This is a genomic window from Jiangella asiatica, from assembly GCF_004349065.1.
Classification (GTDB): domain Bacteria; phylum Actinomycetota; class Actinomycetes; order Jiangellales; family Jiangellaceae; genus Jiangella; species Jiangella asiatica.
Genome location: NZ_SMKZ01000025.1, coordinates 1 through 57,671 on the forward strand (window position 1 = coordinate 1; position 57,671 = coordinate 57,671).

General features: G+C 70.6%; 50 protein-coding genes and 1 pseudogene (1 of these 51 running past the window's edge). 20 read left to right on the top strand and 31 right to left on the bottom strand.

Annotation, left to right across the window (positions count from 1 at the left end):
- Positions 1-61: 61 nt before the first annotated feature.
- From E1269_RS17575 to E1269_RS17585, 4 genes are read left to right on the top strand one after another with little or no spacing between them, the layout of a single operon-like run.
- Entirely contained in the window at positions 62-778 is a 717-nt protein-coding gene (locus E1269_RS17575) for an ABC transporter ATP-binding protein (protein ID WP_203433819.1), read from the top strand.
- Positions 775-2,004: an ABC transporter permease gene (locus E1269_RS17580; protein ID WP_131896855.1), complete on the top strand. Its 1,230-nt coding sequence runs from the start codon at positions 775-777 to the stop codon at positions 2,002-2,004. The genes E1269_RS17575 and E1269_RS17580 overlap by 4 nt, the downstream gene beginning before the upstream one ends.
- A gap of 32 nt (positions 2,005-2,036) precedes the next feature.
- A complete protein-coding gene (locus E1269_RS32330) occupies positions 2,037-2,879 on the top strand; it encodes a DUF5666 domain-containing protein (protein WP_162606472.1) in 843 nt (280 codons plus the stop codon).
- On the top strand, positions 2,872-4,842 hold the full coding sequence (locus E1269_RS17585) for an efflux RND transporter periplasmic adaptor subunit (protein WP_162606473.1): 1,971 nt from the start codon (positions 2,872-2,874) through the stop codon (positions 4,840-4,842). The genes E1269_RS32330 and E1269_RS17585 overlap by 8 nt, the downstream gene beginning before the upstream one ends.
- Before the next feature lie 30 nt (positions 4,843-4,872).
- On the opposite strand, the gene E1269_RS17590 is transcribed toward E1269_RS17585, so the two are convergent.
- From E1269_RS17590 to E1269_RS17610, 5 genes are all read right to left on the bottom strand, one after another.
- Positions 4,873-5,364 carry a pyridoxamine 5'-phosphate oxidase family protein gene (locus E1269_RS17590; RefSeq protein ID WP_131896859.1) on the bottom strand — a complete coding sequence of 164 codons (492 nt, stop codon included), beginning with the start codon at positions 5,362-5,364 and terminating at the stop codon, positions 4,873-4,875.
- A 293-nt stretch (positions 5,365-5,657) separates the two neighbouring features.
- A complete protein-coding gene (locus E1269_RS17595) occupies positions 5,658-6,548 on the bottom strand; it encodes an aminoglycoside phosphotransferase family protein (RefSeq protein ID WP_131896861.1) in 891 nt (296 codons plus the stop codon).
- Positions 6,549-6,925: 377 nt separating this feature from the next.
- On the bottom strand, positions 6,926-7,588 hold the full coding sequence (locus E1269_RS17600) for a VOC family protein (protein ID WP_131896863.1): 663 nt from the start codon (positions 7,586-7,588) through the stop codon (positions 6,926-6,928).
- A gap of 2 nt (positions 7,589-7,590) precedes the next feature.
- The gene (locus E1269_RS17605; protein ID WP_131896865.1) at positions 7,591-8,130 is read right to left on the bottom strand and encodes a DinB family protein; all 540 of its coding nucleotides are present in this window, start codon (positions 8,128-8,130) and stop codon (positions 7,591-7,593) included.
- Positions 8,127-8,843, bottom strand: coding sequence for an alpha/beta fold hydrolase (locus E1269_RS17610; RefSeq protein ID WP_131896867.1), 717 nt, complete (start codon positions 8,841-8,843; stop codon positions 8,127-8,129). Before E1269_RS17610 ends, E1269_RS17605 begins: the two co-directional genes overlap by 4 nt.
- 74 nt (positions 8,844-8,917) lie before the next feature.
- On the opposite strand from E1269_RS17610, the gene E1269_RS17615 reads away from it, so the two are divergent.
- Entirely contained in the window at positions 8,918-9,481 is a 564-nt protein-coding gene (locus tag E1269_RS17615) for an ArsR/SmtB family transcription factor (RefSeq protein ID WP_131896869.1), read from the top strand.
- Between the two features lie 244 nt (positions 9,482-9,725).
- Here E1269_RS17615 and E1269_RS17620 read toward each other — a convergent pair whose 3' ends face one another.
- On the bottom strand, positions 9,726-10,193 hold the full coding sequence (locus tag E1269_RS17620; protein ID WP_203433821.1) for a MarR family winged helix-turn-helix transcriptional regulator: 468 nt from the start codon (positions 10,191-10,193) through the stop codon (positions 9,726-9,728).
- A gap of 475 nt (positions 10,194-10,668) precedes the next feature.
- Between E1269_RS17620 and E1269_RS17625 the strand changes: the two genes are divergently transcribed.
- Together E1269_RS17625 and E1269_RS17630 are read left to right on the top strand one after the other, a co-directional pair.
- Entirely contained in the window at positions 10,669-11,634 is a 966-nt protein-coding gene (locus tag E1269_RS17625; protein ID WP_131896871.1) for an aldo/keto reductase, read from the top strand.
- Positions 11,631-14,573: a glycoside hydrolase family 2 TIM barrel-domain containing protein gene (locus tag E1269_RS17630; RefSeq protein WP_131896873.1), complete on the top strand. Its 2,943-nt coding sequence runs from the start codon at positions 11,631-11,633 to the stop codon at positions 14,571-14,573. The genes E1269_RS17625 and E1269_RS17630 overlap by 4 nt, the downstream gene beginning before the upstream one ends.
- A 6-nt stretch (positions 14,574-14,579) precedes the next feature.
- Here the strand turns inward: E1269_RS17630 and E1269_RS17635 are convergent, their stop codons facing one another.
- The 3 genes from E1269_RS17635 to E1269_RS17645 are packed head-to-tail and all read right to left on the bottom strand — an operon-like array spanning position 14,580 to position 19,088.
- A complete protein-coding gene (locus E1269_RS17635) occupies positions 14,580-15,842 on the bottom strand; it encodes a four-carbon acid sugar kinase family protein (RefSeq protein WP_131896875.1) in 1,263 nt (420 codons plus the stop codon).
- Positions 15,835-17,091, bottom strand: coding sequence for a RuBisCO large subunit C-terminal-like domain-containing protein (locus tag E1269_RS17640; protein WP_203433823.1), 1,257 nt, complete (start codon positions 17,089-17,091; stop codon positions 15,835-15,837). Before E1269_RS17640 ends, E1269_RS17635 begins: the two co-directional genes overlap by 8 nt.
- A gap of 5 nt (positions 17,092-17,096) precedes the next feature.
- On the bottom strand, positions 17,097-19,088 hold the full coding sequence (locus E1269_RS17645; protein ID WP_131896879.1) for a glycoside hydrolase family 127 protein: 1,992 nt from the start codon (positions 19,086-19,088) through the stop codon (positions 17,097-17,099).
- Positions 19,089-19,323: 235 nt separating this feature from the next.
- Between E1269_RS17645 and E1269_RS17650 the strand changes: the two genes are divergently transcribed.
- From E1269_RS17650 to E1269_RS17665, 4 genes are read left to right on the top strand one after another with little or no spacing between them, the layout of a single operon-like run.
- A complete protein-coding gene (locus E1269_RS17650; protein WP_131896881.1) occupies positions 19,324-20,643 on the top strand; it encodes an ABC transporter substrate-binding protein in 1,320 nt (439 codons plus the stop codon).
- 40 nt (positions 20,644-20,683) lie between these two features.
- Positions 20,684-21,565: a carbohydrate ABC transporter permease gene (locus tag E1269_RS17655; RefSeq protein WP_131896883.1), complete on the top strand. Its 882-nt coding sequence runs from the start codon at positions 20,684-20,686 to the stop codon at positions 21,563-21,565.
- Positions 21,566-21,611: 46 nt separating this feature from the next.
- Complete coding sequence (locus tag E1269_RS17660) at positions 21,612-22,481, top strand: carbohydrate ABC transporter permease (RefSeq protein WP_203433825.1); 870 nt, start codon at positions 21,612-21,614, stop codon at positions 22,479-22,481.
- A gap of 4 nt (positions 22,482-22,485) precedes the next feature.
- Positions 22,486-23,148, top strand: coding sequence for an aspartate/glutamate racemase family protein (locus E1269_RS17665; RefSeq protein WP_131896887.1), 663 nt, complete (start codon positions 22,486-22,488; stop codon positions 23,146-23,148).
- Positions 23,149-23,405: 257 nt separating this feature from the next.
- On the opposite strand, the gene E1269_RS17670 is transcribed toward E1269_RS17665, so the two are convergent.
- The gene (locus E1269_RS17670; RefSeq protein WP_131896889.1) at positions 23,406-24,386 is read right to left on the bottom strand and encodes a sugar-binding transcriptional regulator; all 981 of its coding nucleotides are present in this window, start codon (positions 24,384-24,386) and stop codon (positions 23,406-23,408) included.
- A gap of 108 nt (positions 24,387-24,494) precedes the next feature.
- On the bottom strand, positions 24,495-27,092 hold the full coding sequence (locus E1269_RS17675) for an alpha-L-rhamnosidase (protein WP_131896891.1): 2,598 nt from the start codon (positions 27,090-27,092) through the stop codon (positions 24,495-24,497).
- Between the two features lie 114 nt (positions 27,093-27,206).
- Between E1269_RS17675 and E1269_RS17680 the strand changes: the two genes are divergently transcribed.
- Entirely contained in the window at positions 27,207-28,034 is an 828-nt protein-coding gene (locus E1269_RS17680; protein WP_131896893.1) for an NAD-dependent epimerase/dehydratase family protein, read from the top strand.
- A 13-nt stretch (positions 28,035-28,047) separates the two neighbouring features.
- Here the strand turns inward: E1269_RS17680 and E1269_RS17685 are convergent, their stop codons facing one another.
- Positions 28,048-29,025 (bottom strand): glycoside hydrolase family protein, encoded by a 978-nt coding sequence (locus E1269_RS17685; RefSeq protein WP_162606474.1) that lies wholly within the window; start codon positions 29,023-29,025, stop codon positions 28,048-28,050.
- Between the two features lie 113 nt (positions 29,026-29,138).
- Here E1269_RS17685 and E1269_RS17690 point away from each other — a divergent pair, with 113 nt between their 5' ends.
- Entirely contained in the window at positions 29,139-31,214 is a 2,076-nt protein-coding gene (locus tag E1269_RS17690; protein ID WP_131896897.1) for a perphorin family protein, read from the top strand.
- Positions 31,215-31,344: 130 nt separating this feature from the next.
- Here E1269_RS17690 and E1269_RS17695 read toward each other — a convergent pair whose 3' ends face one another.
- Genes E1269_RS17695 through E1269_RS17705 form a run of 3 tightly spaced genes read right to left on the bottom strand, consistent with a single transcriptional unit; the run spans position 31,345 to position 34,401 of the window.
- Positions 31,345-32,172 carry a carbohydrate ABC transporter permease gene (locus E1269_RS17695; RefSeq protein WP_131896899.1) on the bottom strand — a complete coding sequence of 276 codons (828 nt, stop codon included), beginning with the start codon at positions 32,170-32,172 and terminating at the stop codon, positions 31,345-31,347.
- The gene (locus tag E1269_RS17700; RefSeq protein WP_131896901.1) at positions 32,169-33,128 is read right to left on the bottom strand and encodes a carbohydrate ABC transporter permease; all 960 of its coding nucleotides are present in this window, start codon (positions 33,126-33,128) and stop codon (positions 32,169-32,171) included. Before E1269_RS17700 ends, E1269_RS17695 begins: the two co-directional genes overlap by 4 nt.
- Positions 33,129-33,180: 52 nt before the next feature.
- A complete protein-coding gene (locus E1269_RS17705) occupies positions 33,181-34,401 on the bottom strand; it encodes an ABC transporter substrate-binding protein (protein ID WP_162606475.1) in 1,221 nt (406 codons plus the stop codon).
- A gap of 178 nt (positions 34,402-34,579) precedes the next feature.
- On the opposite strand from E1269_RS17705, the gene E1269_RS17710 reads away from it, so the two are divergent.
- Positions 34,580-36,085, top strand: a complete 1,506-nt coding sequence (locus E1269_RS17710; RefSeq protein ID WP_131896905.1) for an apiosidase-like domain-containing protein — start codon at positions 34,580-34,582, stop codon at positions 36,083-36,085.
- Position 36,086: 1 nt separating this feature from the next.
- On the top strand, positions 36,087-38,177 hold the full coding sequence (locus E1269_RS17715) for a beta-galactosidase (protein WP_131896907.1): 2,091 nt from the start codon (positions 36,087-36,089) through the stop codon (positions 38,175-38,177).
- Here E1269_RS17715 and E1269_RS17720 read toward each other — a convergent pair.
- Genes E1269_RS17720 through E1269_RS17745 form a run of 6 tightly spaced genes read right to left on the bottom strand, consistent with a single transcriptional unit; the run spans position 38,137 to position 44,506 of the window.
- Positions 38,137-39,852 (bottom strand): D-apionate lactonase family protein, encoded by a 1,716-nt coding sequence (locus E1269_RS17720; RefSeq protein ID WP_131896909.1) that lies wholly within the window; start codon positions 39,850-39,852, stop codon positions 38,137-38,139. The two genes, E1269_RS17715 and E1269_RS17720, sit on opposite strands and share 41 nt — an antisense overlap.
- A gap of 3 nt (positions 39,853-39,855) precedes the next feature.
- Positions 39,856-40,719 carry a phosphogluconate dehydrogenase C-terminal domain-containing protein gene (locus E1269_RS17725; protein ID WP_131896911.1) on the bottom strand — a complete coding sequence of 288 codons (864 nt, stop codon included), beginning with the start codon at positions 40,717-40,719 and terminating at the stop codon, positions 39,856-39,858.
- Complete coding sequence (locus E1269_RS17730; protein WP_131896913.1) at positions 40,716-41,510, bottom strand: sugar phosphate isomerase/epimerase family protein; 795 nt, start codon at positions 41,508-41,510, stop codon at positions 40,716-40,718. Before E1269_RS17730 ends, E1269_RS17725 begins: the two co-directional genes overlap by 4 nt.
- The gene (locus tag E1269_RS17735; RefSeq protein WP_131896915.1) at positions 41,507-42,292 is read right to left on the bottom strand and encodes a triose-phosphate isomerase family protein; all 786 of its coding nucleotides are present in this window, start codon (positions 42,290-42,292) and stop codon (positions 41,507-41,509) included. Before E1269_RS17735 ends, E1269_RS17730 begins: the two co-directional genes overlap by 4 nt.
- The gene (locus E1269_RS17740) at positions 42,292-42,762 is read right to left on the bottom strand and encodes a ribose-5-phosphate isomerase (RefSeq protein WP_131896917.1); all 471 of its coding nucleotides are present in this window, start codon (positions 42,760-42,762) and stop codon (positions 42,292-42,294) included. Before E1269_RS17740 ends, E1269_RS17735 begins: the two co-directional genes overlap by 1 nt.
- A 1-nt stretch (position 42,763) precedes the next feature.
- A complete protein-coding gene (locus E1269_RS17745; protein WP_131896919.1) occupies positions 42,764-44,506 on the bottom strand; it encodes a dihydroxyacetone kinase family protein in 1,743 nt (580 codons plus the stop codon).
- Between the two features lie 84 nt (positions 44,507-44,590).
- Between E1269_RS17745 and E1269_RS17750 the strand changes: the two genes are divergently transcribed.
- Positions 44,591-45,343, top strand: a complete 753-nt coding sequence (locus tag E1269_RS17750) for a FadR/GntR family transcriptional regulator (protein WP_131896921.1) — start codon at positions 44,591-44,593, stop codon at positions 45,341-45,343.
- An 11-nt stretch (positions 45,344-45,354) separates the two neighbouring features.
- Here the strand turns inward: E1269_RS17750 and E1269_RS17755 are convergent, their stop codons facing one another.
- Positions 45,355-45,591, bottom strand: coding sequence for a hypothetical protein (locus E1269_RS17755; RefSeq protein WP_131896923.1), 237 nt, complete (start codon positions 45,589-45,591; stop codon positions 45,355-45,357).
- Here E1269_RS17755 and E1269_RS34315 point away from each other — a divergent pair.
- Positions 45,590-45,721 (top strand): annotated as a pseudogene (locus E1269_RS34315) (aldehyde dehydrogenase family protein); the annotation flags it as partial. The gene E1269_RS17755 and the pseudogene E1269_RS34315 overlap by 2 nt on opposite strands.
- Before the next feature lie 83 nt (positions 45,722-45,804).
- On the opposite strand, the gene E1269_RS33465 reads toward E1269_RS34315, so the two are convergent.
- From E1269_RS33465 to E1269_RS17790, 7 genes are all read right to left on the bottom strand, one after another.
- On the bottom strand, positions 45,805-46,242 hold the full coding sequence (locus E1269_RS33465) for a hypothetical protein (protein WP_239000941.1): 438 nt from the start codon (positions 46,240-46,242) through the stop codon (positions 45,805-45,807).
- Positions 46,243-46,779: 537 nt separating this feature from the next.
- Positions 46,780-48,480 (bottom strand): aa3-type cytochrome oxidase subunit I, encoded by a 1,701-nt coding sequence (gene ctaD, locus E1269_RS17765; RefSeq protein WP_476702869.1) that lies wholly within the window; start codon positions 48,478-48,480, stop codon positions 46,780-46,782.
- Positions 48,481-48,518: 38 nt separating this feature from the next.
- Entirely contained in the window at positions 48,519-49,346 is an 828-nt protein-coding gene (gene ctaC / locus E1269_RS17770; RefSeq protein WP_476702870.1) for an aa3-type cytochrome oxidase subunit II, read from the bottom strand.
- Positions 49,347-49,858: 512 nt separating this feature from the next.
- Positions 49,859-50,053 (bottom strand): hypothetical protein, encoded by a 195-nt coding sequence (locus E1269_RS17775; protein WP_131896929.1) that lies wholly within the window; start codon positions 50,051-50,053, stop codon positions 49,859-49,861.
- 135 nt (positions 50,054-50,188) lie between these two features.
- Positions 50,189-50,620 carry a DUF4383 domain-containing protein gene (locus tag E1269_RS17780; RefSeq protein ID WP_131896991.1) on the bottom strand — a complete coding sequence of 144 codons (432 nt, stop codon included), beginning with the start codon at positions 50,618-50,620 and terminating at the stop codon, positions 50,189-50,191.
- 163 nt (positions 50,621-50,783) lie between these two features.
- Positions 50,784-51,680, bottom strand: coding sequence for a cytochrome c oxidase assembly protein (locus E1269_RS17785; RefSeq protein ID WP_162606478.1), 897 nt, complete (start codon positions 51,678-51,680; stop codon positions 50,784-50,786).
- Positions 51,643-52,083, bottom strand: a complete 441-nt coding sequence (locus E1269_RS17790; RefSeq protein ID WP_131896993.1) for a DUF2243 domain-containing protein — start codon at positions 52,081-52,083, stop codon at positions 51,643-51,645. Before E1269_RS17790 ends, E1269_RS17785 begins: the two co-directional genes overlap by 38 nt.
- Before the next feature lie 361 nt (positions 52,084-52,444).
- On the opposite strand from E1269_RS17790, the gene E1269_RS17795 reads away from it, so the two are divergent.
- Positions 52,445-53,326: a manganese catalase gene (locus tag E1269_RS17795; RefSeq protein ID WP_131896933.1), complete on the top strand. Its 882-nt coding sequence runs from the start codon at positions 52,445-52,447 to the stop codon at positions 53,324-53,326.
- A gap of 397 nt (positions 53,327-53,723) precedes the next feature.
- On the opposite strand, the gene E1269_RS17800 is transcribed toward E1269_RS17795, so the two are convergent.
- Positions 53,724-55,838, bottom strand: a complete 2,115-nt coding sequence (locus E1269_RS17800; protein WP_131896935.1) for a hypothetical protein — start codon at positions 55,836-55,838, stop codon at positions 53,724-53,726.
- Positions 55,839-56,253: 415 nt separating this feature from the next.
- Here E1269_RS17800 and E1269_RS32335 point away from each other — a divergent pair, with 415 nt between their 5' ends.
- Complete coding sequence (locus E1269_RS32335; protein ID WP_162606479.1) at positions 56,254-56,430, top strand: hypothetical protein; 177 nt, start codon at positions 56,254-56,256, stop codon at positions 56,428-56,430.
- Between the two features lie 23 nt (positions 56,431-56,453).
- Here E1269_RS32335 and E1269_RS17805 read toward each other — a convergent pair whose 3' ends face one another.
- On the bottom strand, positions 56,454-56,894 hold the full coding sequence (locus E1269_RS17805) for a MaoC family dehydratase (RefSeq protein WP_131896937.1): 441 nt from the start codon (positions 56,892-56,894) through the stop codon (positions 56,454-56,456).
- A 307-nt stretch (positions 56,895-57,201) separates the two neighbouring features.
- On the opposite strand from E1269_RS17805, the gene E1269_RS17810 reads away from it, so the two are divergent.
- Positions 57,202-57,671: the 5' end (the start) of an Nramp family divalent metal transporter gene (locus tag E1269_RS17810; RefSeq protein WP_131896939.1), read on the top strand. Its footprint extends 853 nt past the window's final position; the window shows 470 of its 1,323 coding nt (coding positions 1-470); the start codon lies at positions 57,202-57,204; its stop codon lies beyond the right edge, outside the window.

Genomic DNA, 57,671 nt, shown 5'->3' on the forward strand with positions numbered 1-57,671 from the left:
GTGGCCAGGTGATCCCGGGCGGCGGAAGCGGCGTCCCCGGCGGACAGGGCGGGTGAGTGGGGTGACCACGACACGCGGTGACGGAGCCGCCGTCCTCGACGTGGACGGCGTCGGCAAGTCCTACCAAACCGGGACGCTGAACGTGGACGCACTGCGCGGCATCGACCTGACCATCGGGCAGGGCGAGTACGTCGCGATCATGGGCCCGTCCGGGTCCGGGAAGTCGACGCTCATGCACATCCTCGGCTGTCTCGACACCCCGACCGCTGGCACCTACCGGCTGGTCGGCGTCGATGTCGGCGACCTGTCCGAGGTGGAGCTGGCCGAGGTCCGCAACAGCCTCATCGGGTTCGTGTTCCAGCAGTTCAACCTGCTGGCGCATCTCACGGCCCTGCGCAATGTCGAGCTGCCGCTGGCCTACGCGGGGACCTCCCGCGACGAACGCCGTCGCCGGGCCCTCGACGCGCTGGCCGGGGTCGGCCTGGCCGACCGGGTCGATCACCGGCCGCGTGAACTATCCGGCGGCCAGCAGCAGCGGGTCGCCATCGCCCGGGCGCTGGTCACCGACCCGGCGCTGATCCTCGCCGACGAACCGACCGGCAACCTCGACTCACGCTCGACCGGCGACGTGCTGGCGCTCTTCGACGAGCTGCACCGCGGCGGCCGGACCATCGTGCTGATCACGCACGAGGAGGACGTGGCCGCGCGGGCGGAGCGGGTCATCCGCATCCACGACGGCGAGCTGCGCACCGGCGTTCCCCTGGCGGTGGGCCGATGAGCTGGGCGGACACCCTGCGCACCGGATGGGACGCGGTGCGCACACACCGGCTGCGGTCGCTGCTGACCATCGTGGGCATCCTCATCGGGATCGCCTCGGTGATCCTGACCGTCGGTTTCGGGCAGGGTGCGCAGGCCGACGTCCGGGCACAGATCAACGCGCTGGGCAGCAACCTGCTCATCGTCTCGCCCGGCAGCACGACCGACTCCGCCGGCATCCGCGGCGGCATCGGCTCGGCCACCACCCTGACCATGGACGACGCCGACGCGCTCGGGTCCGCGGTGGTGGCGCCCGACGTGGCCGCCGTCGCGCCGGTGACCAGCAGCAGCCAGTCGCTGACCGCCGGCGCCACGAACTGGACCACGAGTGTCAACGGCACCACACCGGACTGGCTTGGCGTGCGCAACCGCGACGTCGCATCGGGCCGGTTCATCACCGAGGCCGACCTGGAGACCGAGGCCGCGGTCATGGTCCTCGGGCCGGACACCGCGGCGGAGCTGTTCGGCCCGATCGACCCGGTCGGCGAGACCGTGACGATCGGCGGCACGGCGTTCACCGTCGTCGGCGTGCTGGACTCGGTGGGCTCGTCGTCGTCCTCCACCGACGAGGACGACCAGGCCATTGTGCCGGCGACGACGGCGTCGACCCGGCTGGCCGCGGGGTCCGCCGCGGTGTCGACGATCTACGTCGAGGCGAACACCGCTGACACGTTGTCGGCGGCGTACCAGGAGGTCGACGCGGCGCTGATGACCGCGCACGGGCTCACCGCCACCGACGAGCCCGACTTCACCATCTCCACGCAGGAGTCGCTGCTGGAGACGGCCACCGAGACCGACCGGACGCTGACCATCCTGCTCGCCGGTATCGCCGGGATCTCGCTGCTCGTCGGCGGCATCGGAGTCATGAACATCATGCTCGTCTCGGTCACCGAGCGCATCCGCGAGATCGGGCTGCGCAAGGCGCTCGGCGCCACACCCGCGGTGATCCGGCGGCAGTTCCTGTTGGAGGCGTCGGTGCTCGGGCTGACCGGTGGCGTGCTGGGCGCCGGCCTCGGCGTCGTGGGTGCCCAGCTGCTGCCGCGGATCGTCGACCAGCCGGTCGAGGTCTCCGCGGCCGCGATGACCGGGTCTATCGCGATGGCACTGGCCGTCGGGGTCGGCTTCGGCGTCTATCCGGCCAGCCGGGCCGCCCGGCTCGCACCCATCGACGCCCTGCGCAGCGAATGACCGTTGTCCGAACCGATCCAGGAGTTGTTGACATGTTGCGAAGGTTCTCTTTCCTGCTGGTCCCGCTCGTGATCGCCGCCGGCTGCGGTGCGGCCGAGGACGGAGACACGACGGCCGACGACGACGCGGCGACCGCGTCCGCGGACGGCGACGCCATCGTGGACGAGCCGGACGAGCCGGCCGCGCCGGGGGCCGCCGGGCTCGTTGCCGCCGTGGACGGCACGACGCTGCAGGTCCAGAGCGACTCCGGACAGGTGGCGGTCACCTACACCGACGCCACGGAGATCACCGCGACCACCGAGGGCACCGCGGCCGACCTGGCGGTGGGCTCCTGCGTCGTCGTGGAGACCGAGGAACCGGCGGGAGAGGAGACGGCGACGGAGGTCGCCGCGGTCGCTGTCTCGGTGACGCTGGCCGGCGACGACGGCGGCTGCTCGGACGGTGGCGCGGGCAACGGCGGGCCCGGCCCGGTCGGACGGCCGACGGACCGGCCGTCCGGGCCGCCGACCGACCGGCCGGAGGACGCGCCGCCGCGGTCCCCTGACGACATAGCCGGCCGGACCATCGGCGTCGTCACCGCCGTCGACGGCGACACGTTCACCGTCGAGGCCACCACGCCCGTGCGGCCGTTCGAGGACGAGGACGGTGCCGCCACCGCCGAGCCGACCACGACCGAGGTCGCGGTGACGACATCGGAGAGCACCGCCTGGAGCGTCGAGGTGGTCTCCGGGCCGGACGCCCTTGTGGTGGGCAGCTGTGCCAGCGCGCTCGGCTCCGCCGACGACACCGGCGCGATCACCGCGACCACCATCGCCATCCACCCGGCGGCCGACGGCGCTTGCCCGTGGCGGACCCGAGGTGGCGAAGGTGCCTGAGACCTTCACGGTCCGACGCCGGCAGCGGCGCGGCCGGCGGTGGAAGCTCGTCGTGGCCGGTGCCTCGACGGTGGTCGTCGCCGGTGGTGCCGCGAGCGTGTGGGCGGTGGCAGACGTCGGTGCACGGCCGGCGTACCGGACCGTCCCCGCCGAGCTGGGCTCGGTCGCGGAGACCCTGGATCACAGTGCGACGGTGTCAGTGACTGACTTCGCGACGGTCGGCTTCGCGCGCTCGGGGACGGTGGCGACGGTGGACGTCGCCGTCGGCGACACCGTGACGGTCGGGCAGCCCTTGGCCTCGCTGGACACCGCCGCCCTGGAAGCCGACCTCGCCGACGCCACCGCGCAGCTGGCCCAGGCCGAGGCGGCTCTGGAGGCGACCGAGACCGGCCAGGAGGAGGCGGTGGCAGCGGCCGCGGAGACGACCTCGCCGGAAAGGTCGTCCGAGACGTCCTCGGCGGACACGGCGCCGTTGGACACAGAGACGGCGCCGTCGGATGGCGGGTCCGCGCCGCCGGCCTCGTCGGTGTCGCAGGACGAGCTGCGGGCGCTGCAGCAGGCGGTCAAGGCCGCTCAGATCGCCGCTGAGCGCAGCCTCGCCCAGGCGAGCGCGGCGCTGGCGGCGCAGGACGAGGCGTGTTCGGCCTCGATGGCGGAGAGCGCCGCGGACGCGACGGCCGCCTCGACCGTCGCGGACATCGAGACCGCGAGCCCGTCGCCGTCTCCGTCTCCGTCGGAGCCGCCGGACCCGAGCCCGTCGCCGTCGCCGTCTCCGTCGGAACCGCCGGACCCGAGCCCGTCGCCGTCGCCGTCTCCGTCGGAACCGCCGGACCCGAGCCCGTCGCCGTCGCCGTCTCCGTCGGAACCGCCGAGCCCGTCGCCGTCGCCGTCTCCGTCGGAGCCGGAACCACCGACGCCTGACCTAGGGCCGTGCGTGGCGGCGCTGCAGAAGGCGCAGACGGCGCAGCAGCAGGCGGCAGCCGACCAGGACGCGCTGCAGTCGGCCATCACGGCGCTGGCGGACCTGCTCGCCACGGCCTCGGCACCGTCCGGCGATACCGACGCCAGCACGGACAATGGCACGGACAATGGCACGGACAATGGCACGGACAATGGCACGGACAATGGCACGGACAATGGCACGGACACCGGCACGGACACCGGCACGGACACCGACACCGGCAGCACGCCGGAGCCGGAGTCGTCGGAGTCCGCCTCGTCCGGGCCGGGCGGAACCGCGTTGTCCGAGGCAGCCCAGCTCGCCCGCGACCAGGCAGCCGTGACCGAGGCGGAGCTGGCCGTGCTCGAGGCACAGCAGGCATTGGACGCGGCCACCCTCGTCGCGCCGATCGCGGGCACGGTCGCTGAGGTCGGGCTGAGCGCGGGAGCCGCCGCGGACGGCGCGGCGACCATCACCGTGACCGGCGCGGGGTCGGTCACCGTGACGGCCTCGCTGTCGGAGAGTGACCTGCGGCGGCTCGAGGTCGGCACCGCCGTCGAGGTGCGGACCGCCGGCTCCACCGCGGCGGTCGACGGGCAGGTCGTCTCGATCGGGCTGATCCCCGACACGTCCTCGGGCAGCGCGCTCTACACCGTCGTCGTCGGCGTCGAGGAACCGCCGGAGAACGCGGCGACCGGGGCGGAGGCGGACGTGTCGTTCCTGCTCGGCGAGGTGGAGGAGGTCCTCACGGTGCCCAACTCGGCGGTGACGCTGACCGACGACGAGGGCGGCGCCTCGGTGCAGGTGCTGGTCGACGGGGACGTGCGCACCGTGGAGGTCGGCGTCGGCGTGGTCGGTTCGGAGCGCACCGAGATCGTCGACGGTCTGGAGACCGGTGACCAGGTGGTGCTCGCTGAGCTCGACGCCGACCTGCCCACGTCGGACAACTCCGACCCGGCAGGCTCGTTCGGCGACCCGGGTGGCGGGATGCGACCGCCCGGCGGCGTGATGCGGCCGCGCTGACCGACCGAACCCGCGGGTGGGGCGGGCGGCTCAGCTCTTGCTGACTGCTCGCTCGCCCTCGCCCGGCTTCCAGATGGTGACGGTGAGTTGCCCGTCGGCGAACTCCACCGAGGAGGCGCCGACGAGGTCGCCGACGTAGAACGGGTCGAAGGGCTGGCCGCGCAGGTCCATGCCGGTCTCGGCGAACAGGTGCTCGGCGAACCGGTCGTGCAGCCCTGTGTCTTGCTCGTTCACCGCCTCGCCCCACACCTTCGCGTCGCCGTCGCCCACGTAGGGGTCGACGGTGGCGGTGTGCAGCGAGAACCGCGGGTCGCGGCCGAGGTCCTTGAACTTGAGCGTGCCCGGCATGCCGACGATCACCAGCCGGCCCTCGAAGATGCGCGGCTCGACGGGGCTGATCCGGGGGAAACCGTCGGAGCGCAGGGTGGCCAGCATGCACAGGCTGCCCGTGGCTCGATGGCGGCGCACGAACGTCTCCGCGACGTGTGGTGCCTCTGCGACGAACTGCGACCAGGCGACCATGGGCCCGGATGGTACCGCGATCCGGGGGCGGTGGCTCAGCTCCCGGTGGCCGTCTTGATGACGTCGTCGAGGACCTCCCGCGAGAGTTGGAGGTCGTCGATCGCCCGGTCCAGCTGTTCCGCCGCGGCCTGGCCTACTTCCACCTCACCGACGACGACGCCTACCCGGCGCTGGCCGACTTGCGGCCCCGCTGGTCAACCCGGACCTGTCGCATCGGCTGCGGTCGGGCCTGGACTGATCGGCTACACCGACTACCCGCCCGCGGACGGTCAGACCGCCGGGTCCGTCGTCGGTCAGTCGCCGTCGCCGAGCAGAGCGTCGACGACCCTGCGTGCCTCGGCCTTCACACGGGCCACGTGCGAGTCGTAGGTGATGAGCGCCTTCCACAGCGCCCAGCCGCGAGCCCGTGCCCACATGGCGTCGTCGGCCGCGCTGCCGAGCGTGGAGCGGAACGCCGCGCGCGCCGGGGCGTCCAGGAACGTCCACGCCAGCACATGGTCGCAAGCGGGGTCGCCGACCCCGCAACCGCCGAAGTCGATGACGGCGCTGAGCTCCCCGTCGCGGACCAGCAGGTTGCCGGGCGCGACGTCGCCGTGGAACCACACCGGAGAGCCGGTCCACGCCGCGGCCAGCGAGTCCTCCCAGACCGCCCGGGCGCGGGCGGTGTCGATGCGGCCGTCGAGGTCGCGCAGCTTCTGTTCGGTCTCCTCGCCGTAGGCCGCGGCGACGGCCGCACCACGATGGAAGTTGTGGCTGCCCGGCGCTGGCCCGCCGTCGGTGTCCAGCTGTCGCAGCGCCAGCAGGAAGCCGGCGACGTCCTCGGCCATCCGCACCAGGCTGTCGATGCGCGCGACGTGCGAGGGCTCGCCGTCCAGCCACCGGTTCACCGACCACGTCCACGGGTAGCCGCATCCGGGCTGCCCGACGGCCACCGGCGCCGGGATCGGCAGCGGCAGCCCGCGGGCGAGGCGCGGCAGCCAGTGCTGCTCCTTGGCGACCTGCTCTCGGTAATGCTCCGCGCTGGGCAGCCGCACCGACAGCGCGTCGCCGAGCCGGAACGTCCGGTTGTCGATCCCCTGGTGCGTGACCGGCCGGACGGGGAGGTGCGCCCACTCGGGGAACTGCTCGGCGACGAGGCACCGCACGAGACCGACGTCGATGGTGGGTACCTGCGCGGTGGTCATCGAGGGTCACTGTAGGGATCGCCGGCGCGGGCGCCAACGCAATATCGGAGGGTCGGGTCGTGCGCGGCCCGGATTCAGGTGCGGAGCGTTGTTCGCCGGCCGGCGACACCGTTGCGGCGGCATCGGGTTCGCCGATCGGCTCGAGCCGCGCAACCTCGCTGGTCGGTCGGAGGGCGACGCCCTTTTGGGTGACTGGAGTCGACGGAGCGGGATCGCTGTGGTGGTGGCGACAGCAGCCCCACAGTCCGGCACGGCAACGTCCCGAGCTCGACCGGGTGGTGCGTATGTGCGACCAGTGCGAAGGAGGGCGGGCGGCACCGCTTCTCGGCGCCGGCCGGCCCGCGCCGCGGTGCGAGGCCGCGCCGTCGCACCACCGGTCAGTCGCGGCCCTGGGTGGTGGCGACGTCGGCCTCGTTGCCCTCGGCGTCGGCAAGGGTCCACCACGTCGGGGCGCGGTCCCTGACCAGCCGCCCGCCGGCGGCGAGGGCGGCGGCGACGCGCGCCTCCGCCTGGTCGTACGGGACCCAGACATCGACGTGGATGCGGTTGCGCTGCGGACGCGGTGCGTCCATGTCCTGGAACCAGATGCCCGGTCCGTGCCAGCGCGGGTCGATCAGGTCTTCGTCGGGGTTGTCGGGGCGGCGTTCGTAGTCGAGCACGGCCGCCCAGAACGGCATCACGTCGGCGCTGACGAGGGCGTCGATGGTGAGCAGGACCGTCTGGATCCGGGTCGGGTCGGCGGTGAGGCCGCGGTCGCTGGCCAGCGCCGAGATCCGGCGGGCCAGGTCGAGGTCGCGCTCGGTCATCCCGGCGTAGTCGTCGGTGGCGGTGAGCAGGCGGACCGTGACGCCGTCGTGCCGCAGGTCGATGTCGGGCTGGTGCGGGCCGACACCGTCGAGCTCACCGATCGCCTGGACGAATGCGGTCCCGTCAGCGAACGAGGCGGTGCGGAAGAAGGCGTTGGCGCCGTCGCCGACCACCCGCCAGTCGCGGGTGCCCTCGGCGGCGTGGAACGCGCGCATGGTGATGGGTTCGGACATGGTCACTCCCCGGTGCTGCCGTCGACCGCCTCGCGGATGAGGTCGGCGTGGCCGTTGTGTCGTGCGTACTCCTCGATCATGTGGCAGAGGACCCAGCGCAGGCTCGGTGCACTGCCGTCGGGCCAGGGGCGGCTCGCGGGCCGGTCCAAGCCGCCGTCGGCGAAGGCCTCGGCGAAGCTCGCGCGGGACCGCTCCACCGCCGTCTCCCACAGCGCGAAGAGCTGGTCGGGGGTGTCCGCGGCGGCGGAGTCCCAGTCCCAGTCCCGGTCCGCGGCCCAGTCGATGGCGTCCCACGGCGCCGGCCGGTCCCGGTCGTGCAGCCAGCGCTGGAACCAGTCGTCCTCGACATATGCGAGGTGCTTGAGCAGGCCGCCCAGAGTCATCGTCGACGCGCCGATGGTGACCCGCAGCCCGGCGGGGTCCACGTCGCGGCACTTCCAGGCCAGGGTGGCGCGCTGGTAGTCGAGGAAACCGAGCAGGGTCTCGACCTCGCCGGCGTTCAGCGGCGGCTCGGGCCTGCCGTGCTGGTCGACGACCGTCATGCCGCGGACTTGTCCGCGGCCGCCACGATGGCCTGGCCCAGGAGGTCGGGGCGGCTGAACTGCGGCCAGTGTCCGGTGTGCAGGTCCATGTACTCCACGTCGCGGAACTTCGTGAACTCCTGGACCGACGGCTCGCCCGCCTCGATCCATGCTTGGAGCTGGGCGCCGGTGAACTCCGGGCAGACGACGGTGAGCGGAACGTCGTAGCGCCGTTCGTCGGTGAGCCGCAGCGGGTCGGTGACCGCTCGTTCCGGCGACGGGACTGACCGCTCCCGGAACGCCGCGCGCATCGCGTCGTCGAGGTCGGCGATGTCCTCCTCGCCCAGGTTCTCCCAGGGCGGCAGCGGGATCTCGCCGTTCTCCGCGTGGAACCCGGTACCGAGGGGCTCGCCGTCGGCCGCCGGGAACCCGCCGACGTAGACAGCGCGCGCGACCCGCTGGGTGCGCGCGTCCGTGGCGGCGCAGGCGATGCCGGCACCCATCGAGTGCCCGACCACGACGACCTTGCCCTCGGCCGGTGGCACCGCGTCGATGGCCGCCGTGACCGCGTCGACGTGATCGCGCACGGTGATGCCGGACCGGTCGGTGTCCTCGGACTCCAGCCCGGGCAGGGTCAGCGGATGCGCGCGATGGCCCGCCTGCTCCAAAGCCGGAATAATCGGGTCCCAGGACGAACCGTCCAGCCAGAGGCCGGGAATCAGGATGACGTGCATGATCGGGTCTCCTACTGCGTCGCAGTTATAATCCAGATTGACGGATTGATCCAACATAGTGGAACGGACCAAAAATGTCGATCGATGGGGTGATGCCGGATTACGAGCTCGAGGATCAGGCCGTGGTGACGGCGCCGACGCAGCTGCGCGCGATGTCGGATCCCCTCCGTTCGGCCATCCTCGACCTGGTCCTCGAACGTGCCGCGACGGTGAGCGAGCTGGCCACCGCGGTCGGCCGCCCCAAGAGCACCGTCGCGCACCACGTCAACGTCCTGGTCGACGCCGGCATGCTTCGAGTGGTCCGGACCCGGCGGGTGCGCGCGATCGACGAGCGCTACTACGGCCGCACCGCGCGCCTGTTCCGGATCGGCAAGATCGATCATCCGGTGATCTGGGAGAACGACCTATCCGTCGCCGCGGCCGAGGCCAAGTCGGCCTACGAGGCGGACGTGATGATGAGCATCCTCCGGCACGCCCGCATCCCCCGGGAACGGGCGATGGAGTTCTGGGAGCACGTCCTGGCGCTGGTCCACGAGTTCAGCCGGATTCCTCGTTCCGGCGACGCCGTGTTCGGCTTCGTGGCCGGCCTGTATCCGACCGACCACCCGTCCCTGCCCGACCCGGAACCGGAGCCCTGAGAATCGAGGTCGCAGCCGCGTTCCGCCAGCCGGCGGGCCCGGCTCCTTCTCCGCGCGGTCAACGGACTCTCCTCGCCTCGGGAACGTCATGGAGCTCAGAACGTCACTCGGCCAGGAACTCCGGCAGACGGCGGCGGCGTCCTGGTCCCGGTTCTCGGCAGCCTGCCGCCGGGCGTAGAACGTCACCATTGCGAATAGTGGTGATTCCTGCCGAACGCGAAGGTCCGGGCGCGGCGAGTCGAGGTCAGTCGGGCTGCTTGGTCGCGGCCATCGTCTCCCGCTCGAAGGTCAGCAGGGCGTTGATGACGAGAGCTCGCTCCGCCGGCTTCAGCGGCTCGAACGCCGTGCGCCAGGCGCCGGCACCCGCGGACAGCCAGCTCTCGATGGCCTCGCGGTGCTCGTCGGCGATGGTGACGATGGTGCGTCGACGGTCCTGCTCGTCCTCGTGCCGCTGGAGGATCCCCTGGCGGCTGAGGTCGCCGACCATGAGGCTCACCGTCGTCGATGCGACGTCCAGTCCGTCGGCCAGGTCCTTGACCGCCGACGGGCCGTCGTAGAGCAGCAGGGCGAGCAGTGACAGGTGGCGCGGAGTGAGCGCGAAGTCGCGCAGCTGCTCGGGAACCGGCATGCGCTTGGAACGGGCGACCAGCCGGGGCATCAGCAAGATCATCTCGCGAACACCTTCGTCGACGGTCGGCTCGTCCTTCGGCATGCAACCCTTCCCGGTTGGCGTTGCCGATCACCCTACTTCGACGGCGACGTCACCACTCCCCCCGCACGCGGCGGCTCCCCGTTGAGGCCCACCGCCCCGATCCGTGGCCGCGGGGACCCGAAATGATCACGTTCAGCACGAGATCTCGTGTCGCACCATGCTCGCAAGCCTCGTGATGCACGCGAAGTCCTCCTGATGGCCGCCGAGCGCCCGCGCCAGCGGACCGGATTGCGCAGCCACGAGGGCGGCTGGCTGTCGGTGGTTCCGACGGCCCACCGGACGGTCCCGCTGCCCCGGGGACGCCTTCATCAACATCGAGTCCGTCATCGCGGGTCCTCGTGTGATGGTGGGTGGTGGGGCTGTGTGGCGCCACCAAACTTCCCACCATCGCCGTGAACCTGGGAACGGTGAGCGTGCGGCCCCTGCGGCTGCGGCGGCTAAGATGGAGATCCGATTCACCAGAGAATGGATATGCATGACACGCTCGCCGGTCGCATCCGAACGCCGCCTGGGCTCCACCGGCATCCCGGTCACTGATCTCACGATCGGCACGTCGTCGCTCGGCCGTGACACCGCGGCGGGTTCCCCGGCTGAGGAGGCGGCGGTCGCGACGGCACGAGCCATGCTCACCGGGCCGTTCGCGCTGCTGGACACGTCGAACACGTATGGCGGCGGGCGGTCGGAGGCCGTGCTCGGGCTGGCGCGGCGCACTCTCGGGAACGCCTCGGCCGGGGTCGTCACCAAGGTCGACCGCGATCCGGAGACCGGCGCCTTCGGGCGCGAGCGAGTGCTCCGTTCGTTCGAGGAGAGCATCGAGCGCCTGGGTGTGGAGCGGGTGCCGGTGCTCCACCTGCACGACCCCTACTCGGTCTCGTTCGCCGAGGCGACCGGTCCGGGAGGCGCGGTCGAGGCGCTGGTCGAGCTGCGCGACGCCGGCACCGTCGACGCCATCGGCATCGCGGCCGGCCCCATCCCGCTGATGACCGCGTATGTCGACACCGGCGCGTTCGACGTGGTGCTCAGCCACAACCGTTTCACGCTCGTCGACCGCAGTGCGCAGTCGCTGTTCGAGAACGCGCGCACGCGCGGCATGGGTGTGTTCAACGCCGCTCCGTTCGGCGCCGGCATCCTGGCCACCGGCGCCAGGACGGATGCGAGTTATGCGTACCGCCCGGCGCCGCCGGACTTGGTGGCCTGGGTCGAGCGGGCCGAACGGATCTGCGCGGACCACGGAACGTCACTCGTCGCGGTCGCGCTCTGGTTCTCGATCCGGTCACCGCTGGTCGACTCGACGGTGGTGGGCGCGTCCTCCGCGAGCCGGCTGGCAGAGCTGGACGCGCTGCGCTCGACGCCCCCGCCGGACGCGGTGTGGGAGGAGCTGGACGAGCTGGGTCCCGCTCCGACGCCCATCAGCGACCCTCCGCTGGAGGGACAGCGATGACCGGGTACTGGGAGAGCACCGAACCCGGCGCCGGCCGCCGGGCGCCCCGTGCCGACGCGGTGAGCGACGCGGCCGTCCTGAGCCTGAACGGGGTGTGGCGCTTCCGGCTGTCACCGACGGCGGACGGCACCGGTGCCGCGTTCGTGGCGGACGACTTCGACGACTCGGCCTGGGACACGATGCGGGTGCCGTCGCACTGGGTCCTCGAGGAGTTCACCCCGCTGTCGGGCGGACCGGCGCGCTCCATGCGCGGCACCGAGGAAGGCCCGCTGTACACCAACACCGCCTATCCCATCCCGCTCGATCCGCCGCGAGTCCCGGCCGAGAACCCGACCGGGGACTACCGCCTCGTCTTCGGCGTCCCGGCGGGCTTCGGCCCGGCCGTGCTGCGGTTCCAGGGAGTCGACTCCTGCGCCAAAGTGTGGCTCAACGGCCGCGAGCTGGGCTGGTCCACGGGCAGCCGCCTGCCGTTCGAGTTCGACGCGCCGGTGCGCCCCGGCCGCAACGTGCTCGCGGTGCGGGTCCACCGGTGGTCGGCAGGAACCTACCTCGAAGACCAGGACATGTGGTGGCTGCCGGGGATCTTCCGTGACGTCGAGCTGCTCGCCCGGCCGACGTCGGGAGCCATCGACGACCACTTCGTGCATGCCGGCTACGACCCCGCCACCGGGCTCGGTACGCTGCGGGTCGACTGCCCGGTGGACGCCGTGGTGGAGATCCCGGAGCTGGGCGTGCTGATGCCGGCGGGGCGGACCGCGAGCGTCGCCGTCGAGCCGTGGAGCGCGGATTCGCCCCGCCTCTACCGGGGCGTGCTGCGGTCCGACGGCGAGGCGGTCGACCTCGCGGTCGGGTTCCGGCGGGTGGAGATCGTCGACGGCGTCTTCACCGTCAACGGCCGCCCGGTGAAGTTCCGCGGCGTGAACCGGCACGAGCACCACCCCGACACTGGGCGCACCCTGGACCGGGCGACCATGATCCAGGACATCGTCATGATGAAGCGCGCGAACGTCGACGCCGTACGCACCAGCCACTATCCGCCGCACCCGGAGTTCCTGCGCCTGTGCGACGAGTACGGCCTGTGGGTCGTCGTGGAGTGCGACCTGGAGACGCACGGTTTCATCTACGCGGGGTGGGACGGCAACCCGCCCGCCGACCCGGCATGGAGAGACGCCGTCATGGACCGGCTGCACCGCACGGTCGAGCGCGACAAGAACCACCCGAGCGTCGTCATCTGGTCGCTGGCGAACGAGAGCTGGACGGGTGAGACGTTCGGCGAGATGGAGCGCTGGCTGCGCGAGCGCGACCCGTCCCGCCCGGTCGTCTACGAGCGTGACCCGAGCTACCGCAACTCCGACTTCTACTCCCTCATGTACCCCTCGCTCGACCTGCTGGAGCAGATCGGACGGCACGAGGAGCCCACGCCCGCGGGCATCAGTGCCGACGAGGACGCCCGCCGGCGCGCCCTCCCGTTCCTGCTGATCGAGTACGCCCACGCCATGGGCAACGGACCCGGCTCGCTGAGCGACTACTGGCGGATCCTGTCCACGCACGACCGCATCTGCGGTGGCTTCGTGTGGGAGTGGATCGACCACGGCTACAACGCGGTCGCCGACGACGGCACGCCGTTCGTCATGCACGGCGAGGACGTCGACTACGAACCCAGCGGCCGGCGGTTCTGCCTGGACGGGCTCGTCTTCAGCGACCGCACGCCGACCCCCGGCCTGGTCGAGCTCGCCAAGGCCTACGAGCCGGTCTCGATCACGGTCGGCAGCGCCGTCACGATCGCCAACGCCAGGCACAGCGCCTCCACCGACGACCTCGTCTTCCGCTGGACCCTGGAGGACGACGAGACGCCGCGCGCGTCGAGCGCCCTGGCCGTGCCGCCGCTGGGGCCGGGCGAGACCGTGGAGCTGCCGCTGCCAGCAGGCGCGACCGGCCACGCTGGTCGCGGAGACCTGGTGCTGACGGTCGAGGCGGCGCTCGCCGACGACACCGTGTGGGCCGATGCCGGGCATGTCGTCGCGTGGGGGCAGACCTTGCTGACGTCGACGCCCGCGCGGGCGCCCCGGCCGGCGCCGCCCGGCCGCGCCGTGACCGTCGACGACGGCGAGGTCGCCGTGGGCGAGGCCGTGTTCGACGCGGTCAGCGGGCGCCTGCGCCGGCTCGGCGCGCTCGAGCTGGACGGACCGTGGCTGGACCTCCACCGCGCGCCGACGGAGAACGACCACGGTCAGGGCGCGATCAACGACATCGCCTCGGTGTGGCGCAAGACAGCGCTACACCGGATGCTCCATCGCACCGATGCCGTCAGCGCGGGCGACGGGTGGCTGCGGGTCGCCGGCCGCACCGCGCCGCGCACGCACCCGCACGGTGTCGCGTGGACGATGTTGTGGACCGAGGACGACGACGGCGTCGCGCTGGAGGCGACCGCGGACTTCGTCGGGCCCTGGGCGGACACGCCGTACCTGCACCGCGACGTCTGGGTGCCGCGGCTGGGACTACTGTTCGCGCTGCCCGGTGGCGTAGAGCGGGCCGAGTGGTTCGGACGCGGTCCGGGGGAGACCTACGTCGACTCCTTCGAGGGCTCGCGCATCGGGCGCTACGCCCGGACGGTCGACGACCTGCAGGTGCCGTACCCGGTCCCGCAGGAGAACGGCAACCACGTGCAGACCCGCTGGCTCCAGCTCACCGGCCCGGACCTCCCCTGCCTGCGCGTCGTCGGCGAGCCGCACTTCGACTTCACGGCCCGACGCTGGACCTCCGTCGCGCTCCAGGAGGCACGAAAGCCGCATGATCTTGTCGACTCGGGCCGGGTGTGGCTCAACCTCGACCATGCGCAGCAGGGCGTCGGCTCGGCATCCGTCGGGCCGGCGCTGCCGGAGCGCTACCGCATCCCCCGGGAGCGCACCGTGTGGCGGGTCCGGCTGGGGGCCGTCTGAGGCGGCTCAGCCGCCCAGGGCCAGTACCTCTTGGAAGAGGCGGTCGCCGCCGACCTGCCCGCCCTTGAGCAGCAGCTCGAGGCCGTCGATGGCGGGTTCGGCGGCGTGCGCGCGCAGCAGGACGACGTTGTGCCACGGGTTCGCGGCGATCGAGAGCGACTCGACACCCAGCAGGCGCGTGACCCGGCCGGAGGTGTCGCCGCCGCAGACGATGACGCGGCGGGTCAGCCCGGCGCGCACGGCGGTGTCGACGACGGTCGCCGCGGCCTGGGCGATCAGGTCGAGGACGGGCCGCCCGGCCGCCGCGGAAGCATCGGCGTCGTCCGACGTCAGGGCGACGCTACGGCCGCCGCGAAGCGCGTGCACCGTCTGCTCCAGAACCTGGTCGGGCCCGGCCGGCGCGATCGGCAGCGGGCGCACCAGCCAGCCTTCGGCCGCCGCCGCGTCGGCTTGCCGTCGCGTCCGCGGGGAGAGGCTTCCGGAGACGACGAGGACCGGTCCCTCGGCGGGTGCGGAGGCGGGCGGCCGCGGGGAGCCCATCGGGTCGGCCGCGGCGATGGCGTGGCTCAGCCCACCCGAGCCGATCGCGAACACCGGAGGCGGGATGCGGAGCACGGCCCGGCCGACGGCGACGAGGTGCTCGTCGTCCACCGCGTCCAGAACGAGCGCCGCCGCGTCGCTGGTGCCGATGCGCTCGGCGAGCTGCTCGTCGTACGCGGTGAACGGCAGCGAGCCGACCGGGAGCTCCGTCTGCCGCCCCACGTGCAGGGCGAGATCGGACTCCGTCATCGGGGTGGACGGGTGCGCCGACATGGTCGGCTGCCGGTCCAGCCGGTAGACGACGCCGTCCTCGGCGGCGAAGTGGTGACCGAAGATCGTGTAGCGCCCGAAGTCGGGTTGGGCGAACAGCATCGGCACCGGCCGGTCGGCGACGATCGCGCGGCCGAGCTCGACGACGCGGCCGAGGCTGCCGACCGCGGGTGAGGAGTCCGCGGTCGAGCATGCCTTGTACTGCACGACCTGCGGATCGAGCGCGGCGAACGCCTCGAACATCCTGGTCAGCTCGGTGGCCATGGCCGCCGTCGGCAGCGAGCGGGCGATGCCGGCGACGCCGACGACGTCCACCTCCGCGGCGGCGCGACGCAGCGCCTCCTGAGCCGGCAGCCGCGTGAACAGCCGGCCGGTCCATCCGCGCCGCGCGAACTGCAGCAACGCGTCGACGCTGCCGGTGAAGTCGTCGCCGTAGAACGCGGCGCGAGCTCTAGGCACGGACCGGGCCGAACAACTCGGCGGCGCGGCGCAGCGGCTGCGAACGCGCGAACGCCGTGTCCGCGGTCTCGCCGAGCGCCGCGGACTCCCAGGCCTCACGCATGCTGGCCACGCCCGCCGCCGCTCCGTCCGGGTGGCCGTGAATGCCGCCACCGGCCAGGACGAGCAGGTCGGTGGTGCGCACGGCGGCATAGGTCGCGTGTGCCAGGCCGCCCCACTGGCCGGAGGACAGCACCGGGACGGTCGAGGTGAGCCCGAGGAGCGGCTCGCGGACCGCGGCGATGGAGTCGAGCACCTGCGCGTCGGACTCGTAGAACTTGTTGCTGATCCCGTTGGTGTGCAGGTGGTCGGCGCCCGCGAGGCGAGCGAGTTTCTGCCACGCCCGGAACCCTATCCCGACCTGGTCAGACCGACTGATCGCCCCGATCATCGCCCGGTGACCGTGGATCGGGACGGCGGCGTGGCGGCGGATGAACTCGAGCCCGGCCAGGCCGACGAGGTTGACGCACACCATGACGCAGGTGCCGCCCGCGGCCATCACGAGATCGTGGTTCGCCGCGAGCCGCCCGATGTCGTCGGTGATGTTGAACGCGTACATCGGCTTCCGGCCGGTGCGGTCGGCGTGGCGCTCCAGCACCGGCATGACCGCCCGGACCCGCTCGGCCAGCGGCGCTGCCGGCCCGTTGCCCTGCAGCTCGTCGTCCTTGATGAAGTCGACGCCCGCCTCGGCGAGCTCCCCGACGAGCTCGGCGAGCTCGGCCGGGGAAAGGCCGATGCTCGGTTTGATGATCGTCCCGATCATGGCGCCCTCGGAGCGGCTCATGAGCCGCCGGGTGCCGTCGACGCCGAAGGCAGGACCGGGGTAACGGTCCGCGAACGGCAGTGGCAGCTCGAGGTCGACGAGCTTGACGGCGGCGAACTCCTTCAGCTCGAAGAGGTTGCCGGCGACCGCCGCCAGCAGGTTCGGCATCGACGGGCCGAAGTTGTCCAGCGGGAAGCGCAGGCTCAGCCGGGCGCGGCGGCGTTCGTCCGGGTCACCGATCGAACCGGGAAGCGGTGAGCCGCCGGTGAGAGGCAGCTCTTCGATCGCGTGGACCTGCGCTGCGAAGCGCGCCCGGAGGTCGTCGGACTCGCGCTCGACCCGGACGAACGTGCCCGTGGACTGTTCGCCGGCAAGGACCTCGGCGGCGACGTCGAGGGGAAGGGACGTCTCTACGATGTACGTGGCGACGACCTGGCGACTGGTCACGTGGGTCACCAGACCACCGGGAGCCACACGGTCATCTCGCTCCGCCCGCGGTTGCCCCACGCGTAGTAGGGCACGAGCCGCGCCGAGGTGGTGGACACCTCGGCGTCGGTGAGGTCCTCGTACAGAGAATCCTCGGATCCGGCCGGTAGCACGGCCAGCTCGACATCGAGGGCAACGACACGGTGCCCCGCGATGTCGGCGTCGACGGGCGTCAGCGCGGCACCGCGCCGCAGCGCAGCCTGCTCGAGCGTGACCCCGTCGGCGAGGTCGGTGCTCTCGAGGCAGTAGACAAGCGGGCCGCGACGCACGGCCACCTGGTTGGTCGCCTCCTCGGCCAGGCGATGCGCGCGGGTCACCCGGACCGGCATCGGCAGGGTCAGCTCGACCACGTCGCCGGCCAGCCAGTCGCGATCGACCCGGGTGTAGGAACCCGGCGCTGTCACCGTGGCGCTCTCGCCGTTGACGCGCAGCGAGGCGTCCGTCGCCCAGCCCGGGATGCGAAGCCGCAGCGGGAGACCACCGCCCGCCGCCTCGGTGACGGTGAACGTGATCCGCCCGTCCCACGGGTAGTCGCTGTCCTCGTGCAGGGCGAGCGCGCGGCCGTCGTCGGTCGAGACCCGAAGGTCGCTGCCGCCGTAGAGGTGCACGTACAGGCCGTCGTCGCCCAGCGCGGCGACCCGTTCGTGGAAGCGCGCCAGGGTGCGCGCGATGTTGGGTGGGCAGCAGAAGACGGAGAGGTAGGCCTGGCGCAGCCGGGCGTCGGAGGGCGGTGGCTGCGGGGCGGGGCGGATGGCGGTGTCTCCGGGGCGCCGCAGGGGATACGGCAGGTCGCGTACCTGGCGCAGCGGGTTGGTGTAGAAGTACTCCGAGCCTTCGAGGCTGACGCTCGCGAGCAGGCTGTTGAAGGCGATCTGCTCGATCACGTCGGCGTACTTCGCGTCGCCGGTGAGCGACAGCATCCGCTCGCTCCACAGGATCATGCCGACGTTGGCGCACGACTCGTTGTGCGCAGTCGTGTGCGGTAGCTGGTACGCGCGGCCGTAGGCCTGGTGGACCCGGCTGATCTGGTCCTGCCACGGATATCCGTCGGGGGACGCGCCGTCGTACAGCGCGCCGCAGCCACCGGTGATGTAGAGCTTCGTGTCGACGACGTCGTCCCACAGCCGCGTCAGGACGCCGGCGAGTTGGTCGTCGCCCGTCTCCATGACGAGATCGGCGAGCCCCGCGAACAGGTAGTTGGCGCGCACTGCGTGACCGGCCATCACGGTCTGTTCGCGGACGGGCACGCGGTCCTGGTTGTCGTCGCCGCCCTGGAAGTCGTCCCGTACCCGCAGGAACGCCTCGGCCAGCCGGAGGCAACGCTCGTCCCCGGTGGCCCGGTAGAGGTCGATCACCGCCATGTAGTGCGACGGGCAGATCGCGCTGCGTGCGAGCTCGACGGGCTTGTCGGCGGCGAGGTGTTCCAGGAAGCCGGCGGCTTTCCGCGCGGCATCGAGCAGGGTGGTCGAGCCGGTGACTTCATGGTGCCGTACGCCGGCGGTGATGAGGTGGCCGAGGTTGTAGGTCTCGAAGTGGAAGCGGTCGGCCAGCTCCGACACGTTCTCGTCGTTGCGGGCGGAGATGATGGTCGGCGTGTGCAGGTAGCCGTCCTCTCGCTGCACCGACGCGATGAGCTGAGCGACCCCGTCGATGGTCGTCGCGAGCTCGGGGTCCGGGTCGGTCTCGAGGCGCGCGACCGCTGCCTCCAGCCACTTGTAGAGGTCGCCGTCCATGAACGGCGGGCCGGAGTGGGTGCCCTGTTCGAGCCCGGCGGCGATGCGGAAGTTCGTCAGGCCGGGGCTGACCGCCGGGTTCTGCAGCGAGTCCCAGATCTGAGGGATCGTCACATCCCGGGTGCGGTCGTGCACGTGACCCCAGAAGCCTCCCGTCCAGCGGGCTTTGTCGGCACCGAGCGGTCTCAGGCGGGCGTGCGCCCGGAGCGCTGTCGTGGCGGGCATCGGGTTCCTTCCGAGAGGGCTTCAGTCTCGTCGTGGGCTCGCGGCGCCGGCAACCAGGCGTGGTCCCGCGGCCAGATTACGGGCGGCTGCAAGTTCTCGCAAGCATGCATGGAAATTCAACAGCGCGCCACAAGATGAATAGAAATTCAAGATTGACTGTTGACACACTCTCGATCCAAGCCTACTGTCAGGCGTCAAACCCCGAAGTCGCATGGTCGTCGTCAAGGAGGACGTCATGGTCAGCCGCCGCAATCGCCGGACGCCGACGGCAGCCGGTCTCGTACTCGTCGCCGTCGCACCCCTCGCGGCCTGTGGTGGCGGCGACGCGACCGACGGCAGCGGTGACGGGACTGACCCCGACGCCTTCACCGTGCTCACCGCCAATGAGAACGAGACCCTCGAGGCCCAGCTCACCGCGCTGGCCGAGAACCAGTGCAAGGCCGAGAACGAGGCCCTGCCGCTGGAGCACCAGAAGACGGCGCAGGCCGACACCGTCCAGAAGGTTACGCTGCTGGCCAGCCAGGACGCGCTGCCTGCCCACTTCATCGCCGGAACCGCGATGGTCCAGCCCGACGGCGACCTCGGCGCGGCGGGGATGGTGCTCGATTACGAGGAGCTGCTCACCCAGGAGGACGCGTGGGACAACGTCCTGCCCGCGGCCGCGTCGACGGTGGAGCACATCTACGGCGGCATGGTGTCCCTGCCGTACCAGTACAACCTCGAAGGTATCTGGTACAACAAGGCGATCTTCGCCGAGCTCGGCATCTCCGAGCCGCAGACCTTCGACCAGCTCATCGCCGCCGGAGACGAGCTTCTCGCGGCCGGCTACCAGCCGTTCGCGCAGGGCGGCGCCGCCGGGTGGCCGCTGACGCGCCTCATCGGCATGTACATCTTCCGCAACGTCGGCCCCGACGCCATGGAGAAGATCCGCGACGGCGAGGCCGAGCTCACTGACCCCGAGTACCTCGCCGGTGCCGAGGCGCTCCAGCAGATGGCCGAGAGCGGCTTCTTCGGCGAGGGCTTCATCTCCCTCGAGCCCGATGCTGCGACGGCGGCCTTCCTCAGCGGCCGGGCGGCGATGAAGTACGACGGCACCTGGATGCTCAGCAGCATCAACGACGAGACGCAGAATCAGATCGGGGTCGAGAACGTCGGCTTCATCCCCTTCCCCGAGGTCGAGGGCGGCGCGGGCACGGCCGATCAGTGGCCGGCGAACGCCGGCGCTGCGATGGCGGCCAACCCCGACGCCGCCGGTCCCAAGGTCGCCGACTGGATCGCGTGCATCGCCGAGAACTACGGCCAGCAGGCGCTGTCCGACGCCGGCGTCCTGTCGGGCTTCCGGGTCAACGGCGAGGTGACGGACATCCCGGAGACGACGAAGCTGATCCAGGAGCAGCTCGCGGAGATCGACGAAACCGTCGCCTGGTTCGAGGCCCTCTTCGACTCCAAGTCCAACTCGCTGGCGTCGACCAACGTGACGCTGCTGACGACGGGTCAGATGACACCGGAGCAATACATGGCCGACCTCCAGGCGAGCATCGACGCCGCCCGCTGACCCCGGCAGAGCCGCCCCGGCCCGTCACGAAGGCAACCGCATGAATCGCGTCTACGGAGACCGCAAGACGATCCTGATCCTCTTGCTGCCGACGCTGGCGATCTACGTCTTCCTCAAGGTCGTGCCCGTCGCGTGGTCGCTGGGCCTCTCGTTCTTCGAGGGCAACACGCTGCGCGGGTTCGAGTTCGTCGGCTTCGACAACTTCACGACGTTCCTCTCCGACGACGCCGCGCTGCAGTCGGTGCGCGTGAGCATCATGTTCGCGGTCCTGGCCACGATCGGCCAGGTCACGCTCGGCTACCTGCTCGCGCTGCTGTACGTCTTCGTGCTGCGGAAGGGTTCGGCGTTCGTGCGGACCGCCGTCTTCTTCCCGATGGTGCTGCCGACCGTCGCGGTGGCGCTGCTGTTCCGCAGCTTCGTGGCCGTCGGGGACACGCAGGGGCCCGTCAACGAGATCATCAACGCCGCCGGAGGGGAGAGCGTCGAGTTCATGGCCTCCACGTGGGGCACCATGGGCACCGCTCTCGCGATGACGCTGTGGAGCTCCATGGGCTTCTACGCCGTCCTGCTGTACACCGGTCTGCTCGACATCCCCGACGAGGTGATCGAGTCCGCGCGCCTGGACGGCGCGGGTGGACTCAGGATGGTGCGCCACGTCATCATCCCGCTGTCGCTGCCCATCCTGCTGTCGTCGATCATCTTCAGCCTCAACGCCACCCTCAAGGTCTTCGACAGCCTCCTCGCGCTCAACAACGGCGGGCCAGGCACCTCCACGGCGCCGCTGACCCTGTACATGTACCGGACCGCCTTCGAGTACGCCGAGTACGGCTACGGAAGCACGATCGCACTGGTGCTGACCCTGTTGTGCCTCGTGTTCACGCTCACCGTCTTCCGGTCGTCCCGCAGGCGGGTGGAGGACTGACGTGACAACTACGCAGAGCCTCGTGGAATCGGGATCGGCAGCACGCGTGCCAAGCCGCCGGGCCACGCAGCCCTTCCGCCGCCGCGCCCGGCGCCGCCTGCGCCGTCTTCCGGTCTGGTGTGCCGTCGGGCTGCTGCTCGTGGTCGTTCTGTACCCGCTGCTGTGGATGATCCTCGGGTCGTTCAAGACCCCCACCGAGTTCTTCGAGAACCCCGCCTGGGCCCTGCCGGAGAGTCTCGATTTCGAGAACTACGTCACGGCGCTCACCCGCGGCGACGTCGCCCTCAACTACCGCAACAGCATGCTGGTGACGCTCCCGTCGGTGTTCCTCATCATCATCCTGGGCGTGGCCGCCGGCTACGCCCTGGAGATCATGATCTGGAAGGGGCGGCACAACACGCTGCTGTTCGTCCTCGCCGGCATCATGGTGCCCGGTCAGATGATCCTCGTGCCGCTGTTCACCATGTACTTCCGCGCCGGCCTGACGGACACCCTCTGGCCACTCGTCCTCACGTACACGGCGATGGGCCTGCCGCTGACGACGTTCCTGATGGCCGCCTATTTCCGGTCGATGCCGCGCGAGATCTTCGAGGCGGCGGCCGTGGACGGGTCCGGGCCGCTTCGGTCGTTCTTCCTTATCGGCGTGCCGCTCATGCGCAACGCCATGCTCACCATCGGCCTCATCCAGTTCTTCAGCGTCTTCAACGACCTGCTCATCGCGCTGACGTTCACGACCGATCCGGAGCTGGCTACGATCCAGCTGGGCCTGTTGAGCCTGAGCGACGAGTACGGCTCCACGCAGTACGGTCCGCTGTTCGCGGCCATCAGTGTCAACATCGTGGTGCTGCTCGTCGTGTTCGCGTTCCTGAACAAGAAGATCATGGCGGGGTTGGCCGCCGGGTCGTTGAAGGGGTGACCGAGTGACCGGATCCGCACCGCGCGTCGCGTTCGTCCACACCGGGGCGGTGGTCATCCCGCCGGTCATGGATCTGGCGCGCCAGCACCTGCCCGAGGCGACGACGGTCAACTACCTCGACGACAAGATCGTCCCCGACCTCGCCGATCCCGAGCGGGCGGCGTCGGTGCCCGCTCGGCTCGAAGGGCTGGTCGGTGCCGCGCGGGACGCCGGCGCGGACCTCGTCATGCTCACGTGTTCGTCGATCTCGACGCTCGCGGCTCCGACGGCGCGGGCCGTCGGCGTCCCGGTCCTGCGGATCGACGAGGCGATGGCCGACGCCGCGGTCGCGGCCGGTGCCCGGATCGCCGTCCTGGCCACGCTGCCGACCACCTGTGCGCCCACGACCGGGCTCATCGAGGAGCGCGCGGCGCTCGCCGGCCGCTCGCCGACTATCACGAGCGAGATCGTCGACGGCGCCTTCGCCGCGGTGTCGAGTGGGGACCGGTCCTCGCACGACCGCCTCGTGGCCGAGGCCATCGAGCGGGTTGCCCGTGACTGCGACGTGGTCGTGCTGGCCCAGGCGTCGATGGCGAGCGCCGCTGCGGCGGTAGTCGTCGAGGTGCCGGTTCTGACCAGCCTGGAGCCGGGCATCCGCCGGCTGCGCGAGGCTGTCGACGAGCTCTGACGGCACGCGTTCCCATGATCAGGAGCAGACTTGTGCTGCCGGAGAGGTTGTCGCGTCATCGTCGGCCGTCCCCGGTGCGCTGGAAATCCTCCGCCACGCTGAGCTGGGCCGATGCCGCCGACGTCGCGAGGGCCGGTGCACATCACCAGGACTTCTCGCCCTCACCAGGGACGCAAGCATGGTGACGCACCAGAAGTCCTGGTGATGTCGCCCATCGTTCGGCGCGCTTGCTACACCTGATCAAGAAGTCGCCGCGGTCAGGCGCGCGCGGTGAGCTCGTTCGCGGTGCGGAGATCGGTCACGAGGGTGGTGACCCACCCGCCGGCCAAGGCCCCGTGGATCGCGTCGAGCTTGCGGCTACCGCCGGCGATGCCGACGCGTCGCGGAATGCGCGTGAGGTCGTCGACGGGGATGGCGATGATGCGGTCGTCGAGCTCGCCGCGCACGAGTGAGCCGTCGGCGCGGAAGATGCGGTGGCAGATGTCGCCGACCGCGCCGTCGTCGACCAGCGCGCGGCGCTCCTCGACCTCGAACGCGTTGCCGCTGGTGGCCAGGACGTCGGACGGTTCGATGCTGCCGATGCCCATGATGGTCATCGTCAGCTCGCGCCAGTGCCGCGTGACCTCCTGCATCGACGGATCGGAGAGCAGGCTGTCGCGGACGGCGGGACTGGCGACCACGCCGGGCGCCTGGACGTAGACGGGCTCCGCACCGAGCATGCGGGCGAGCTCGCCCAGGATGCGGTTGGAGTGGCTCTGTGCCTCGGGCGCGCCGATGCCGCCGAGCAGCTGCACGACCTCGGTCGCGCCGCGGACGGTGAACGGCCGCAGGCGTTCGACCATCGCGAGCACGGTCTGGCTCCAGGAGGACACCCCGATGCGGTCTCCGCCCGACAGCGTCGCCTCGAGGTACGCGGCCGCGCCGGCGCCGACCGCGGCCAACAGCTCGGCCTCGTCGGCGTCGGAGTCGACGTCGACGACGACCGCCTCGGCGATGCCGTACTGTTCCTCCAGCTGCTCCTCCAGCTCGGAGTAGACGCCGGGCGCGACGGTGACGGTAGTGCGGACGATGCCCACGGCCTCGGCGCGCTTGAGCAGCCGCGAGACCTTCGCCTGTGAGATATTGAGCGCAGCGGCGATGTCCGCCTGCCGGACACCCCGCTCGTGGTACATGCGGGCGACCTTGGTGAGCAGGCGGACCTGGCCGTCCTGGGGACGCGTGGCGCGCGCTTTGGACACGTCTGCTCCGATCGATGGCGACCCCGGTCGCCGGCATCGCGATTCGCTAACGAAAGGATATTCATCCAGCAGCGGATCGGCCAGTCGCCGGGCCGGGACGGTCCCGGATCAGCGCGGCAAGGTCGTGGTTCGGGTGTGCGTACCGGGCGGGAGGGTCTCGTCGTCGCGACCGTTCAGCTGGAGGACCGCCTCGGCGCCGACCGGCACCACCGCGTCGACGTGGAGGTCCCGCCCGTCGAGGCGCCAGGAGATGGCGGCCTCGCCGTACGGGGTGAGGTGACGGGCGGCGGCCGACGTCAGCCCGCCGCCGGGCCGCGGTGCGAAGCGGATGCGCCGATAACCGGGCTCCGCCGGTGCCAGGCCCGCGACCACACGATGCATCCAGTCGGCCACCGCGCCGAGGGCGTAGTGGTTGAACGACGTCATGGTGCCGGGGTTGACGGTGCCGTCGGGCAGCAGCGAGTCCCACCGCTCCCACACGGTCGTGGCGCCCATCGTCACCTGGTACAGCCACGACGGACACTCGCGCTCCATGAGGAGGTCGTACGCGGTCTCGGTGTGGCCCGAGTCGCTCAGCGCATCGGTCACCAGCGGCGTGCCCACGAAGCCGGTCGCGATTCGGTTGCCAGCCTTGCGCACCAGCTCGGCCAGGCGGGTCGCCGCGGCAGCGCGGCCGTTCTCGTCGGGGATCAGGTCGAACCGGAGCGCCAGGGCGTAGGCGGTCTGCGCGTCGCTGGTCATCGTCCCGTCGTCGTGCACGTACGCCGCCGCGAAGGCCGCGGCGACCTCGTCGGCCAGGGCGTCGTACCGCTCGGTCTCCGCGGCGAGCCCCAGTGCCTCGGCCATGCGCGCGACGATGCGCGTCGACCGCGCGAAGTACGCCGTCGCCACCAGATAGCGGTCGGTACGCGCGTCGGCCGGGTCCTCGGGAGGTGCCGCCGGATCGAGCCAGTCGCCGAGCTGGAATCCGGTGTCCCACCGTCGTGACGGGCCCGACAGGCGCTCGACGAGGTCCACCCAGCGGCGCGCGCTGTCGAACTGCGCGTCGAGCACGCCGAGGTCGGCGAACCGCTCGTAGAGCGTCCACGGCAGCAGCGTGGCGACGTCGCCCCACGCCGCGCCCGGACGCAGCGGCGTCCACATCTGGTGCGCGGGGATGACCGGCACGTACCAGGGCACCGTCCCGTCGGGCAACTGCTCGATCGCGACGTCGCGCAGCCAGCCCGACAGCATGCCGCTCACGTCGAACAGGTACGACGCGGTCGGCCCGAAGACCTGGATGTCGCCGGTCCAGCCGACCCGCTCGTCGCGCTGGGGGCAGTCGGTCGGGATGTCGACGACGTTGCCCCTCATGCCCCACACGACGTTGTCGTGCAGGCGGTTGAGCAGCGGGTCGGACGACTCGAACCAGCCGGTGCGCTCAAGGTCGGTGTGGATGACCCGGGCGACGATCGAACCGTCGCCGGCCGCGGCGTCGAGGTCGCCGGGCCAGCCGGACACCTCGACGTAGCGGAAGCCGTGGAACGTGAAACGTGGCTCCCACTCCTCGCCGTCCGGGCGTCCGGCCAAGGTGTACGTGTCGGTGGAGCGCGCCTCTCGCAACGGCCGGGTGTACAGCTCGCCGTCCTGGAGCACCTCCGCGGTGCGCAGTGAGACCGACGCGCCCGCCTCGCCGGTCGCGCGGATGCGCACGCGCCCGACGAGGTTCTGGCCGAAGTCGAGGATGTGGCGGCCGCTGGGGCTGGTGAGCACCGCGACGGGCGCGACGTCCTGGGTACGGCGGACCGGGGGTGCGGTCGGTGCCACGAGCGTCGCGGGATCGCGGTGGCGCACCGAGACGACCTCCCAGGCGCTGTCGTCGAAGCCCGCGCGGGACCACCCCGGCTGCTCCTCGCGGGCGTCGTGGTCCTCGCCGTCGTAGATGCCGGTGCGGATGATCGGGCTGGGTGCGGCGCGCCACGAGGGATCGGTGGCGACCACCTCGCGCGTGCCGTCGGCGTAGGTCAGCTCGAGCTGCCCGAGGAACGACAGGTCGTAGCCGTAGAGGTTGCGGAAGCCGCCCCGCCACCCCAGACGGCCGCGGTACCAACCGTCGCCGAGCCACGCGCCGATGGCGTTCTGGCCGGGCCGGACGAGCCCGGTGACGTCGTAGGTGTAGTAGCGCAGCCGTTCGCCGTAGACCGTCCACCCCGGCGACAGGGTGTCGTCGCCGACCCGCTCACCGTTGATCTCGGCCTCGTACAATCCGTGCGCCGTCGCGTACAGCCGTGCGCGCACCAGGCCGGCGCGCGCCTCGAAGTCCCGGCGAACGATCGACGGGCGGCGCTCGTCGGAGTCGGGGTCCTCGTTCCAGGTGGCACCGACCGGCCGGGCGACCCAGTCCGCGGGGGCGAGCAGGCCCACTTCGACGGTGGCCGGATCGGACGGCGCCGACCATGCACCGTTCGTCCCACGGACGGCGACCCGGACCGTCGCCGCCTCGCGCGATCGCAGCGGCGAGGCGGGCCACGGCACGAGGATCTGCTCGGCGGACTCCACCTCGTACGAGTGGATGTTGCCGTTCCTGACGATGTCGATCCGGTAGGCGGTCTGCCGCCAGCCCGACGGCGCCGACCGTACCCGCCACGACAGGCGCGGTCGCGGCTCGCCGATGCCCAGAGCGTCCCGATGGTGTTCGAAGCGGGGTGCGTCGACGACGGTCGCCATGCCGGGTCTCCCTCATGGATCGAAACGATTCAAGATAGTCTAGGGCCACTGCCGCCGCGGCGCTGACCGGCGGCGTCTCGTCCCGCTCCACACGCGGCTGAACAGGAGATCCAGGTGATCGGCGTCACCGGTAGTGGCGGCAAGCTGGGCAAGGCAACAGTGGCGCGGCTGCGAGCCGACGGCCACGACGTCATGGGCTTCGACCTGGCGGGCCCTCCGGGCGCGGGGTTCACCCGCGTCAACCTGACCGACTTCGGGCAGACGCTCGACGCGTTCCTGTCGGTCACCGCCCGCCACCACGGCCTCGACGCCCTGGTGCACCTGGCCGCGATCCCTGTGAACGGGCTCGTGCCCGACGCCGCCACCTTTCACAACAACGTGACGGTGTCGTTCAACGCGCTGTTCGCCGCCCATCGCGCCGGCATCCGCACCATCGTCCTCGCGTCGAGTATCACCGCCATGGGATTCCCGTTCGACGAAGCGCCGCCGGCCCTCCCCGTCGACGAGACCTACACCCGCGCCACCAACACCTACGGATTGGGAAAGGTCGCTGAGGAGGCGATGGCGGCGCAGCTCGTCACCTGGGCCCACGGCACCTCGATCACGGCGCTGCGCTTCACGAACGTCGTCGCCGAGGACGAGTACGCCACCTTCGAGCGGGCGGAGGATCCGGGCTACCGCCGCGACCTCCTCGGATCGTGGGTCGACGCGCGCGACGGTGCCCGGGCCATCGCGCTCGCGCTCGCGGCGGCTCAGCCGGGCTTCGAGGTGTACAACGTGGCGGCACCGGAGTCGGGCTCGCGCATCCCCTCGCGGCGGCTGGCCGCGGACTGGTTCCCGGGGACCCCGGTCGCCGACGACCTCGGCGAGTACGAGTCGCTCATGTCCACCCGCAAGATCCGCGAGCGGCTCGGGTTCGTCGCGGCGCACGACTGGCGCTGAGGCCCAGCCGTCGTCACAGCGACGACCACGCCACCCCGATGCCCCGGTGCTCGGGCAGCGCGTAGCCGCCGACGTCGACCGGGGACTTCAGCCGTCGGACCGCACAGTAATAGTGGTGCAGGCGGTCCTGGTGCCGGATCACCGACGGCTTGTGAGCGTGCCAGTCGTCGAGGCTGCCCGGTGCTCCCACACCGACCAGGACGTCACCGGTCTTGACCCACGTGACGAGGTCGTCGGAGACGGCGACCAGCTCTTGCGCGTGTCCGTCGCCGCCGAGGCCGAAGTAGAACATCACCCACGTGCCGTCGGGTGCCCGGAGGACGCACGGGTCGGAGGCGAACCGCTCGTCTGGCGAGCCCGGACCGCCGTTCGGCAGCAGCGGCTCGTCGGCGACGCGACCCCAGTGCACGAGGTCGTCCGACACCGCCGCCCCGGTCTGCTCGATCCAGCGGCCGTCGTCGCGGTCCTTGGCGTTGTAGAACAACCAGTACCTGCCGTCGTGGCGCATCAGCCAGGACTTGTAGAGACCGCCGCGCTCCCACCGGCCGCCGTCCTCGGGACGAAGGAGCTCGCCGTGCTCCTCCCAATGCAGGAGGTCGCGGCTGCGGACGATGCCGATGACGGCCGAGCCGTGCTCGTAGCCGGCCTGCGGATAGGCGTGGTACGTGCCGTAGTGCCACCCGTCGACGGTGACCAGCTCGCCGTCGCCCGTGAGGTCGTTGTCGCGCAGGATCGACGTCAATGCGGTGTTGTAGCGACGGTGCGGCGAGGTGGGGTCGCGCGGGAGGACGAGCGTGGGACTCGACCACGTCCGGCCGTCGAACCACGACACGCCGGTCTGATAGCCGATGCCGTCCCAGCCGACGACGGTCATGCCCAACTTCCCGTCGCGCCGGAAGGCGAACGGGCAGTCCACGCCGTGGCTGTTCCAGTCGCCGGCCCGCCAGGTCGGCGCGATCACCAGCTCGGCGGAGCGATCGGTCGGTCTCACGTAGGGCGGCAGAACGGCCATGAACACAGGGCTCCGGGGGAGACGCTCGCGTTGACACGCGATGGCGGATCTGGTCGGATTGAAACGTGTCAATCCATCCTACCGTCCCGGCCGTGGACCGCCGGGATCTCGTCGATCGGCACCGCGTCCATCTCACCGCCGCAGCTCCCGAGTCGCCGCTCAGCGTCGGCAACGGAGACTTCTGCTTCACCGCGGACTGCACCGGACTCCAGACCCTCGCCGACTGGCACACCCGGGCCAGCGCGAGGCGCGACGAGCGCAGCGCCACACCGCTCGGGACGCAGTCCTCGTGGGCCTTCCACTGGGCGCCGAACCCGGACGGAGTGACGCTGGCCGACACCGAGCGGCAATACCCCGACCCGGCCGGTCGCGAGCTGAGCTTCCCGACGGCGTACGACTGGCGGCTGTCCGACGAGGAGGCCCGGCGCCTCCAGCCCGCGGGGCACTACTTCTGGACCAACCCGCAGCGGCTGCATCTCGGCCGGGTCGCCTACGTGCTCCGCTCGCCGGACACGCGTGCTCCCGTCGTGACCCCGGGGCCGATCGACGACGTCGACCAGACGCTCGACCTGTGGACCGGTATCTTGACCAGCGCCTTCTCCCTCGAGGGGCGGCGCACCACCACCCGTACCGCCGTCCATCCGCACCGTGACGTCCTCGCCGTGCACGCCGCGTCCGGCCTGTTCGCCGGCGGCGACGCCCGGCTGCGGGTCTCGTTCGGCGCCGTGGACGACACCTTCGAAGCCGAGGAACGCACGGACGACCCCGACGCGCACCGGAGCATCGTCGAGCTGACCGACGCGCGCACCGTCGTCGTCCGGCGGGCCGTCGACGACGCCTGCTACGTCGTGCGCGCACACGTGGTGGGCGCCTCGTTCGAGCACACCGACCGCCACGCGCTCGACGTCGTGCCCGAGGGCGACGGCGTCCACCTGGTGGTGGAGTTCACCCCCGGGCCGTCCGACGAGCCGCTGCCCAGCGCGGCGGCGGTCTTCGCGGAATCCGAGCGGCACTGGGAGCGCTTCTGGCGCTCCGGGGCCGTGGTCGACTTCAGCGGCAGCAGCGACCCCCGCGCGGGCGAGCTCGAACGCCGCGTGGTCCTGTCGCAGTACCTCACCGCGATCCAGTGCGCGGGGACGCTGCCGCCGCAGGAGAGCGGCCTGGTCTGCAACTCGTGGGCCGGCAAGTTCCATCTCGAGATGCACTGGTGGCACGCGGCGCACTTCCCGATGTGGGGCCGGCCCGAGCTGCTCGAGCCGAGTCTGGAGTGGTACCGGTCGATCCTCCCCGTCGCCCGGCGCAACGCCGAGCGCAACGGCTACCGCGGGGCGCGCTGGCCGAAGCACGTCGGCCCGGAGGGGGTCGAGAGCCCCAACGACATCGGGCCGCTGCTGGTGTGGCAGCAGCCGCACCCGGTGTACTTCGCCGAGCTCGTGTTCCGCGCCCGCGGCGACGACCCGGCCGTACTGGAGGCCTACGGCGACCTCGTCGACGAGACCGCGGAGTTCCTCAGCTCGCTGCTGTGGTGGCGCGACGGCGAGGCGCACCTCGCACCGCCGGTCATGCCGGCACAGGAGCGCTACGAGGCCGCCACGACCTGGGACCCGACGTTCGAGCTCGCCTACGTCGCGTGGGCCCTGGGCGTCGCGTGCGAGTGGCGCCGGCGGCGTGGGCTGGAGGTCCCCGACGCGTGGGAGCGCGCCATCACGGGCATGGCGCCGCTGCCGACGGCGGACGGGCGCTACGAGGCCGTCCGCGGGCAGTGCGCCGTCATCGACCACCCGTCGCTGCTGGGGGCGCTCGGGTTCGTACCGGACTCGCCGCTCGTCGACCGCGACACCATGTCAACCACCCTCGACTGGGTCCTCGAGGCCTGGGACTGGCGGACGACGTGGGGCTGGGACTTCCCGCTGATCGCCATGTGCGCCCGCGAGCTCGGGCGGCTCGACCTCGCGTTCGACACGCTCCTGTCGCCGCGGCCCCGCAACCGCTACCTCGCGAACGGGCACAACTTCCAGGTGCCGAACCGGCTCCCGCTGTACCTGCCGGGCAACGGCGGGCTGCTCGCGGCGATCGCGATGCTGGTCACGGACAAGACCGGCACCGTCGTCGCGGACCTGCCCGACGGCTGGGTCGTCCGGGCCGACGGCTTCCCACCGCGCCCTTAGACCGCGTCCAGCCCCAAATGATCACGTTCAGCACGAGATCTCGTGTCACACCATGCTCGCAATCATGGTGAGGCTCGGGTGATCCTGCTGAACGTGATCATTTCGATCGCGGACACGGTGGTCGCGCGGCTCAGCCCTTCACCGCTCCGGACGTCACGCTGCTCATCACCATGCGGCGGAAGAACAGGAACAGCACGATCAACGGGATGGTCGCGAGCAGCGTCGCGGCCATGACGACCGGGTAGTCGCTGGTGCCGTGGGTGCCGTTGAGCTGCTGCAGCGCCACCGGGAGCGTGTAGAGGGCGGAGTCGTTGAGGACGAGCAGCGGCCATAGGTACTCGTTCCAGTTCCACATGAACTGGAACACCGTGAAGCCCGCGATGGCCGGCCGCAGCGCCGGCACGCCGACGTGCCAGAAGACGCGGAGGAACCCGGCGCCGTCGACGCGCGCGGCCTCGATCACCTCGTATGAGACCGCCTCGCGGGCGGCCTGGCGCATCCAGAAGATGCCGAACGCGCTGGCCGCTCCCGGGACGATCAGCGGGAGGTAGGTGTTGATCCAGCCGAGGTCGACGTAGATCTGGAACATCGGAACCAGCATGACGCCGGTGGGCAGCGTCATCGTCACGAGCAGGATCGCGAACAGCCAGTCGCGGGCGGGGAACCGGAACATCGCGAACACGAAGCCCGAGAGCGCCGCGATGGTGACGGTGACGGCGGTGGCGACGACGGACACGAACACCGAGTTGAGGAACGCCTGGTGGAAGTCGACGCTGTCGAACAGCCGGCCGATGTTGGCGACGAGCTGGCTGCCGGGGATGAGCCGGGGCGGGCTGCCGAAGATGTCCGACGTCCGGCTCGTCGACATCACGACCAGCCAGTAGAACGGGAACGCGAACAGGGCGGCGGCCGGGACCAGCACGAGGTGCTGGACCCACATCCGTGGGCGGGACTTCACGACAGCTCCTTCCGGCGCTTTGCGATGACCCTGGCGTTGAGGACCGCGAGCAGGATGAGCACGACGAAGATGCCCCAGCCGATGGCGGTGGCGAACCCGAGGTCGGTCGGGACGGTCTGCAGCGTCGCGCCCATGTACCGCACCTGGAGGAACATCATCGTGACCACTGAGTCGTTCGGGCCGCCCAGCCCGTTGGTCAGCACCTGCGGCTCGGTGAAGATCTGGAAGCCGCTGATCGTGCCGGTGACGGCGACGAAGGCCACGGTGGGCAGGATCATGGGGATCGTGATCGAGCGCAGGATGCGCCAGGAGCCGGCGCCGTCGAGCCGGGCCGCTTCGTACAGCGTCGGCGGGATCGACGAGATACCCGCGAGAAAGATGACCACGAAGTAGCCGAAGCTCCGCCAGAAGATCATGATCGAGACGACCAGGCGGACGCCCCACTCGGTGGTCATCCAGGGAACCGACGACAGTCCGACCCCCTCGAGGATCGCGTTGATGATGCCGTACTCGTTGGAGAACAGCGACTGGAACACGATCGCGACCGCCACGATCGAGGTCACCTGTGGCAGGAAGAACATGGTCTGGTACAGGCCGCGGGCGCGCAGTTTCGGCGAGCTGAGCAGCGCCGCGGCACCCAGGGACGCGAGGATGACGGGGACCTGCGCGGTCAGGAAGATGATGACCGTGTTGCCGAGGGCGTGCGTGAACTCGCCCGAGGAGAACAGCCGGACGAACTGGTCGGGCCCGACCCATTCGATGTCGCCGAGGCCGTCCCACGACACCATCGACAGGTAGACGGCGAACAGGAGCGGGAACAGGCCGAACGCGGCGAAGAGGATGAAGAACGGCGAGATCGCGAGGTACTCCCGCCAGTAGCGCAGGAGCGACCTGCGCTTTCTGAGCTGAGGCGTCGTCGTCTTCCCGGGGCGTCGCGTCGTTGCGGTCTGCGTCATATGGCCCTCCGCGCGGGCGGCGCCGTGCCCGGCACCGCCCGCGAATGTCGGATCACAGTTCGGCGGTCGCCGCGAGCAGTGACTCGTAGACCTCCGCGGGATCCTCGTCCGAGCTCGCCAGGTCGTTCAACGCCACGAAGAACTGGGCCGCGACCGTTCCGCTGTTGGGGCCCTGGTAGACCAGCGGCGCCTCGGCCGCCGTCTGGGCGAGGACGCCGAGGGTGTCCTGCCCGCCGTAGAAGTCCTGCGGTGTCGCCACCTCGGGATCGGCATGGACGCCGGTCGAGGCCGGGAAGAGGCCCTTGTCGAGGTAGCCGGCCTTCTGGAACTCCGCGCCCCCGATGAACGCGGCGAGCTCACGAGCCTCGTCCGGGTGGTCGCTCGCGGCGAGGGCGGCGACGTACGAGCCGCCGGTCGCGGCCGGGCCGCCGGGCACCGTGGTGACTCGCCAGGCGCCGGACTGCTGCTCGCCGGCCGACTGGAGCAGTCCGTCCTCCCACGCGGGTCCGACGAAGGCGACGATGTCCTCCTGCGTCATCGCCGCGTTCCACTCGGGCGTGTACGGCTCGGTGTTCGTGCACAGGCCGTCCTGTGCGAGTGCCGCGGACTCGACGAAGGCGTCGTGCGAGATGGGCGAGTCGACGGCGTTCACGGCCTCGCCGTCCTGCTGTTCGAAGTAGGCGTAGCCCTGCTGCGCGAGCCGCGCCTGGTAGACCTGACCGGCGTGGTCGCACACGTACTGGCCGGTCGCGGCGGTGGCTTCGGCGAGCTCGCGGTACGCCTCCCACGAGTCGATCTCCGCGGCGACGGCCTCCGGCTCGGTCGGGTAGCCGAGCGCTTCCAGGGCGTCCGCGCGGTAGAAGAACCCCCACGGGCCGATGTCGGTGGGGAGCGTGAGCTGCTTGCCGTCAGGGGTGAGGCCGAGATCGAGCGTCCAGTCGACCGCGTCGCTCGCGGCGGCCTCGTCCGCGAGATCCAGGAACTGGTCGGAGACGCTGAAGAACGACGGCAGGCTGCCGCCCATGACGACGACGTCGGGCAGGCCGCTCTTCGACCGCAGCGCGGCCCGCAGCTTGTCCTCGATGTCGGGGATGTCCTGGAAGGTGATCTCGTAGTCGGGGAACTGCTCGTCGAGCAGCTGCTGGACGTCGTCGGGCACCGAGTTGCTTCGAGCCCAGAGCGTCAGCTCGACCTGGCCGTCGGAGGCCTGGTCGTCGCCGCCGCACCCGGCCAGGGCGCCGACCGTCGCGATGGCCGCGCCAGCTGCGAGCATGCGAGGAAGTCTCATCGTCGTCTCCACTCAGGGGGTGAGTAACAACGGTTGTCGCGGACCTATACGTTTCAGTGACATGGGCGCCGGGCGCCGGGCCGATGCTATGTTGCATGAACATTCACGTCAACACGATTATGCAAGCTGGTGCCGTCAACGGTCCGAAAGGGAGCACACACCCATGTCCCATGAGCTCTATCGACCGATCGAGCTGTCCTTCGAGGGAGACACCGTTATCCCGGCGGACCGAACGCCGCTGTGGGTGCGCTTCACCCACGAGTCCGCCGGTGAGCACGTGCTTCCCGGGTTCTGGGACGGCGAGCGGACCTACCGCGTCCGGTTCGCGCCGGAGGAGACAGGCACGTGGACCTGGCGCAGCGAGAGTGCCGAGGACCCCGCGCTCGCCGGCGTCGAGGGGACGTTCGACGTCGTCGCGGGCGGGGAGCATGGTCCGGTCCGGGTCGCCAACCGGTTCCATTTCGCCCACGCCGACGGGACGCCGTTCCGGCCCGTGGGCACGACCGCCTACAACTGGCTGCACCAGGACGAGCCGCTCTTCTCCGAGACGGTGGACGCCGTCGCCGACGCCGGGTTCAACAAGCTGCGGTTCATGGTCTTTCCGCAGGCCGGCGGCTACATCGAGCACACCCCCGAGCTGTTCCCGTTCGAGCGGACGGACGGGAAGTGGGACGTGACGCGGCCGGTGATCCCGTTCTTCCGGCGCCTCGACGCCGCCGTCGAGGCGCTGGGGCGTCGCGGCGTCCAGGCGGATGTCCTGATCTTCAACGCCTACGACCGCGGCTACTTCGGGCTCAACGAGCTCACCGAGGACGAGGACGACGTCTACCTGCGGTACCTCGTGGCTCGGCTGGCGGCGCATCCGCACGTGTGGTGGTCGCTGTGCAACGAGTTCGACCAGCTCCAGCGGCCCGCCCGGCGGTGGGACCGTGCCGGGCATCGCCTGGCCGAGCTCGACCCGCACGCGCACCTGCGCTCGATCCACAACTGGGTCGAGCTCTACGACAACAACCAGCCGTGGGTCACGCACGCCTCGATCCAGAACGGGTCGGCGACCACCGAGTTCGGCCGCGCGAACCTGTACCGCGACGTCTACGGCAAGCCCGTCGTGCTGGACGAGATCAAGTACGAGGGCGACATCCCCGAGCGCTGGGGCCGGCTGACGGCCCGGCAGCTCGTCGACCAGTTTTGGATCGCGACTGTCTCGGGGTGCTACGCCTCGCACGGCGAGAGCTTCGTCACCAAGAGCGGCAGCCTGCACATGGTCGAGGGCGGCCCGCTGCGTGGGGAGTCGCCCGCGCGGCTGCGGTTCCTGCGCGGCATCCTCGAGGACCTCGTCGTTCCCGGCCTCGACCCGATCGACAAATGGGACGACCCCGCGCACGCGGCCGGCGTGTCGCGCCGCCAGTACGTGCAGTACCTCGGTGCGTCGGCGCCGCGGACGTGGGCGTTCCGCCTTCCCGTCGGGGTCCCCGGCGAACGGCCGGAGCCCGGCGACGTCTTCGAGGTCGACGTCATCGACACCTGGAACATGACGGTGACGCGCGTCGACCGCCGGTTCACCCTCACCGAAGTCCTGCGCAAGGACGCCTACGATCGTGACTGCGCCCCGCTGGAGCTGCCGCACGGAGAGGCGATCGCACTGAGGATCACGCGAGTCGAGGACTGACATGCCGGAGGCCACCGGAGACCGCTTGCACGCCTGGCGGGCGGGGCCGCGCCTCGGCGCGGCCTACTACAACGAGTACCTGCCGGACCCGGACCGGCTGGCGGAGGACCTGTCGCTGATGCGTGCCGCCGGCATCACCTGCATCCGGGTCGGTGAGTCGGTGTGGTCGACCTGGGAGCCGTCCGACGGCCGGTTCGACCTGGACTGGCTCACCCCGGTGCTCGACGGCGCCGCCGAGCACGGCATCGACGTGATCCTCGGCACCCCCACCTACGCGGTGCCGCCGTGGCTGAGCCGGAAGCATCCCCAGCTCGCCGTCGTCGGCCGGAACGGGCGGACGGTGCCGTGGGGCGCACGGCAGGAGGTCGACTACACCTCCGAGCTGTTCCGCGGGTACGCCGAGCGGGTGATCCGGGCGGTGCTCGGCAGGCACGGCCGCCACCCCGCCGTCGTCGGCGTTCAGCTCGACAACGAGCCGGGCCTGCACCTCATCCACAACGACCATGTCGTCGAGCGCTTCCGCACGTGGCTGGCCGACCGGTACGGCGACGTCGACGCCCTCAACCGGGCCTGGGGGCTCGCGTACTGGTCGCACCGGCTGTCGGGGTGGGACGACCTGTGGACGCCGGCCGGCAACACCACACCGGCGTACGACCTGGCCTGGCGGCGCTTCCAGGCCGAGCTCACCGCGGAGTTCGTCGGCTGGCAGGCCGGCATCGCGCGTGAGCTCCTCGGGCCGGAGACGTTCCTCACGACGTGCATGGCCTACCAGCGCCCGGCCATGGACGACGTCGCCGTCGGCTCGGTGCTGGACGTCGCCAGCGGCAACGCGTACTACCTGGCGCAGGACGCTCTGCACGCGGTCCGCGACGGTGCCGGTGGCCGGTGGTACGCCGACGACGTCGCCCAGCTGGTCCTCATGGCCGACCGGATGCGAGCCACCCGCGACGACGCCTTCCTGATGACCGAGACCGGCGCCGCTTCGATCGGCCCGGCACACCTGACGCGGCCACCGTACGCCGGCCAGCTCGCCCAGGTGGCGTGGCTGCTCGTCGCGCGGGGCGCCCGGCTCGTGTCGTACTGGCACTGGCACACCCTGCACTCCGGCGCCGAGGTGCATTGGGGCGGGATCCTCGGGCACGGCCTGCGGCCGGGACGCGTCTACGACGAGATCGCCGGCATCGGCCGTCAGTTCGCCGCCGCCGCGCCGTGGCTCGCCGACGCCGAGGCCGAAGCGGGCGTCGGGATCGTCTACGCCCACGACAGCGAGTGGATGATGGCGTTCGAGCCGCCGCTGCCCGGGCCGGGGGAGTCCGGCGACCGGGGGTCCTATGCGCGCATCGTGGGCGCGTTCGGTCGGGCCGTGCTGGACGCCGGACACCAGGCGGCGTTCGTCAACGAGCGCCAGCTCACCGATGCCGGCGACCTGCTCCGCCGGTTCCCCGTCGTGGTCGTGGCTGGCCTGATCGCGGCGTCGGACCGCACGCTGGCGCTCCTCGCGGAGTACGTCGAGGCGGGCGGCCGGCTCGTCGTCGGCCCGCGAACCGGCTACGGCGACGACGAGGGCCGGATGCGGGCGACGTCGCCGGCCCCGGCGGTGCTGCACGACCTCGCCGGCGCGGGCTACGAGGAGTTCGCGGCGCTGGCCGAGCCGGTTCCCGTCGAGTTCGACGGCGCGACGGGTGAGGCGCGCGGGTGGATGGACGCGCTCGTCGCCGAGGACGCCGAGGCCGTGGCGCGGTACCGGCACCCGCATTTCGGGACCTGGGCGGCGGTCACCCGCCGGCAGGTCGGCCGCGGCGAGGTGACCGTGGTGGGAACGCTGCTCGACCGGACGCTCCTGGCCCGGGTCGTCGCCGAGGCGGCCGGCGCCGTGTCACCGGAGCCGCCCCTTTCGGTCGAGCCGCTCGAGGTGACGGCACACTCGGTCGTCGGGCCACGGGGCCGGGTCTGGGTCGTGCACAACTGGGCGCCGGAGCCTCGTTCCGCGCGCCTGGAACGAGCGGTGGCCTCCGTCGTCGACGACTGCCGCCACGACGCGGGCGCGTCGGTCACCCTCGAGCCGTGGGCCGTCCGGGTGTGGCGGGAGTGACCTGGAAGCTTCGCCACGACAGTGCTGGCAGGACCACCCGCCGCTCGCGACCGTCGAGCGACACCGCGATCGTCCGCGTGGCGATGTCGAGGTTGGACGTGAACACGACGTCGTGATCGCCGTGGCGGGCGCCGACGGCCCAGACGAGCCCGTCCGGGCTCTCGCCGTGGAGGGCTCTGGCGCCCGCGGCCGCAGCCAGGTGGCTGATCGCCGTCGCGACGGGGAACGGGTCGCAGGAGGCCGAGCGGACACCGCGAGGCCCCCACTCCTCGAAGTAGGTGAGGCTCGCCACGCCCGGTACCGCGAGCGCGGCGGCGCTCGCGATGGTCCAGGCCGCCAGCTCCGGCGCCTGCTGTCGCGGGTCGACGGCATCGGTGGGCTCGGAGCCGGTGGTCGCCGCGTCGTTGAACCGCGGGCGCAGCGTGATCGGGCCGACGTGGACGGGTGTGCCGCGTGCGTACGAGACCGTCTGTCGGGCCACGAGCCGCTGCATCGCGACCGACTCGACGAGCTGGTCGGTGCTGAGCTCGTGAAACAGCGGCGTCAGGGCGACGGTGAGCCCGGCGAGCTCGTCCGGGAGGTCCCCGCGCCGGCGGTTCAGCTCGGTGAAGTGCGAACGTGAGCCGCCGACGACGGGGACCGTCGCCCCGGCCGTCGTCAGCGCATCGCGCAGTGCTGCCACGAGGACCGCCTCGGACACGTGCGACGCGGTGCCGAAGGCGGCGACCCGGAGGACCGCGTGCGTTCGCAGCCGTCGCGCGAGCTCGTGCAACAGTCCGCCAGGGGGTGGCACGGGGAGGATCACGCGGACGTCGAGCGGCAGCCCGCGTCCGGCGGCCCGGGCGAGCTCGGCCGGCCAGGTCGACATCGCGAGGTCCAGCTCCACCAGCAGCGACCGGCCGATCCGCGACAGGCCGTCCGGCTCCGGGTCGGGGGCCGTCGAGGCGGCGACCCCGACCGCGGGGAACGGCCCGTCGGGGGTCAGCTCGATGCGCTCGCGTGGTGGATGGACGGTGACGGACGGCGCTCCGGAGACGGTCACCGTCACGCTCTGGCGAACCCGCTCACCTGGGGCCAGACGATAGGGGAACGGCAGGCACAGCGGGCGGCTGTAGGTCTTGAACGAGGCATCGGTCCAGTTGCGCTGGTCCTCCATCTCGAAGACGTCGCCGGTGAACTCGACGGCGACACGAAGCCCGTCGTCGTCCCAGGCCAGCGCCGCGATGTCGGACGCGGGCTGGTGCGGGCTGATGTCGGCCGGGAACCTCGTCGACTCACGCGACCCGTCGGGGTGGGTGACAGTGAGCCTCGTGCCGGCCAGCCGGGGCGGATGCAGCACGACCAGGCCGGTGCGGTTGGTCTCGAACTCCCGGTCCGACACCGCGTCGAACTCGACCGACAAGATGCCTCCGCGTGCGTGCACACGGAGCGTGCCGGACAGGCCGGCGCCGAAGCTCAGCGACCGCACCGGGACCTCGAGGGTGTCGCCGTCGTCGCCGCCGGTGATCGGGCCGAGGGTCCACTCGCCGGTCCGCCAGTCCCGGTCCCGCAGGACGGCGCGGACGCCGCGCAGCACCGGCCGGTCCTTCCAGGCCAGGTCCGCGAGCTCGTCGCCACGCAGCTCGAGCGACCACGGCCCGCTGCGCCACATCCTGGACCGCGCGTGCGAGAACACCCGCTAGCGCTCGATCGTGTCGAGGTGCAGCATGCGGGCCAAGTTCTTGTCGAGCTCGTCGTCGCGGAAGACCTTCTTCCAGTCATCCTTGACGATGCTCTCGCGGCCGTAGTCCATCGCGATGAGGCACGCGTCGCTGAACGGGTTGTCGCCGCGCAGGCCATTCGCCAGCGCCACCTGGGTGTGGCCGAGCAGGATGCTGCGGGCGGCGGGCTCGGGAACGCCCATCGTGCGCACGGCCTCGTCGAGGGCCTCCTTCAGCAGCGCGCCGACCATGCACGCGATCGTCTCGACCAGCGTCGGTTCCAGCTGGGCGAGCTGCTTGACGGTGACCCAGTGGACGTCGACCACCGGTGCGTAGATGGCACGCACGGTGGTCTCGACGATCGCCGCGGCGGCCGGGTCGTCGGACTCGATCGCGGCGATCGCGTCCTGTGGTGCCGCGATGCCGCCGAAGGTGTCGGCGTACTCCTCGGGGGTCGTGCGCCGCAGGAAGATCGACGGGTGACACGGGTGGGCGACGGCCTGGGTGAGGTCGTCCCGGGTCGTGAGCAGTCCCGCGTACGCGGCGGCGGGGTCCAGCGTGAGGGCGACGCAGCCGGGCCGCATCTGCGGCACCAGCTCGGCGGTCACGGACCGCAGCGCGAGGTCGGGCACCGCGAACACGACGATGTCGGCGTCGGCGACGGCGGTCGAGGCGTCGGTCAGCTCGCGTCCGGCGTCGAGCGTGCGCTGCTGCCCGGCGCGGGAGTTCTCGACGTAGCGGACCCGGTGAGGCGTCTTCACGAGGTTGTTCGAGATGCGCATCCCCATCTTGCCGCCGGCTCCGATGACGGCGATGGTGAGGACGTCGGTGGGCGCTGTCATGGTGTGCTCCTGAGGTAGTCGAGGGTGATGCGGGTCCAGTCCCGCTCGGTCCGGACGGTGGTCGGTGCGTCGCCCTGCCACGGCAGCCAGTGCTCGACGATCTCGTTGATGCCCCGCTCGCGCGGCCGCACGGTGTCGAGCAGGTGCGGGTAGTCGTGCAGCCCGGAACCCATCGGCGCGCCGCCGTAGGTGAACCCCACCCAGCCCGGCTGCCGCGCGAAGGCGAAGTCCTTGACGTGCACGTTGGCCACGTGGCCGGCCGTCAGCTCGACGGCATCGCGCGGCCGTTCCAGCCTGGCCACCACGTTGCCGGGGTCCAGGCAGATCCCGAGGCGCTCGGTTCCGAGCGACGACACGAGCGCGACCAGGTGGTCCGTCGGGACCTGCTCGTACGTCTCCAGGGCCAGAGTGACCCCGGCCGCCTCGTACGCCGGCAGGGCGGCGCCGAGCCAGTCCTTCGCCTCGGCGAGCGTCGGGCGTGAGTCCGGGCCGTTGAGCATGCTGCGTACGAGCCGGGCGTCGAACCGGTCGGCGAGATCCAGGAAGCGGGTGAGCCGGCCGGGCTCGATCCCCTTCGTGCCCAGCTCGATCGTCAGGCCCAGGTCGCGTGCGGCCGCCGCGGCGCGCCGCAGGTCGGCGTCATCCATGGTCTCCAACGGCGCGTAGTCGCAGATCTGGAACAGCTCCACGCCCAGCTCGCGGGTCGCCTGGAACGCGCCGACCAGCGACAGCGGCTCGTCGACGCGGTCGGAGTGCTGCCAGAAGAAGGCGTACGTCCCGAGCCCGATCATGCGCGGTCCGGGACCGGTGAGCGGCGCGACGCGAGCGTGGCAGCCTCGTCGACGACCGCGGCCAGCGCGTCGGTGTCGTGGGCGAACCGGCCGAGGAAGAGGCCGTCGACGCAGACGCCCAGCTCGGTGAGGAGACCGGGGCCGGCGGACCCGCCGTAGATGACGGTGCTGCCTGCCCGGCCGGGCATCGTGTCCAGAGCCGTGCGCAGCGCGCGACTCACGGCGGTGATGTGCGCGGGCGGTGCCGGTTCCGCGGCCGCGATCGCCCACACCGGCTCGTAGGCGACGATCACCGGGCCATCCGGGGTCCGGTCGAGCCCGGCGTGCACCTGCGCGACGGCAGCGGCCGCGGCGCCGTCCGTGGCGAGCCGGTCGGCCTCACCGACGCACAGCACCGGGGTCAGGCCGTGGCGCAGCGCCGCGGCGCTCTTGGCGGCGACGTCGTCGTCCGTCTCGCCGAACAGCCGCCGTCGCTCGGCGTGTCCGACCTCGGCCAGACGCACGCCGACCTCTGCCAGCTCGGCGGCGCTCACCTCGCCGGTGAAGGCGCCGGTGTCGTGGCCGGCAACGTCCTGCGCACCAACCCGGACGTTCGTGCCGGCGAATGTCGCGAGGGCCGGCAGGAGCTGCAGATAGGTGGGCATCACGAACAGCCCGACCGCGCCCGAGGCGACGGCGGGATGCGCCCGTGCGAGTGCGGCGACCCGCTCGCACCACTCGGCGGCCCGGCGATGACCGAAGTACATCTTCAGGCTCACCCCCACGGCGACCGCCGCGGCCATCAGCAGGACCCCGTCGTCTCGAACTCGTCGAGGACCGCCACCTTCGCCGCCGACGCGGACTCGGGATCGAACCGGTACGAAAGCCATTCCCGGACGAGCCGGCGAGCCAGCTCGATGCCGATGACGCGCTGACCCATCGCGAGCACCTGGGCGTCGTTGGAGAGGACGGAGCGCTCCACCGAGAAGCTGTCGTGCGCGGTCACGGCGCGGATTCCGGGCACCTTGTTCGCGGAGATCGCGACGCCGAGCCCGGTGCCGCAGATCAGCAGGCCGCGGTCGACGTCGCCGGCGGCGATCCGTTTCGCGGCTTCGATGGCGACCTTCGGGTACGGGGTGTGGCCGTCGGCGTCCACGCCCATGTCGACGACGGAGGCGACCCCGGGATGCTGCTCGAGGTCGCGCTTGAGGGTCTCCTTGTAGTCGAAGCCGGCGTCGTCGCTGCCGATGACGATCCGCAGGGGCTGGAGCACGTCAGGTCCTTCCTGAGTCGTCGAGCACGACCGCCACGGCGGCGACCACGAGGGCGAGGGAGTGGGCGCCAGGGTCCGGGGTGCCCAGGCTCCGCTCGGCGTGCGGGCGGGCGCGACCCACCCGGGGAAGCAGGTCGGCGGTGGCGGCGGCCGCACGGGCCGCCGCACCGGCCGCGTCTGTCCACGCGGCAGCAAGGGACGCCCCGGCCTCGGCGGCCCGGGTCAGCTCGGTGCTGAACGGGACGAGCGCGTCGACGAGGGTCTTGTCGCCCACCGCAGCCTTGCCGAACATCATGACTTCCTGCGTCGCGGCGGCAACACCGGCGGCGACGTCGACGGCGGACGGCTTACGCGTGTCGCCGAGCCTGGCGGCGACGGCGCAGAGCATGACGCCCCACAGCGCGCCCGAGGTTCCGCCGGCGCGTTCGGACCACGCGTCGGCCGCGTGTTGCAGCGTCGTGCGGGCACCGGCACCCGCCGTCGCCGCGTCGGCCGCCGCGGCGAGGGCGGCGTGCGCGCCGCGCCGCATCCCGATGCCGTGGTCGCCGTCCCCGGCGATCTGGTCGAGCCGGCCCAGGTCGTCCGCGTGCGTGTCCATCGTCCGGGCGGTGGCCTCCAGGACGGCGCGGACCGTCTCGGCGGCGGCGCGGGACTCCTCGTCCGCCGGCGGGACGGTGACCGGGCCGCCGGCGGAGGTCGTCACCGTCGTCGTCGCATCCTGTCGTGGCGCCGGTGCGACCGCGCCGCGGCGGTACGCGGGTGTGTCGACGGGCGTGTCCCACAGCCGCTCCAGCTCGTCGTCGAGCCAGAACAGCGTCAGCGACGTGCCGGCCAGGTCGAAGCTCGTGCAGTACTCGCCCACGTGCGGGTCGACGACCTCGGCACCGGCCGCGTCGAGCAACTCCGCGACGCGGCGGTAGACGACGAACATCTCCTCGTACTTCAGCGAGCCGAGTCCGTTCAGGACTGGCACCACCCGCGCCCCGTCCGCCGTCGCCACGCCCTCCGGGAGCTCGTCGAGAAGCTGGCCGACCAGCAGGTCCGCGAGGCCGTCGGCGGTGGGCACGTCGGTCTCGTCGATGCCCGGCTCACCGTGGATGCCCAGCCCCACCGCCATCCGCCGGTCCGGGACGGTGAACAGCGGCTCCTCGGCGCCCGGCAGCGTGCAGCCGCCGAACGCTACGCCGAACGACCGGGTTCGCTCGTTCGCCCGCCGCGCGATCTCGACCACACGGGTCAGGTCATAGCCGGTTTCGGCCGCGGCCGCCGCGGCGCGGAACACCGTCAGATCGCCGGCGATCCCGCGACGCTTGTGCTTCTCGGCCGGTGGTGCGCTGAAGATGTCATCGGTGACGACGACCGTCTCGCACGCGATGCCCTCCGCGCGCAGCTTGTCCTGCGCGGCGTCGAAGTTGAGCACGTCGCCGGCGTAGTTGCCGTAGCTCAGCAGCACGCCGCCACCACGGTGTGCCGCCGCCGCGACGGAGTACACCTGGGCTGCCGAGGGGGAGGCGAACAGGTTGCCCATCGCCGCACCGTGCGCGAGGCCCTGCCCGACCAGGCCGCCGAAGGCCGGATAGTGCCCCGAGCCGCCGCCGATCACCACCGCGACCTGCTGGTCGGGACTCACGGTGCTGCGCACCACACCGCCGGAAACCCGTCGCACGTACCGCTGGTGTGCCGTGACGAACCCCGCGATCATCTCGTCGGCGAAGTTGGCCGGGTCGTTCCACAGCCTGGTCATCAGCCCTCCTCGGCTTCCGGTGCCGCTGGTCCGACCATACTGGCAAACCGGTTGACCGGTATTCAAGACCGGTATCGTGGTCCGGTGCCCGCGTTCCGTACCGACCCCTCGTCCGACATCACGGCGGCACTCGGCACGCTCCCGGCGGCCACACCCGTCTCGGAGGTCGCTCGGCGGCTCCTCGACCTCTTCACCAGCGGCGCGGTCGCGCCGGGGTCACGGCTGCCACCGGAGCGGCAGCTGGCGGCCACCCTCGGCGTCGGGCGCTCCGCCGTCCGGGAGGCACTCGCCGCGCTGGAGATCCTCGGGATCGTCGACGTGCGTGCCGGCTCGGGCACCTATCTGCGCGGCGCGGTCAGCGACCTGCTCCCGCAGACGCTGCGCTGGGGCCTGCTCGTCGGTGAGCGCAACACCGCCGAACTGCTCGAGCTGCGCTCCGGGCTGGAGATCTATGTGGCCCGCCTCGCGGCCAGCCGGGCCGACGCGTCCCAGCTCGACGCGATCGGCGAGCACCTCGAACGCATGCGGTCGTCGGTCGGCGACCTCGACGCCTTCGCCCGCGCCGACCGGGACTTCCACCAAGCCCTGGCCGACGCCGCAGGCAACGCCACGCTGATCGACGTGCTGCACGTGGTGCGGTCGCTGCTCCAGGTTTATGCCGACCGCGCCGTGCACGACGACGAGCAGGCCCGGGTCGCGCTCGACGAGCACGACGCCGTCTTCCGGGCACTGCGCGACGGTGACGAGGACGCGGCGGCCTCGGCGATGGCGGTGCACATGGCGACCGCGTCCGCGCGCCTGGCGGCGGAAGCACGCTTGGAGTCGCCGCCGGCCTGACGTGCGGCGGTTTAGACCGCGACGTCCAACGGGAGTCGAGCGGGGCCGGAGCCCTGCCGGAACGCGGTCCAGGCGTGGGTGAGCCGGTCGATCGCGACAGGCAGCTGCTGGGGATCGGCGACGAACGAGAGGCGCAGGTGGTCGTTGCCGGTGCCGTCCGGGGTTGTCCGGCCGCCGGGCAGCACCCGCACACCGTGACGCGCCGGGGCGCGAGTGCTGACCGGAGGAACCCGCGAGGGCACCCGCATGCTGCCGACCTTGATCGACCGTGTCGCTCCCGACCATTCGCTGGCCACCGACGAACTGTTCGGGCCGGTCACCGTGCTGCACCCGGTCGCCACCCTCGACGAGGCCATCGACACGGCCAACGCGTGCGGCAGCAACCTCCAGACGGCCGTGTTCACCAGGTCGATCGACCGGGCGTTCACGGCGATCCGCGCCGAAGGTGGTCTGCCTCTCGGCTACCATGCCAAGAAGATCACCAGGATGCGTAGGAGGGCGGGAACCCCGACCAGGAAGAGGACGATCAGCAGCAACGGCAGCACGCCCGACGACACCGGGGCCGGACGGGCAGAAGCGCGCTCCCACGGAGGGCGCCAGTCGGCGTCGGCGGCAGGCGGGCCCGGCGGTGGTGTGCGGGTCTGCGATGGCGGGCGGGACGGCTGTGGTGTGCGGGCCCGCGCCGGCGTGCTCCGTGGTGGCGTGGGCTCCCGGAGCAGCACGTCACGCGCGACGACGAGCCGCCGGAAGGCACGTGCGTCACCGCCGGTGTCCGGGTGGCCACCCCGCAGTGCCTCGCGATGGAACGCCCTGGTCACCTGTTCCGGGCTCGCACCTCGCCGGACCCCCAGCACCTCGTGCGGGTCGACCCCGTCGAGCACCCCGATGTCAGCCTTCACGATCGATCACCTCCGCGTGCGGCTACCACTGCCGTTCGCTACATATACGACGCCGCGGGACCGCGAGATGTGACAGGCGCACGCCCTGTACACCGCGCCTGTGACCGTTGTCTCAGCACCGTGCCGTGGGCGGCCTCGCCCCACGAACGCGACGGCGGACACCCGTAGCCCAGGCGCATCCGTTGGCCGCGTGGAGGAGGTTCGGTCGATCAGAGTGCGTCGCCGACTGCGGAATCGCTCGGCCCAGCCCGGACACCACCGCCGCAGTGACACTGTTCTGGAAGCGGAGTGGCCCGTCGCGATCACTGCCGTCCCGACCCGTCGGCGGGTGCCGCGTCCACCTCGTCAGCATCCGCAACGACCCGCCGGGTGGTCGATCACCCACCGTCGGCATAGATGCTCATGGAGATCTCCGGGCGCCGTGGCCATTCGGCTACTCCTGCCCCGAGCAACCGCGCGCGGACGAGCGGCAGCCCGGTGAGCCGGCATGGACGACGACGGGCGTGCACCAACAAGGTCCGAGGCATGGACTCGATGTCACGTGCCGTCCTTCCGGTCTTCTTCGGGGTCCCCCACATCGGCGGGGCCCAGTGTCTGGGTCAGTGGTCCGGCGTCCGCGGGTTTGCCCTCGGCCACTGCGGCGACCTCCGGGTACTTCAGATCGAACGCCGGGCGCTCGCTGCGGATGCGCGGCAGTGAGGTGAAGTTGTGCCGAGGTGGCGGGCACGACGTCGCCCACTCCAGCGAGTTCGCGAAGCCCCAGGGGTCATCGAGCTGGATCTTGGGCGCGAGCCGGGTCTGCCACACGTTCCACAGGAACGGCAGGGTCGAGGCGGCGAGGATGAAGGCGAACACCGACGAGAACTGGTTCAGCGTGGTGAAGCCGTCGTCGGGTTCGTAGTCGGAGTAGCGGCGCGGGAAGCCCTCGACGCCCAGCCAGTGGTGGACCATGAAGGTGCCGTGGAAGCCGATGAACAGCAACCAGAAGTGGATCTTGCCCAAGCGTTCGTTCAGCATCCGCCCGGTGAACTTCGGCCACCAGAAATAGAAGCCGGCGAACATCGCGAACACGACGGTGCCGAACACGACGTAGTGGAAGTGCGCGACGACGAAGTAGCTGTCCGTGACGTGGAAGTCCAGCGGCGGCGAGGCCAGGATGATGCCGGTCAGGCCGCCGAACAGGAACGTCACCAGGAAGCCGACGGCGAACAGCATCGGTGTCTCGAACGTCAGCGAGCCGCGCCACATGGTGCCGATCCAGGCGAAGAACTTCAGCCCGGTCGGGATGGCGATCAACATGGTCATGGCCGAGAAGAACGGCAGGTTCACCGCACCGGTGGCGAACATGTGGTGCGCCCACACCGCCACCGACAGTCCGACGATCGCCAGGGTAGCGAAGACCAGGCCCTTGTAGCCGAAGATCGGCTTGCGGCTGAACACCGGTATGACCTCGGTGATGATGCCGAAGAAGGGCAAGGCGATGATGTACACCTCGGGATGGCCGAAGAACCAGAACAGGTGCTGCCACAGAATCGCCCCGGCGACGGTCGGGTCGAAGATGTGCGTGTCGAGGTTGCGGTCGGCGAGCATCGCGAACAGCGCCGCGGCCAGCAGCGGGAACGCGATCAGCACCAGGACGCTCGTCGCCAGGATGTTCCAGGTGAAGATCGGCATCCGGAACATCGTCATGCCCGGCGCACGCATGCACACGACTGTCGTGACGAAGTTGACCGCGCCGAAGATGGTGCCGAAACCACTCATCGCCAGCCCGGCTACCCACAGGTCGCCACCGGCTGTCGGGCTGTAGACGGTGTTGTGCAGCGGCGCGTAGGCGGTCCACCCGAAGTCCGCGGCGCCGTCCTTGGTCAAGAAACCCGCACACACGATCAGGCCGCCGAACAGGAACAGGTAGAAGCTGAACATGTTCAGCCGCGGGAACGCCACATCCGGCGCGCCGATCTGCAACGGCACGATGATGTTGCCGAAGCCGATGAACAGCGGCGTGGCGAACAACAGCAGCATGATCGTGCCGTGCATGGTGAACAGCTGGTTGTACATCTGGTCGCCGACCACCTGCCGGCCGGGCGAGAACAGCTCGGCGCGGATGAACAGCGCCAGCACGCCGCCGAACAGGAAGAACCCGAACGACGCGATCAGGTACATGTACCCGATGATCTTGTGATCGGTGGAGGTCGCCCATCGCGCGACCACGTTGCCCTTCCGCGTCGGCCGCGTCAGACCGGCGCGCGCGGCAGCGGTGCGCTCCAGGAAGGTGGTCACCGGTCACCTCCCGGACTGTCCGGGTCCAGCGGCTCGTCGTCGTAGGCGCCGCGGATCGGCGGATCGATCAAGCCGGTCTGTCCGGCTTCGCGCAGGCCGTCCATCTGGTCCTGGTACTCCTGCTCGGACACCACCTCGACGGTGAATCGCATCGACTGGTGGAACACGCCGCAGAACTCCGCACACCGGCCCTCGAAGGTGCCCTCCCGGTCCGGCGTGACCTGGAAGGCGTTCGGCTGGCCGGGAAACACATCCTGCTTCATGTAGAACTCCGGGATCCAGAACGAGTGGATGACGTCCTGCGAGCCCAGCTCGAACCGCACGGTCTGACCGATCGGCAGGTAGAGCGTCGGGCGGTCGTTGATGGTGCCGATCTCGTGGACGTCCTCGTCGACGTAGTTGAACGTCCATGACCATTGCTGACCGACGACGTCGACCGTTAAGTCGGGCTCGGCGCGGATGTCGGTGATCTGGTCCTGATGATTCGCGGTGAAGTAGAAAAACGGCGCGATCACGAAGAACGGCGTGACCGTGTAGAGGAACTCGATCGGGATGTTGAAGCGGGTCTGCTTCGGCAGCTGGTCGTTGCGCCGACGGTAGGCGATGACCGCCCAGAGGATCAGGCCCCATACCAGGAAGCCGACGGCGAACGCCGCGATCCACGCGCCGATCCACAGGTCACCGACCAGGGGCGCCTCCTCGGTCGCCGGCTCCGGCAGCGCCAAGCGCGACCACTCGTCGCGCTGCTCGGCCGAGCAACCACCCAGCAGGAGCGTCGCCACGAGGACGGCGGCGGCGGTCGTGCGGCCATGGGCACGGGTCAGGGCCCGGTCAGGCCCACGTTGGTCGCGCCGGCAGTCATGGTCGAAACGGCGGTCACTACTCGACTGACGATCAAACCTGCTCGCGGGGTTGTCGGCCATGTCTGATGCCCCTCTGCGGCCGTTGTACTGGTTCGACGTGCCTCCTGAACCGTCGGGCTGCCGCACGAGTACCCGTCGGCACACCGTTTACTCACGAGGACCACGAGCGATTCGTCTCACATCCCTGGTGCGACACCGGCGGTAGCCGAAAACTTTCCCCTGGGCAGGTCTGAACAGCAGCACAGCCCAGCACTGCTCCCGCCGCCGGCGGCGAGCATGCAGAGTCCACCACCGGCGGTGAGCAGCAACGCGATCGAATCAGCGAATCGCGTGATCATCTAGGTCAGCAGCGTGAGTGGCGGCGCCGCAACCTCACGCCGAGCCGCCGTGTGTTTCAACGCGACCCGTGAGTCGTCACCGTCGCGGCCGTCCTCACTCGGGCGTGAGACCGATCCGGCCGGCGGCCGGCGCTATCAACGGTCTCCGGCCGTGAGGTGTTCCTGCTGCTCGACCCGGCGCATGAGAACGAGGCGCTCGTCGAGCCGTCGGTCGATCGCCTCGACGATGCGGAGAAGCTCGCCAGGGTCGTCGCAACGATGGCGGTACTCGGAGAGGTGGCCCAATGTCCGGTCGACGTGGTCGATCTGGGAAGCGGCGGCCCAGGTCATTGTTCCTCCGGCGATTCTTGCGACCGCTACCGGTCGAGTCCGTTGCGTCTCGCCCTCCGCGATCGCGGAGGGCGAGACGCCCTGTGTGCGCTGGTGGAGTCGGCGGCGACCGCCGGAGCCGGCTCACCGGCAGGGTCAGCCGGGTCGGCCGGTGGCGCGAGCGGTCCGGCTGAGCGTGACGCCGAGGAGGATCATTCCAGCGGCCAGGCCGAAGTGAAGCCAGTCGTCGGCGTTGTTCATCGGGACGAAGTTGGCCGAGCTGTCGTGGTCGACGAACAGCCCGTACAACCACAACACCGCGTAGATGACGCCGCCCCAGATGAGGAAGTTGCGCGCCCCACCCGCCGTCCGGGCCAGCGCGAGCCCGGCGACACCGAAGAGCAGATGGACGATGTTGTGCAGGATCGAGACCTGGAAGACGCCCAGGAGCATCGCTTCGGACTCGTGTCCGGCGAACTCGATGGTGTCGAAGTCGGTGGTGATGCCGGGGATGAAGCCCAGTATCCCGACGGCCAGGAAGACGACCCCGACGACGGTGGCGGCTGTCTGCACCGGGGTTGCCGTCATGCCGGTCTTGCCTACGTCGTTTGCCATGGCACGGTCCTTTCGTCTGGGCGGCCGAGTCCGGCCTTCCGGGACGCCGGTTGTGACGTCCCGACGAGCGTTCTGGCGCGGTCGATACCCATCTCGGCAAGGACCATTCCGTCGACGAGTCGACGACGTGGCTTTTTCAGCCGGCGGTGCGGAAATTCGACGGCGGGGTGGTCGGCGAGATGCGGCGTGCACGGTCACGCCGTCGACGTGCCAGCCATCCGGTGAAGAGAGCCGTTGCGAGGGCCAGTTCGGCGATGTCGCCGCCGTAGTACATGAGCTGCGCGGCCTGCTGGATGTGGTCCGGTTCGTGTCCGGCGCCGGGTGGGAGCTCGGCGGCGCGGGCGTAGAGGAGCTTGGCTAGGTAGGCGTGCGCGCCGGCTGTCACGATGAGGACGCCGGCCCGGGCGGGCATGCCGGGGCGGCGAGGGGCCGGGTCGGGTCCGGCGATGGACCAGGCGAACAGATATCCGCTGAACAGGAAATGCACGTGGACGGCGTGGTGGACGACAACGCTGTCGGTGCTCACTGTGTACAGCGGGGTCAGGTAGAGGACGTAGAGGCCGGCGGTCGCGATGGTCCCGGCGGTGATCGGGTGTGCCAGGACGTGCACCGAACGGCTGCGCAACACGCGGGCCATGCCGCCGGTGTGCCCGGGGGAGAGGCAGGTGAGGAGCAACGTCATGGGCGCGCCGAGGACCATGGCGATGGGCACGTACATGCCGATGAGTAGGTGCTGGACCATGTGCCCGCGCGGGTCGCCGCCGGTGAGTGCCTCGACCGGGGGCGAGACCGCCACGGCGAGTACCAGCGCGCCGGTCACGAAGCTGGCCGTCCGTGCGACCGGCCACGGTCGCGTGGCGCGGGCGAGCCTGCCCACGCCCGCGAGGTAGAGCAGGATCATCGCGGCAGCGATCAGTACCGGAAGCGCCCAGCCGCCCGGCCCGGCGCCCGAGTCACCGTGTGAGTGTGTGAGCTGCGCGGCGGTGACGAGCATGTCAGGCCGACGGCCGTCGCCCACTGCGTTCGTCGGCACCGGTGCGGTTCCGCCACGCCACGCCGACGCCGGCGGCCAGGAGCGCGAGTCCGGCGACGTTCCACGCGACGTCGTAGGTGAAGGGATCCACGCCGTAGCGAACCTGATGCAGTCGTAGCACCTTGTGGTCGATCAGCCCGTCCCACAGCTGGAAAGCACCGGCACCGAGCAGCAATCCGGCCCAGGCCGAACGCGCCGCCAAGGCATGTCGTCCGCGAAGATCGGCGAGCAGGACGAAGCCGGCGACGAGCAGCACCACTTCGGCCGCGTGAAGGAGGCCGTCGGACAGCAATGCCACGTCCCTGGCAGCACGGTCGTAGAAGTGATGCCATCCGAGCAGTTGGTGGAAAACGATCTCGTCCACGGCGGCCATCAGCGCCACGCCGATCATCGCTCCGGTCATGAGCGAACGACGCTGCTCCAGCGGCAAGGGCTCCTTCGGGTGCTGGCCACCGGTCACGCCGACCTCCGCCCGTTGTCCCCACCGCTCCGGAGTCGCGACGTACCCACTGGCGGACGGCCCAACCGTCCAGCCACTTCGACGCGACCATCGATTGGCGTGGGATCGACGGCTGGCACCATCCCTCTCCGGACGGAGGCCGGATTCCGCGCGCTACCCGGAATGGCTCTTGATCCCGTGGGTACAAGGCGGCAGTCGTGATGATGAGCACGGGGGGAGGGAGGTCTCGTCGCAATCGACCCGGCCGCCCGCCATCAACGGTGCCGCGGCCCCACACATCACACTCCGCAGAGGTGAGCGCACCATGTTCTTTCATCGTCAGGAACTCCAGCACCAGGCCAGCCCGGACCGCCCGGACGCGGTCTACGCGCGCAAGCTCCAGGAAGTGCTCGGTGGCCAATACGGCGAGATCACCGTGGCCATGCAGTACGGATTCCAGTCGTGGAACGTCCACATCCCCGGTAAGTACCGAGATCTGCTCTACGGCATCGGCACCGAGGAATTCGGCCACGTCGAGATGCTTGCCACCATGATCGCCCAACTGCTGGAGAAGGCGCCCCTCGGCGTCACCGAGGACGCCGTCCAGGACGATCCCGCCGTCGCCGCCGTCATCGGCGGCACGGACATCCAGCATGCCATCGTCGCCGGTGCCGGAGCCCGGCCGGTCGACAGCATGGGCAACCCGTGGTCCGCGGCCTACATCACCGCCAGCGGCAACCTTCTGGCCGACTTCACCGCCAACGCCAACGCAGAGATGCAAGGACGGTTGCAGGTCGCGCGGCTCTACAACATGACCGACGACGCGGGCGTCCGTGATCTGCTGGCATTCCTGCTCGCTCGCGACACCATGCATCAGAACCAGTGGATCGCCGCTGCCCGAGAGCTCCAAGAAGAAGGACTGGAGAACCTGCCCGTGCCCAGCAACTTCCCGCTCTCGCAGGAGAACCGCGACGTCGCCTATCAGTACATCAACTTCTCCGACGGTGAGCACGCCGGCGAGGGCTCCTGGGCCGGCGGCCCCACCCCGGACGGCAAGGGCGAGTTCCACTACGTCCCGGAGCCTCCTGAGGGCGTTCCGATGCCGCCGCCGACCCGTCCCGACTCACGGCTCTACGGGACAACGGACCTGCCGAACATCGTGGAAAAGGCCGCCGGCAAGATGCAGGACGTGATGCAGAAGGAGTGACGAGCCGCGAGCGCCTCGCTGCTGTCGACGACGGGACGTGGCGTCTGGCCCCTCACGCCAAGGGGTGCCTGCTGCTTCCCACGGCCGGCAGCACGATCTGGCGGCGCGCGGAGCACCCCGCCCGCTGCAGTCCTGCTGGATGCCTCGGCGGGGTTTGACGGTGAGGCAGCCGCACGGGGTCGGCGACGCGTGCGAGCCAGTGGTCGTTCTCGAGCAAGTTTTCCGCACCCCTTCACGAGGCGGGCGTCCGGCTGCACCAGGCCGGCCCGGATGGTCCGGTGGCCGCGTAATTCCCTCGCCGGGAGTGACGCGGCCACCGGCATTCTCGTCTCCATGACCGGCGCCCTGTGCCTTGCTCTGGTACCGCTGGGCCGGCGAGGATCCAATAACCCGACCGTCAGTCCCGGACGGCCCACGCGGGCAGGTCGAGCCCGTCGGCGGCTCGTGGAGAGACCGATTGCGCAGCGGCCAACGCTTGACACTCGGGTTCGGCATCCGGCCGTGTTTCGGGACCGTTGTCGGCGTGCCGGCCCCCGTCGTCGGCGAGCGCGACGAGTCCGTTGGCGACCCGGTTGTGGACCACCGTCGTGTCGGCGGTGTTCTCGGTGCGAATCGAAGCGGGGGGCGTCTGCGGGCTTCCGGACGGCTCGCCGATCAGATTGCATGCGATCTCGTTACGTCGGCCGTTGCGCAGCGCTATGCCGTGCCCCGTCCAGTCGGTCACCTCGTTCGCGACGAACTGCAGGTCCTCATGAGGCCGCGCTCGCTCGGTGATCGCCCGTTCGCGGGTGCACGTCGGACCCGTTCCGCCGCCACAGGCCAACAGGCCGACCTGGACCGAGCCCGCGATGTCCCGGTTCCGGGCCACAACATTGTTGATCACTCGCGCTCGAAGTGACATCAGACCTTCGTTACCCCGCCAGGGATGGTTCTCGAAGATCATTGCCGCGCCGTCCTGGGTGTCGAACAGCGTGGACTCCACCGTAGTGTCGACGGTGCGCAGGAGAAGGCCGTAGCGAAGCCCGCCGACGAACGCGTCGTTGCGGAAGGTGGTCAACGGCGCAGCGTCGTGCATGCCGTACAGCACGTCGGCCTGGGTGATCGGGGCGGCCAGGTGCAGCACGGTCGTGTCGTCCGCTCCGATGTCGACCTGCTCCACGGTTGTCCTGGTCGTGGTGCCGTCGGCGAACACGTAGCCGGCCACTTCGGTACCGACCGGAATGGCCACGCTGTCAGCGAGCGTCAGCGCCTGGCCACCGTCGGTGATCTCCGTGACGACGTGCGGTATGGGCCGGAGGTTCACGACGTCATCCATGAGTCCGTGGAAGACCGAGTTCTCGACCCAGGGCCCTCGGGTCATGCCCAATCCGTGGATGCCGTCGGCGTTGGTCGAGGCGTAGCGACCGTCCTTGACACGCACGGCGGAGTTCACCACGGTCAGCCCGTGGCCCTCTCGCGGGTTGACCAATCCGCTGGGGGACGCATAGGCGGTGATCCGGTCGAGAGCAAGGTTGGTGATCTGGGCGCCGTTGACGATGCTGCGTCCGTTGATCCTGGCCTGCCTACGGAAAATGTCCCCGATCTCCGCCTCCGCGTGCAGGCGTGGCGAGTACAACCGATACGTCCCTGAACCTTCGTCGACGATGTCCTCACTGGGCACATTGATCACGCCGCCTGCGGACGGGACCAACGTGCCGGGCTGCCCACTGTCGAGGAGTTGCCCCCACCTGGGATAGCCGGCCACGCCCTCCTTGAACGTCATGTGCGGGTCGAGCAGGCCAGGCATGTCCGGACTGGTGACGTCGGCGATGACGTATGGCCGGCCGGAGCCGTCGACGCCCTTCGCGATGATCGTGGTCTCACTGAACGGTAGGGGGTCGTAGTCGACCGAGAAGTTCCGCAGCGTGACATCACGGCTCTCGGTGAGGTCGACGAAGCTGGACGTGGGGTTGGTGACGACGAACGCGGCACCACCGCCGTCGATCATCAGGTTTCGCGCGCCGGAGAGATCGAAGCAGGGTTCCTCCTCGGCGAGCGTTCCACAATCGAGCTCGTGACGGTCGCCGGTGAACCGCACGACCGTCGTGCGATGAGGTCGGTCGTGACCGCGAGCCATGGCCGTTTCGAGCAGTTCTCGCATGGTGTCGGTGGACGCGTCAGCCGGCACCGTGATCACGTCGCGTTGGGCGACGTCGACTCGGGCGGCCGGTGCCCAGGCGCCGCGACCTGCCGCCGATTCAGCTCGTACGCGAACGAACACCTCCCCGGGATCGAGGGCGGTGTCAGGGACGAACCGCGGCGTCTGGACGACCTCGTCGATCGACACGTCCATGAACGAGCGATCGGTGGCGACCTGCACCCGGTACCAGACCTGGCGGTCGCTGGAACAGGGCGTCCAGTCGATGTCGGGGAATGGCGAGGTGGCGACCGCTCTCGGGGGGAGGTTGGTGTCGATGGTCGGCCGGCACGTCAGCTGGGAGTCGATACGTTGCTGCGCTGAGACGGTGGTCACGCCGACCGCGCTCACGATCGCCACGGCCGCAAGGACTGAGGGAACGGCCTGGCGCCAAAACCTGCGTCCGACCACGATCGACCTCCATCAGGTTGGCACCCAGTGTTTCCTACTCATCTACACGTGTAGATCGATGTGGCACGCTCGGCCGATGATTGATGGCACTGCCACCGAAGCACCCACGCAACCGTGCAGTTGTCGCCAGCGCAAAACATCGAGCCACGCCTCGGAGATAGCCAATTTACTCGTGTAGCCGCGTGCTCAGGGAAGCAGGAGCGGTGCGGGAAGTCAAGAGGTGGCGCGCTTGGGCCACATCTCCGTCGGCGTCTCCACTCGACGAGAAGTGTGCGGTCACCAACAGCCGGATCCTCGGGCGGTACCTTCGGCACCGACCGCTACCGCGGGGGACGATTCGATGTCTACCGCACATCACCTGCTTGCCGACGACACCCCGGCTGCTCGCCCGGAGCGAGCCGGTCAAGCGACGGTGGTTCTGCGCGGTGATCTCGGCGTGACCGCTGACGACTTGCGCGGCCTTCCGTACCAGCTGGATCTCACCGACCGCGCCCTGCGGTTGCTGCCGACCGCATGAACGGTCCCCTCGGGCAGTCGGACTCAGTCGATGTCGCCGTCGTCGTCCGGGAAGAACACCATGTGTCGTGCGACAGCGACCGTTGAGCCGTGCTGGTTGGTGATCGTGACCTCCGCCGTCATGCGGCGCCGGTGCTCCTCCAACTCGGCTAGTCGATACCCGACCTGGATAGTGTCACCGAAATACACGGGCGCGACGAACCTGACCCGGTCGTACCCGTACGCGACGGCCGGTCGCCCGGACCGGTTGATCATTGCCGTTGAGGCGGTCGAGACGAAGCCCAACAGCAAGGCGCCGTGGACCAATCGCGCACCGTACGAGGTGCCGCGCATGGCTTCGGCGTCGACGTGGTTGCGATTGAAGTCACCGGTCAGTCCGGCGAAGAGATAGACATCGCTCTCGCTCACGGTCTTGCGGAAGTGTTCCTCCGCACCGATCTCCAGATTCCCGAAAACGTCACCCATGCATCAGTCCTCATCGCTCCAAACTGGACAGCTCGATCGGCGCCGGAAACAGCGTGGCCGGTCGGTGACCTGGATCCATGCATCCTTCGCGCAGGTTGTTGACACCGAGGAAGCACAACTCTAGCGTGGTGTCGCTCTGTCAGACAATGTCCGAAATATCGAACGAGGTGTTGCCGTGACAGCCGAGAAGCGCTCCGCCGTAGATCCCGGTGCCATCGACGGCGACATCGTGCGGGGCCTGCCGGCCGGGACATTGGCGCCACTGCGATACCGGCCACTGCCGGCGGCGGCGTCCTTCCGAAAGATCGTGGGTCCCAGCGTCGTTCTCCTGGCCCTGGCCATCGGTTCGGGTGAGTACGTGATCTGGCCGTTCATCGGCACCCAACTCGGCACCGGTGTGCTCTGGCTTGCTGCTGTTGCGCTGATCAGCCAGTACTTCGTCGTCATGGAGATCGAGCGCTACACCTTGGCCACCGGCGAGACGGCCATCACTGGATTCACGCGGCTCTGGCGCGGATTCGGACCCATCTTCCTCGTGCTGATCCTGCTGCCCTACATCTGGCCCGGCTGGGCAGCCGGCGCCGCCACGATGTTCGGCTACCTCATCGGAGGTGGCGATCAGCAGCTGCTGACACTCGCAGTCCTGATCGTGGGCGCCGCGGCGTTGACACTGTCGCCGGTCGTGTATCGCATGGTTGAACGGATGCAGTTCGTGCTGATGGGTGCCGTCGTGGTGTTCCTGGCCATTGCGGTCGTGTTCGCCACCGAGGCTGAGGC

What these genes read in the sequence shown, in the direction of transcription:
- E1269_RS17580 (WP_131896855.1), top strand. Translation starts at nt 775, where the DNA reads ATGAGCTGGGCGGACACCCTGCGCACCGGATGGGACGCGGTGCGCACA.
- E1269_RS32330 (WP_162606472.1), top strand. Translation starts at nt 2,037, where the DNA reads ATGTTGCGAAGGTTCTCTTTCCTGCTGGTCCCGCTCGTGATCGCCGCC.
- E1269_RS17590 (WP_131896859.1), bottom strand. Translation starts at nt 5,364, where the DNA reads ATGGTCGCCTGGTCGCAGTTCGTCGCAGAGGCACCACACGTCGCGGAG.
- E1269_RS17595 (WP_131896861.1), bottom strand. Translation starts at nt 6,548, where the DNA reads ATGACCACCGCGCAGGTACCCACCATCGACGTCGGTCTCGTGCGGTGC.
- E1269_RS17600 (WP_131896863.1), bottom strand. Translation starts at nt 7,588, where the DNA reads ATGTCCGAACCCATCACCATGCGCGCGTTCCACGCCGCCGAGGGCACC.
- E1269_RS17605 (WP_131896865.1), bottom strand. Translation starts at nt 8,130, where the DNA reads ATGACGGTCGTCGACCAGCACGGCAGGCCCGAGCCGCCGCTGAACGCC.
- E1269_RS17610 (WP_131896867.1), bottom strand. Translation starts at nt 8,843, where the DNA reads ATGCACGTCATCCTGATTCCCGGCCTCTGGCTGGACGGTTCGTCCTGG.
- E1269_RS17615 (WP_131896869.1), top strand. Translation starts at nt 8,918, where the DNA reads ATGTCGATCGATGGGGTGATGCCGGATTACGAGCTCGAGGATCAGGCC.
- E1269_RS17620 (WP_203433821.1), bottom strand. Translation starts at nt 10,193, where the DNA reads ATGCCGAAGGACGAGCCGACCGTCGACGAAGGTGTTCGCGAGATGATC.
- E1269_RS17625 (WP_131896871.1), top strand. Translation starts at nt 10,669, where the DNA reads ATGACACGCTCGCCGGTCGCATCCGAACGCCGCCTGGGCTCCACCGGC.
- E1269_RS17630 (WP_131896873.1), top strand. Translation starts at nt 11,631, where the DNA reads ATGACCGGGTACTGGGAGAGCACCGAACCCGGCGCCGGCCGCCGGGCG.
- E1269_RS17645 (WP_131896879.1), bottom strand. Translation starts at nt 19,088, where the DNA reads ATGCCCGCCACGACAGCGCTCCGGGCGCACGCCCGCCTGAGACCGCTC.
- E1269_RS17650 (WP_131896881.1), top strand. Translation starts at nt 19,324, where the DNA reads ATGGTCAGCCGCCGCAATCGCCGGACGCCGACGGCAGCCGGTCTCGTA.
- E1269_RS17655 (WP_131896883.1), top strand. Translation starts at nt 20,684, where the DNA reads ATGAATCGCGTCTACGGAGACCGCAAGACGATCCTGATCCTCTTGCTG.
- E1269_RS17675 (WP_131896891.1), bottom strand. Translation starts at nt 27,092, where the DNA reads ATGGCGACCGTCGTCGACGCACCCCGCTTCGAACACCATCGGGACGCT.
- E1269_RS17700 (WP_131896901.1), bottom strand. Translation starts at nt 33,128, where the DNA reads ATGACGCAGACCGCAACGACGCGACGCCCCGGGAAGACGACGACGCCT.
- E1269_RS17705 (WP_162606475.1), bottom strand. Translation starts at nt 34,401, where the DNA reads ATGCTCGCAGCTGGCGCGGCCATCGCGACGGTCGGCGCCCTGGCCGGG.
- E1269_RS17710 (WP_131896905.1), top strand. Translation starts at nt 34,580, where the DNA reads ATGTCCCATGAGCTCTATCGACCGATCGAGCTGTCCTTCGAGGGAGAC.
- E1269_RS17715 (WP_131896907.1), top strand. Translation starts at nt 36,087, where the DNA reads ATGCCGGAGGCCACCGGAGACCGCTTGCACGCCTGGCGGGCGGGGCCG.
- E1269_RS17725 (WP_131896911.1), bottom strand. Translation starts at nt 40,719, where the DNA reads ATGACAGCGCCCACCGACGTCCTCACCATCGCCGTCATCGGAGCCGGC.
- E1269_RS17730 (WP_131896913.1), bottom strand. Translation starts at nt 41,510, where the DNA reads ATGATCGGGCTCGGGACGTACGCCTTCTTCTGGCAGCACTCCGACCGC.
- E1269_RS17735 (WP_131896915.1), bottom strand. Translation starts at nt 42,292, where the DNA reads ATGGCCGCGGCGGTCGCCGTGGGGGTGAGCCTGAAGATGTACTTCGGT.
- E1269_RS17745 (WP_131896919.1), bottom strand. Translation starts at nt 44,506, where the DNA reads ATGACCAGGCTGTGGAACGACCCGGCCAACTTCGCCGACGAGATGATC.
- E1269_RS17755 (WP_131896923.1), bottom strand. Translation starts at nt 45,591, where the DNA reads ATGCGGGTGCCCTCGCGGGTTCCTCCGGTCAGCACTCGCGCCCCGGCG.
- E1269_RS17775 (WP_131896929.1), bottom strand. Translation starts at nt 50,053, where the DNA reads ATGACCTGGGCCGCCGCTTCCCAGATCGACCACGTCGACCGGACATTG.
- E1269_RS17780 (WP_131896991.1), bottom strand. Translation starts at nt 50,620, where the DNA reads ATGACGGCAACCCCGGTGCAGACAGCCGCCACCGTCGTCGGGGTCGTC.
- E1269_RS17790 (WP_131896993.1), bottom strand. Translation starts at nt 52,083, where the DNA reads ATGACCGGAGCGATGATCGGCGTGGCGCTGATGGCCGCCGTGGACGAG.
- E1269_RS17795 (WP_131896933.1), top strand. Translation starts at nt 52,445, where the DNA reads ATGTTCTTTCATCGTCAGGAACTCCAGCACCAGGCCAGCCCGGACCGC.
- E1269_RS32335 (WP_162606479.1), top strand. Translation starts at nt 56,254, where the DNA reads ATGTCTACCGCACATCACCTGCTTGCCGACGACACCCCGGCTGCTCGC.
- E1269_RS17805 (WP_131896937.1), bottom strand. Translation starts at nt 56,894, where the DNA reads ATGGGTGACGTTTTCGGGAATCTGGAGATCGGTGCGGAGGAACACTTC.